Source organism: Geodermatophilus sp. SYSU D00758 (assembly GCF_054049955.1).
Genome location: NZ_JBJGYK010000008.1, coordinates 1 through 56,250, shown reverse-complemented (window position 1 = coordinate 56,250; position 56,250 = coordinate 1). Strand labels below are relative to the sequence as shown.

General features: G+C 75.7%; 51 protein-coding genes, 1 tRNA gene and 1 other RNA gene (1 of these 53 only partly in view). 32 read left to right on the top strand and 21 right to left on the bottom strand.

Features of this window, described 5'->3' with window-relative positions:
• Positions 1-488, bottom strand: the 5' portion of a protein-coding gene (locus ACI8AC_RS07885; protein WP_456896869.1) for a DMT family transporter. 460 nt of this gene lie to the left of the window's left edge; 488 of the gene's 948 nt are visible here — the first part of the coding sequence; it begins with the start codon at positions 486-488; its stop codon lies off the left edge, out of view.
• 201 nt (positions 489-689) lie between these two features.
• On the opposite strand from ACI8AC_RS07885, the gene ffs reads away from it, so the two are divergent.
• Together ffs and ACI8AC_RS07875 are read left to right on the top strand one after the other, a co-directional pair.
• An RNA gene (gene ffs, locus ACI8AC_RS07880) (signal recognition particle sRNA small type) lies at positions 690-785 on the top strand.
• Positions 786-896: 111 nt separating this feature from the next.
• Complete coding sequence (locus ACI8AC_RS07875) at positions 897-3,209, top strand: DNA polymerase III subunit gamma and tau (protein ID WP_456896867.1); 2,313 nt, start codon at positions 897-899, stop codon at positions 3,207-3,209.
• A gap of 72 nt (positions 3,210-3,281) precedes the next feature.
• Here the strand turns inward: ACI8AC_RS07875 and ACI8AC_RS07870 are convergent, their stop codons facing one another.
• The gene (locus ACI8AC_RS07870) at positions 3,282-3,767 is read right to left on the bottom strand and encodes an SRPBCC family protein (RefSeq protein ID WP_456896865.1); all 486 of its coding nucleotides are present in this window, start codon (positions 3,765-3,767) and stop codon (positions 3,282-3,284) included.
• Entirely contained in the window at positions 3,764-4,132 is a 369-nt protein-coding gene (locus ACI8AC_RS07865) for an ArsR/SmtB family transcription factor (RefSeq protein WP_456896863.1), read from the bottom strand. Before ACI8AC_RS07865 ends, ACI8AC_RS07870 begins: the two co-directional genes overlap by 4 nt.
• A 141-nt stretch (positions 4,133-4,273) precedes the next feature.
• Between ACI8AC_RS07865 and ACI8AC_RS07860 the strand changes: the two genes are divergently transcribed.
• The 7 genes from ACI8AC_RS07860 to ACI8AC_RS07830 all read left to right on the top strand — a co-directional run bounded on the left by ACI8AC_RS07860 (position 4,274) and on the right by ACI8AC_RS07830 (position 11,400).
• On the top strand, positions 4,274-4,609 hold the full coding sequence (locus tag ACI8AC_RS07860) for a YbaB/EbfC family nucleoid-associated protein (protein ID WP_456896861.1): 336 nt from the start codon (positions 4,274-4,276) through the stop codon (positions 4,607-4,609).
• A gap of 33 nt (positions 4,610-4,642) precedes the next feature.
• The gene (recR, locus tag ACI8AC_RS07855) at positions 4,643-5,242 is read left to right on the top strand and encodes a recombination mediator RecR (protein ID WP_456896859.1); all 600 of its coding nucleotides are present in this window, start codon (positions 4,643-4,645) and stop codon (positions 5,240-5,242) included.
• A gap of 247 nt (positions 5,243-5,489) precedes the next feature.
• A complete protein-coding gene (locus ACI8AC_RS07850; protein ID WP_456896857.1) occupies positions 5,490-7,166 on the top strand; it encodes an ABC transporter substrate-binding protein in 1,677 nt (558 codons plus the stop codon).
• 88 nt (positions 7,167-7,254) lie between these two features.
• Positions 7,255-8,259: an ABC transporter permease gene (locus tag ACI8AC_RS07845; RefSeq protein WP_456896855.1), complete on the top strand. Its 1,005-nt coding sequence runs from the start codon at positions 7,255-7,257 to the stop codon at positions 8,257-8,259.
• Positions 8,256-9,197, top strand: a complete 942-nt coding sequence (locus tag ACI8AC_RS07840) for an ABC transporter permease (protein ID WP_456896853.1) — start codon at positions 8,256-8,258, stop codon at positions 9,195-9,197. The genes ACI8AC_RS07845 and ACI8AC_RS07840 overlap by 4 nt, the downstream gene beginning before the upstream one ends.
• Before the next feature lie 5 nt (positions 9,198-9,202).
• Positions 9,203-10,273, top strand: coding sequence for an ABC transporter ATP-binding protein (locus ACI8AC_RS07835; RefSeq protein ID WP_456896851.1), 1,071 nt, complete (start codon positions 9,203-9,205; stop codon positions 10,271-10,273).
• Positions 10,270-11,400, top strand: a complete 1,131-nt coding sequence (locus ACI8AC_RS07830; RefSeq protein WP_456896849.1) for an ABC transporter ATP-binding protein — start codon at positions 10,270-10,272, stop codon at positions 11,398-11,400. The genes ACI8AC_RS07835 and ACI8AC_RS07830 overlap by 4 nt, the downstream gene beginning before the upstream one ends.
• A gap of 112 nt (positions 11,401-11,512) precedes the next feature.
• Here ACI8AC_RS07830 and ACI8AC_RS07825 read toward each other — a convergent pair whose 3' ends face one another.
• Complete coding sequence (locus tag ACI8AC_RS07825) at positions 11,513-11,866, bottom strand: Rieske (2Fe-2S) protein (RefSeq protein WP_456896847.1); 354 nt, start codon at positions 11,864-11,866, stop codon at positions 11,513-11,515.
• 105 nt (positions 11,867-11,971) lie between these two features.
• On the opposite strand from ACI8AC_RS07825, the gene ACI8AC_RS07820 reads away from it, so the two are divergent.
• Positions 11,972-14,062 (top strand): TPM domain-containing protein, encoded by a 2,091-nt coding sequence (locus ACI8AC_RS07820; RefSeq protein WP_456896845.1) that lies wholly within the window; start codon positions 11,972-11,974, stop codon positions 14,060-14,062.
• A gap of 32 nt (positions 14,063-14,094) precedes the next feature.
• Positions 14,095-16,071, top strand: coding sequence for a sensor histidine kinase (locus ACI8AC_RS07815; RefSeq protein ID WP_456896843.1), 1,977 nt, complete (start codon positions 14,095-14,097; stop codon positions 16,069-16,071).
• On the opposite strand, the gene ACI8AC_RS07810 is transcribed toward ACI8AC_RS07815, so the two are convergent.
• Positions 16,056-16,370: a hypothetical protein gene (locus ACI8AC_RS07810; protein ID WP_456896841.1), complete on the bottom strand. Its 315-nt coding sequence runs from the start codon at positions 16,368-16,370 to the stop codon at positions 16,056-16,058. The genes ACI8AC_RS07815 and ACI8AC_RS07810 overlap by 16 nt on opposite strands.
• A 156-nt stretch (positions 16,371-16,526) precedes the next feature.
• Between ACI8AC_RS07810 and ACI8AC_RS07805 the strand changes: the two genes are divergently transcribed.
• Positions 16,527-17,222 (top strand): response regulator transcription factor, encoded by a 696-nt coding sequence (locus ACI8AC_RS07805; protein ID WP_456896839.1) that lies wholly within the window; start codon positions 16,527-16,529, stop codon positions 17,220-17,222.
• Between the two features lie 263 nt (positions 17,223-17,485).
• Complete coding sequence (locus tag ACI8AC_RS07800) at positions 17,486-18,265, top strand: VOC family protein (RefSeq protein WP_456896837.1); 780 nt, start codon at positions 17,486-17,488, stop codon at positions 18,263-18,265.
• Positions 18,266-18,324: 59 nt separating this feature from the next.
• Here ACI8AC_RS07800 and ACI8AC_RS07795 read toward each other — a convergent pair whose 3' ends face one another.
• The 4 genes from ACI8AC_RS07795 to ACI8AC_RS07780 form a co-directional block, all read right to left on the bottom strand.
• Positions 18,325-18,747, bottom strand: a complete 423-nt coding sequence (locus ACI8AC_RS07795; protein WP_456896835.1) for a PPOX class F420-dependent oxidoreductase — start codon at positions 18,745-18,747, stop codon at positions 18,325-18,327.
• Positions 18,748-18,763: 16 nt separating this feature from the next.
• A complete protein-coding gene (locus tag ACI8AC_RS07790; protein WP_456896833.1) occupies positions 18,764-19,777 on the bottom strand; it encodes a pirin family protein in 1,014 nt (337 codons plus the stop codon).
• Between the two features lie 46 nt (positions 19,778-19,823).
• A complete protein-coding gene (locus ACI8AC_RS07785) occupies positions 19,824-20,735 on the bottom strand; it encodes a DUF5996 family protein (RefSeq protein WP_456896831.1) in 912 nt (303 codons plus the stop codon).
• 70 nt (positions 20,736-20,805) lie between these two features.
• Positions 20,806-21,819, bottom strand: a complete 1,014-nt coding sequence (locus ACI8AC_RS07780; RefSeq protein WP_456896829.1) for a pirin family protein — start codon at positions 21,817-21,819, stop codon at positions 20,806-20,808.
• 299 nt (positions 21,820-22,118) lie between these two features.
• Here ACI8AC_RS07780 and ACI8AC_RS07775 point away from each other — a divergent pair, with 299 nt between their 5' ends.
• Genes ACI8AC_RS07775 through ACI8AC_RS07765 form a run of 3 tightly spaced genes read left to right on the top strand, consistent with a single transcriptional unit; the run spans position 22,119 to position 25,593 of the window.
• The gene (locus tag ACI8AC_RS07775) at positions 22,119-23,732 is read left to right on the top strand and encodes a circularly permuted type 2 ATP-grasp protein (RefSeq protein ID WP_456896827.1); all 1,614 of its coding nucleotides are present in this window, start codon (positions 22,119-22,121) and stop codon (positions 23,730-23,732) included.
• Entirely contained in the window at positions 23,726-24,676 is a 951-nt protein-coding gene (locus ACI8AC_RS07770; protein WP_456896825.1) for an alpha-E domain-containing protein, read from the top strand. The genes ACI8AC_RS07775 and ACI8AC_RS07770 overlap by 7 nt, the downstream gene beginning before the upstream one ends.
• Positions 24,673-25,593, top strand: a complete 921-nt coding sequence (locus ACI8AC_RS07765) for a transglutaminase family protein (protein ID WP_456896823.1) — start codon at positions 24,673-24,675, stop codon at positions 25,591-25,593. Before ACI8AC_RS07770 ends, ACI8AC_RS07765 begins: the two co-directional genes overlap by 4 nt.
• 32 nt (positions 25,594-25,625) lie before the next feature.
• On the opposite strand, the gene ACI8AC_RS07760 is transcribed toward ACI8AC_RS07765, so the two are convergent.
• Positions 25,626-26,408: a hypothetical protein gene (locus ACI8AC_RS07760; RefSeq protein ID WP_456896821.1), complete on the bottom strand. Its 783-nt coding sequence runs from the start codon at positions 26,406-26,408 to the stop codon at positions 25,626-25,628.
• Positions 26,409-26,650: 242 nt separating this feature from the next.
• On the opposite strand from ACI8AC_RS07760, the gene ACI8AC_RS07755 reads away from it, so the two are divergent.
• Together ACI8AC_RS07755 and ACI8AC_RS07750 are read left to right on the top strand one after the other, a co-directional pair.
• The gene (locus tag ACI8AC_RS07755) at positions 26,651-28,465 is read left to right on the top strand and encodes an ABC-F family ATP-binding cassette domain-containing protein (protein ID WP_456896820.1); all 1,815 of its coding nucleotides are present in this window, start codon (positions 26,651-26,653) and stop codon (positions 28,463-28,465) included.
• A 109-nt stretch (positions 28,466-28,574) separates the two neighbouring features.
• Positions 28,575-29,027 carry an SRPBCC family protein gene (locus tag ACI8AC_RS07750; protein ID WP_456896818.1) on the top strand — a complete coding sequence of 151 codons (453 nt, stop codon included), beginning with the start codon at positions 28,575-28,577 and terminating at the stop codon, positions 29,025-29,027.
• A 49-nt stretch (positions 29,028-29,076) separates the two neighbouring features.
• Here ACI8AC_RS07750 and ACI8AC_RS07745 read toward each other — a convergent pair whose 3' ends face one another.
• Positions 29,077-29,793: a hypothetical protein gene (locus ACI8AC_RS07745; protein WP_456896816.1), complete on the bottom strand. Its 717-nt coding sequence runs from the start codon at positions 29,791-29,793 to the stop codon at positions 29,077-29,079.
• A 146-nt stretch (positions 29,794-29,939) separates the two neighbouring features.
• Between ACI8AC_RS07745 and ACI8AC_RS07740 the strand changes: the two genes are divergently transcribed.
• The 8 genes from ACI8AC_RS07740 to mnhG all read left to right on the top strand — a co-directional run bounded on the left by ACI8AC_RS07740 (position 29,940) and on the right by mnhG (position 38,407).
• Positions 29,940-31,133: a sensor histidine kinase gene (locus ACI8AC_RS07740; RefSeq protein WP_456896814.1), complete on the top strand. Its 1,194-nt coding sequence runs from the start codon at positions 29,940-29,942 to the stop codon at positions 31,131-31,133.
• Complete coding sequence (locus tag ACI8AC_RS07735; protein WP_456896812.1) at positions 31,130-31,789, top strand: response regulator; 660 nt, start codon at positions 31,130-31,132, stop codon at positions 31,787-31,789. Before ACI8AC_RS07740 ends, ACI8AC_RS07735 begins: the two co-directional genes overlap by 4 nt.
• Before the next feature lie 144 nt (positions 31,790-31,933).
• Entirely contained in the window at positions 31,934-34,816 is a 2,883-nt protein-coding gene (locus tag ACI8AC_RS07730; RefSeq protein WP_456896810.1) for a Na+/H+ antiporter subunit A, read from the top strand.
• Positions 34,813-35,349, top strand: coding sequence for a Na(+)/H(+) antiporter subunit C (locus ACI8AC_RS07725; RefSeq protein ID WP_456896808.1), 537 nt, complete (start codon positions 34,813-34,815; stop codon positions 35,347-35,349). Before ACI8AC_RS07730 ends, ACI8AC_RS07725 begins: the two co-directional genes overlap by 4 nt.
• Positions 35,346-37,091 carry a Na+/H+ antiporter subunit D gene (locus ACI8AC_RS07720; protein WP_456896806.1) on the top strand — a complete coding sequence of 582 codons (1,746 nt, stop codon included), beginning with the start codon at positions 35,346-35,348 and terminating at the stop codon, positions 37,089-37,091. Before ACI8AC_RS07725 ends, ACI8AC_RS07720 begins: the two co-directional genes overlap by 4 nt.
• Entirely contained in the window at positions 37,088-37,669 is a 582-nt protein-coding gene (locus ACI8AC_RS07715; RefSeq protein WP_456896804.1) for a Na+/H+ antiporter subunit E, read from the top strand. The genes ACI8AC_RS07720 and ACI8AC_RS07715 overlap by 4 nt, the downstream gene beginning before the upstream one ends.
• On the top strand, positions 37,666-38,016 hold the full coding sequence (locus ACI8AC_RS07710; RefSeq protein WP_456896802.1) for a monovalent cation/H+ antiporter complex subunit F: 351 nt from the start codon (positions 37,666-37,668) through the stop codon (positions 38,014-38,016). The genes ACI8AC_RS07715 and ACI8AC_RS07710 overlap by 4 nt, the downstream gene beginning before the upstream one ends.
• Positions 38,000-38,407 carry a monovalent cation/H(+) antiporter subunit G gene (gene mnhG / locus ACI8AC_RS07705; protein ID WP_456896800.1) on the top strand — a complete coding sequence of 136 codons (408 nt, stop codon included), beginning with the start codon at positions 38,000-38,002 and terminating at the stop codon, positions 38,405-38,407. The genes ACI8AC_RS07710 and mnhG overlap by 17 nt, the downstream gene beginning before the upstream one ends.
• A gap of 33 nt (positions 38,408-38,440) precedes the next feature.
• Here mnhG and leuA read toward each other — a convergent pair whose 3' ends face one another.
• Together leuA and ACI8AC_RS07695 are read right to left on the bottom strand one after the other, a co-directional pair.
• Complete coding sequence (gene leuA, locus ACI8AC_RS07700) at positions 38,441-40,192, bottom strand: 2-isopropylmalate synthase (RefSeq protein WP_456896798.1); 1,752 nt, start codon at positions 40,190-40,192, stop codon at positions 38,441-38,443.
• Between the two features lie 176 nt (positions 40,193-40,368).
• Complete coding sequence (locus ACI8AC_RS07695; RefSeq protein WP_456896796.1) at positions 40,369-41,001, bottom strand: helix-turn-helix domain-containing protein; 633 nt, start codon at positions 40,999-41,001, stop codon at positions 40,369-40,371.
• Positions 41,002-41,486: 485 nt separating this feature from the next.
• Between ACI8AC_RS07695 and ACI8AC_RS07690 the strand changes: the two genes are divergently transcribed.
• Positions 41,487-42,755 (top strand): aspartate kinase, encoded by a 1,269-nt coding sequence (locus ACI8AC_RS07690; RefSeq protein ID WP_456896794.1) that lies wholly within the window; start codon positions 41,487-41,489, stop codon positions 42,753-42,755.
• A complete protein-coding gene (locus ACI8AC_RS07685) occupies positions 42,752-43,807 on the top strand; it encodes an aspartate-semialdehyde dehydrogenase (RefSeq protein WP_456896792.1) in 1,056 nt (351 codons plus the stop codon). The genes ACI8AC_RS07690 and ACI8AC_RS07685 overlap by 4 nt, the downstream gene beginning before the upstream one ends.
• 61 nt (positions 43,808-43,868) lie before the next feature.
• Here ACI8AC_RS07685 and ACI8AC_RS07680 read toward each other — a convergent pair whose 3' ends face one another.
• From ACI8AC_RS07680 to ACI8AC_RS07660, 5 genes are all read right to left on the bottom strand, one after another.
• Positions 43,869-45,725: a prolyl oligopeptidase family serine peptidase gene (locus ACI8AC_RS07680; protein WP_456896790.1), complete on the bottom strand. Its 1,857-nt coding sequence runs from the start codon at positions 45,723-45,725 to the stop codon at positions 43,869-43,871.
• 4 nt (positions 45,726-45,729) lie between these two features.
• Positions 45,730-46,827, bottom strand: coding sequence for a hemolysin family protein (locus ACI8AC_RS07675; protein WP_456896788.1), 1,098 nt, complete (start codon positions 46,825-46,827; stop codon positions 45,730-45,732).
• The gene (locus tag ACI8AC_RS07670; RefSeq protein ID WP_456896786.1) at positions 46,824-48,167 is read right to left on the bottom strand and encodes a hemolysin family protein; all 1,344 of its coding nucleotides are present in this window, start codon (positions 48,165-48,167) and stop codon (positions 46,824-46,826) included. The genes ACI8AC_RS07675 and ACI8AC_RS07670 overlap by 4 nt, the downstream gene beginning before the upstream one ends.
• 80 nt (positions 48,168-48,247) lie before the next feature.
• Positions 48,248-48,324, bottom strand: a tRNA-Pro gene (locus ACI8AC_RS07665).
• Positions 48,325-48,394: 70 nt separating this feature from the next.
• On the bottom strand, positions 48,395-49,306 hold the full coding sequence (locus ACI8AC_RS07660) for a metallophosphoesterase (RefSeq protein ID WP_456896784.1): 912 nt from the start codon (positions 49,304-49,306) through the stop codon (positions 48,395-48,397).
• A 55-nt stretch (positions 49,307-49,361) separates the two neighbouring features.
• Between ACI8AC_RS07660 and ACI8AC_RS07655 the strand changes: the two genes are divergently transcribed.
• Positions 49,362-49,814 carry a GatB/YqeY domain-containing protein gene (locus ACI8AC_RS07655; RefSeq protein WP_456896782.1) on the top strand — a complete coding sequence of 151 codons (453 nt, stop codon included), beginning with the start codon at positions 49,362-49,364 and terminating at the stop codon, positions 49,812-49,814.
• A 53-nt stretch (positions 49,815-49,867) separates the two neighbouring features.
• Here ACI8AC_RS07655 and ACI8AC_RS07650 read toward each other — a convergent pair whose 3' ends face one another.
• From ACI8AC_RS07650 to ACI8AC_RS07640, 3 genes are read right to left on the bottom strand one after another with little or no spacing between them, the layout of a single operon-like run.
• Positions 49,868-52,234 carry a penicillin-binding protein gene (locus ACI8AC_RS07650; protein WP_456896780.1) on the bottom strand — a complete coding sequence of 789 codons (2,367 nt, stop codon included), beginning with the start codon at positions 52,232-52,234 and terminating at the stop codon, positions 49,868-49,870.
• A 41-nt stretch (positions 52,235-52,275) separates the two neighbouring features.
• Positions 52,276-53,544, bottom strand: coding sequence for an ArsA family ATPase (locus ACI8AC_RS07645; protein WP_456896778.1), 1,269 nt, complete (start codon positions 53,542-53,544; stop codon positions 52,276-52,278).
• Complete coding sequence (locus tag ACI8AC_RS07640) at positions 53,541-54,536, bottom strand: ArsA-related P-loop ATPase (RefSeq protein ID WP_456896775.1); 996 nt, start codon at positions 54,534-54,536, stop codon at positions 53,541-53,543. Before ACI8AC_RS07640 ends, ACI8AC_RS07645 begins: the two co-directional genes overlap by 4 nt.
• 95 nt (positions 54,537-54,631) lie before the next feature.
• Here ACI8AC_RS07640 and ACI8AC_RS07635 point away from each other — a divergent pair, with 95 nt between their 5' ends.
• Genes ACI8AC_RS07635 through ACI8AC_RS07625 form a run of 3 tightly spaced genes read left to right on the top strand, consistent with a single transcriptional unit; the run spans position 54,632 to position 56,077 of the window.
• Positions 54,632-54,805 carry a hypothetical protein gene (locus ACI8AC_RS07635; protein WP_199522166.1) on the top strand — a complete coding sequence of 58 codons (174 nt, stop codon included), beginning with the start codon at positions 54,632-54,634 and terminating at the stop codon, positions 54,803-54,805.
• Between the two features lies 1 nt (position 54,806).
• Positions 54,807-55,280 carry a RidA family protein gene (locus ACI8AC_RS07630; protein WP_456896773.1) on the top strand — a complete coding sequence of 158 codons (474 nt, stop codon included), beginning with the start codon at positions 54,807-54,809 and terminating at the stop codon, positions 55,278-55,280.
• The gene (locus ACI8AC_RS07625) at positions 55,277-56,077 is read left to right on the top strand and encodes an NUDIX hydrolase (protein WP_456896771.1); all 801 of its coding nucleotides are present in this window, start codon (positions 55,277-55,279) and stop codon (positions 56,075-56,077) included. Before ACI8AC_RS07630 ends, ACI8AC_RS07625 begins: the two co-directional genes overlap by 4 nt.
• The last annotated feature ends 173 nt before the right edge of the window (positions 56,078-56,250 follow it).

The following is a 56,250-nucleotide window of genomic DNA, read 5'->3' as shown; positions in this document are numbered from 1 at the left end:
GTCCCCGCCGAGGCCCCCGCGGTCAGGCCGACGAGCAGCACCAGCCCGGTGAGGGCGACGGCGAGGGCCACCAGCGTGGCCGGCTCGGGCCGGCCGTGGCCGAGCAGCGCGGCGCCGAGGGCGATGAGCAGCGGCGCCAGGCCGAGGGCGACCAGGGTCGCGACGCTCACCCCGGCCGTGGCGACGGCGGCGAAGTAGGCCAGCTGGTAGGCGGCCAGGCCGGTGGCGACCAGCAGGAGGCGGACGGGGACACCGCGCCCCGCCCGGCCCGCCGGTGCGGCGCGCCGCCGGGTGATCAGGTGGGCGGCCAGCAGGACCACGGCCCCGATGGCCATGCGGTGCCAGGCGATGTCGAGCGGGCCGAGGTCGGTGCGGTCGGCGACGACGCGGCCGCTGACCCCGGCGGTTCCCCAGAGCAGGGCGGCGAGGACGACGAGGGGGAAACCACCGGTGAGGCGCGCGCCGGCGGGGGAGAGGGGGATGGGCATGACGCTCCTGGTGCGGGTCCGGATCGGGGGCTCGGACCGGAGCGCGCCGGGGCCCCCGGCACCGGGTGCCGGGGGTCAGCCCGCGGGGCTCCGGGTCAGGAGCGCGGCGGGGGGAGGACGAGGGCGCGCCGGGGCGTCATGACATGGAGCGTATCGGGCACCCGCTGCCGGACTCGACCGAGTTCGTGGCCTACAGTGGGGGCAGACCCCTCGTGCGGCGTCACCCCGTGAACCTCCCCAGGGCCGGAAGGCAGCAAGGATAAGCGGGCTCTGGCGGGTGCGCGGGGGGTCCCTTCATGTCCTCCGCCGGTCCGCCGGCGCGCACCCGCTGCAGCTCCCCGCCGGCCGGTCGCGGCCCGCGGCGCCGGGGTCCGCGACGGTGTCCCCGGTGGCACGTAACCTCGCCGCGTGGCTCTGGCGCTCTACCGGAAGTACCGCCCGGCGACCTTCGCCGAGGTGGTCGGGCAGGAGCACGTCACCGCGCCGCTGGTCAACGCGGTCGAGAGCGGCCGGATCAACCACGCCTACCTGTTCAGCGGCCCGCGCGGCTGCGGCAAGACGTCGTCGGCGCGCATCCTCGCCCGGTCGCTGAACTGCGAGCAGGGGCCGACGGCGACGCCGTGCGGCGTCTGCACCAGCTGCGTCTCCCTCGCCCCCGACGGGCCGGGCTCGATCGACGTGATCGAGATCGACGCGGCCAGCCACGGCGGCGTCGACGACGCCCGGGACCTGCGCGAGCGCGCCTTCTTCGCGCCGGTCAACAGCCGCTACAAGGTCTACATCGTCGACGAGGCGCACATGGTGACCACGCAGGGCTTCAACGCCCTGCTCAAGGTCGTCGAGGAGCCACCGGAGTTCCTCGTCTTCGTCTTCGCGACCACCGAGCCGGACAAGGTGCTGCCCACCATCCGCTCGCGCACGCACCACTACCCGTTCCGGCTGGTGCCGCCCTCGACGCTGCGGGGCCTGCTGGAGCGGACCTGCGCCGCCGAGGGGGTGCAGGTCGAGCCGACCGTCTTCCCGCTGGTGGTGCGCGCCGGCGGCGGGTCGGTCCGCGACTCGCTGTCCATCCTCGACCAGCTGCTCGCCGGCGCCGGGGCCGAGGGCGTCACGTACAGGAACGCGGTGGGGCTGCTCGGCGTCACCGACGACGCCCTGCTCGACGAGACGATCGACGCCCTCGCCGCGCAGGACGCGCCCGGCGTCTTCCGCGCCGTCGACCGGGTCGTGGAGGCCGGGCACGACCCGCGCCGCTTCGCCACCGACCTGCTCGACCGGCTGCGGGACCTCATCGTCCTCGACGCCGTCCCCGACGCCGGGGGCAACGGCCTGCTCGACTGCCCGCCCGACCGGCTGGACCTGATGAGCTCCCAGGCCCGGGCACTGGGCTCGGCCACCCTCTCGCGGATGGCCGACACCGTGCACGCCGGCCTGACCGAGATGCGGGGCACGACGGCGCCGCGGCTGCTGCTGGAGCTCGTCTGCGCCCGCATGCTCCTGCCGGCCACCGACGACGCCGCCGCGGCGACCCTGCAGCGCCTCGAACGGCTCGAGCGGCGGATGTCCATCGCCGGTGAGCACGCCGGGCGGCCGGTCGCCGAGGCGCCGGTCCGCGGGGCGCCGGTGAGCGAGGCGCCGGCGCGCGAGGTGCGCCGCGAGCCGGTGGACGACGCCGCACCGCCGGCCGACCGGCCGTCGGCCCCGCGCCGCGAGTTCGTCCGCCGGTCGCAGCAGGCCGCCGCGACGGCGCCCGCGGCGACCGCACCCGACGCGCCGCGGTCCCAGCCCGCGCGGCCCGCTCCCGAGCCACCCGCGCCCGAGGCCCCGGCTGCCCAGGCCCCGGTCGCCGAGGTGCCCGCACCGGCCGCCACGACCCCGCCGGCCGCTCCCGCGGCCCCTCCGACCGCCCCCGCGGCCGAGGACGACTGGCCGGAGACGACGCGCCCCGGGTCGGGGGGCGCGCCGGCCCGGCCGGCGCCGTCCGCCCCGGCACCGGCAGTGCAGCCGCCGGCGGACGAGCCCCAGCGGGCGCGGGTGACGACCACCGAGCCGGACATCCCGCTGCCCCCGGAGCCGACCGACGACGAGGACTGGCCGCACCCGGCCCGGCCCGCCGCGGCCGCCGCGGCCGCCGCGCGGGTCGAGGCGCCGCGCCCGTCGGCCCCACCGCGGGCCGCGGCCGAGTCCTCCCCGGCCCCCCGGGGTGGGGAGCCCACGCCGGTGGTCTCCGCCAACCCGGAGCCGGCGGACTCCGGCGGGGACCTGACGACCACCGACGTCCGGCGGGTGTGGCCGGAGCTGCTCAAGGTCGTGCGCGGCCACAAGCGCACCACCGAGGCGCTGCTCAAGAGCGCGCAGGTGCACGACCTCGCCGCCGGCACGCTGACCCTGGCCGCGACCTCGCCGGCGCTGGCGAAGATGCTCGGCGACGACCTCAACAAGGACGTCGTCCGGCAGTCGCTGCAGGAGCTGCTCGGGGTCCGCTGGAAGGTCCAGGTCGTCGTCGACGGGGCGACCCGCTCCGGCGGCGGCGCCCAGCCGTCGCCGGAGGCCGCCCGGGAGGCGGCCCGCGCGGCGGAGGCGGCCGAGGCGCAGGAGCTCATGGCCCAGCGCGCGGCCGAGGGGGAGGACCCCGACCGCCACCGCGAGCCGGCCGTCGACCCGGAGCAGGCCGCGCTCTCCCTGCTCCGCACGCACCTCGGCGCCCGGCCGATCGACTGAAGGACCTCGTCCTCCCCACCGCTCGCACGCTCGCGGCGGGACCCGGGACGAGGCCGGGGTCCCGCCGCCCGGTCAGCCCTGCGCGAGCACCTCGTCGAGCCGCTCGTAGCCCTCGCGGATCCCGACCTCCATGCCGCTGGCCACCATCGCGTCGCGGTCGGCGAAGGAGTCGACGAGCGAGGTCGTGGTCAGGCGGGTGCGCCCGCCGCCGAGGTCCTCCAGCACCAGCTTCTCCAGGGCGACGCCGTCGGGCATGCCCTCGAAGGTGAAGGTCTGCACGATCAGCTCGTCGTGGCGGACCTCGTGGAAGCTGCCGCGGAAGGCGTACTCCTCGCCGTCGCTGCTGTGCAGGTACCGGTAGGAGCCACCGGTGCGGCAGTCGTAGTGGTCGATGCGCATCTCCAGGCCGCGCGGGCCGAGCCAGCGGACGAGCAGGTCGGGGTCGGTGTGCGCCCGGAAGACCTTGGCCGGCGGGGCGTCGAACTCGCGGGTGATGCGGACCAGCGGGACCTCGCGGTCGACCTCGATCTGCGTCTCGTGGTGGCGGGTGGCGGTCATGGTGCTCCTCCTCCGGTGGGGGGTTCCTGGGTGGGTGGGACGTCGTCCGGCAGGGACGCCAGGACGTCGTCCAGCCGGCGGTAGCGCTCCTCGGCCTGCCGGCGGTAGCGCTCGATCCAGGCGGTCATGAGGTCGAGGACCTCCGCCTCGAGGTGGACCGGGCGGCGCTGGGCGTCGCGACTGCGGCTGACCAGGCCGGCGTCCTCGAGCACCCGCAGGTGCTTGGAGACGGCCTGGACGCTCACGTCGTAGGGCTCGGCGAGCTCGCCGACGGTCGCGTCGGCCACCGCGAGCCGGGCGACCATGTCGCGCCGGGTGGGATCGGCCAGGGCCGCGAAGACCCGGGACAGCGGATCGGCGGCCATCGGGTGAGGCCTCCTCTCGTCAACCACTTGGTTGAAGAAGAGGGTGCACCCGGCGCCCAGCCTTGTCAACCGCCCGGTTGAAAAAGGGGTGGACGGCCCGGCCTCCCGGCGGGTGTCGGACCGGCGGCCTACCCTCGGGGCATGTTCCCCGGCGGCCAGCCCGACATGTCGAAGCTGCTCGAGCAGGCGCAGCAGATGCAGCAGCAGCTGGCTGCCGCACAGGAGCAACTGGCGCAGGAGGAGGTCACCGGCTCGGCCGGCGGCAACCTGGTCACGGTCACGATGACCGGCCAGGGCGAGGTCACCGCGGTCACCATCTCGCCCGAGGTGGTCGACCCGTCCGACGTCGAGACCCTGCAGGACCTCGTGGTCGCCGCCTTCCGCGACGCCTCGCGCCAGGCCAACGAGCTCACCGCCAGCCGCATGGGCCCCCTCGCGGGCGGCCTCGGCGGTGGCATGGGGCTGCCCGGCCTCTAGGCCGCGGCAGCCCCCGTCTACGAGAGGGACACCGTGTACGAGGGGGCCGTCCAGGACCTCATCGACGAGCTCGGCCGGCTGCCCGGTGTCGGGCCGAAGAGCGCCCAGCGCATCGCCTTCCACCTGCTGGCGGCCGAGTCCGCCGACGTCGGGCGGCTGGTGGCGGCGTTGCAGCGGGTGCAGGCGGAGGTCCGCTTCTGCAGCACCTGCTACAACGTCGCCGAGGGCGAGCAGTGCCGCATCTGCCGCGACCCGCGGCGGGCCGACGACGTCATCTGCGTCGTCGAGGAACCCAAGGACGTCGTCGCCATCGAGCGCACCCGCGAGTTCCGCGGCCGCTACCACGTGCTCGGCGGGGCGATCAGCCCCATCGAGGGCGTCGGCCCCGACGACCTGCGGGTCAAGGAGCTCATGACCCGGCTGATGAGCGGCGCGGTCACCGAGCTGATCATCGCGACCGACCCGAACCTCGAGGGCGAGGCGACCGCGGCCTACCTGGCCCGGCTCGTCGCCCCGCTCGGCCTGGCGGTCTCCCGGCTGGCCAGCGGGCTGCCCGTCGGCGGCGACCTCGAGTACGCCGACGAGGTCACCCTGGGCCGGGCCTTCGAGGGCCGCCGCCGCATCGACGCCTGAGCGGACCACCCCGCCGAGCGGAGTGCCAGGGGCGCGTCTCCCGCGCCGTCGCACTCCGTCCAGCCGCGCGCAGGTCACAGGATGGTGTCGATCGCGGACGGCGGTTCCCGGGGATCGCACGAGGACGCCTAGGGTTCCCTGGTCCGTGGAGGTCTCGCGCCTCGCGGCCCACTCATCGGGAACTCATCCGGCCCAGGAGGCCGAGAAGGCAGGTCTTTCCGCGATGCAGCGACGACCTCAGCGAGCGATGGCCGCGACCGCGGCCGCTCTCACCGCGGCCACCCTGGCTGCCTGCGCGTCCGAACGCGACTCCGGCGGCGGCGAGGGCGGCGAGGGCCAGTCCGGCGGCACCCTGGTGTTCGGTGCCGCCGGCGACCCGGCCATGTTCGACCCGGCCTTCGCCAGCGACGGCGAGACCTTCCGCATCGCCCGCCAGATCCACGAGGGTCTGCTCGGCAACGAGCTCGGCGGCACGGAGCCGGTGCCCGAGCTGGCCGAGGACTGGGAGGTCAGCGAGGACGGCCTGGAGTACACCTTCTCGCTGCGCGAGGGGGTGAAGTTCCACGACGGGACGGACTTCAACGCCGAGGCGGTCTGCTTCAACTTCGACCGCTGGTACAACTTCGACGGCCTGGCCCAGAGCCCGAGCGCCTCGTACTACTACCAGGCGGTCTTCGGCGGGTTCGCCAGCACGCCGGACGTCCCGAACATCTACGAGAGCTGCGAGGCGACCGACGAGAACACCGCCGTCATCCGGCTGACCCAGGTCACCTCGAAGTTCCCGGCCGCCCTGGCGCTGCCGGCGTTCTCCATCCAGAGCCCGACGGCGCTGCAGGAGTACGACGCCGACAACCTCTCGGGAAGCGAGGACGCGCTCAGCTACTCCGAGTACGCCCTGAACCACCCGACCGGCACCGGCCCCTTCCGCTTCGAGAGCTGGGACCGCGGCAACGGCGAGGTCACCATCGTCCGCAACGAGGACTACTGGGGCGAGCCGGCGCTGCTCGACGAGATCATCTTCCGGACGATCCCCGACGGGAACACCCGCCGGCAGGAGCTGCAGGCCGGGTCGATCGACGGCTACGACTTCGTCTCGCCGGCCGACTACCAGACCCTGGAGGACGACGGCTTCCAGGTCCTGGTCCGCGACCCCTTCAACATCCTCTACCTGGGCTTCAACGGCGGGAACGTGCCGGGCACCCAGGCCAACCCCGCGCTGCAGGACCCGCGGGTCCGGCAGGCCATCGCGCACGCCATCGACCGCGAGACGATCGTGAACTCGCTGCTGCCCGAGGGCGCCGAGGCGGCCACCCAGTTCATGCCGCCGACCGTCGACGGCTGGGCCGAGGACGTCACGACCTACGAGTACGACCCCGACCGCGCCCGCCAGCTGCTGCAGGAGGCCGGCGCCGAGGGGACGACGCTGCGGTTCTACTACCCGACCGAGGTCAGCCGGCCGTACCTGCCGGACCCCGCCGCGATGTTCCAGGTGATCAGCCAGAACCTGACCGACGCCGGGTTCACCATCGAGCCGGTCGCCCTGCCGTGGAACCCGGACTACCTCAACGCCGTCCAGGCGGGCCAGGCGGACATCCACCTGCTCGGGTGGACCGGTGACTACAACGACGCCTACAACTTCATCGGCACGTTCTTCGCCGAGGCGGCGAACAACCAGGCGTCGGCGGAGTTCGGGGCGTTCAGCGCGCCGGAGATCTTCCAGGCGCTGGCCCGGGCCGACTCCGAGCCCGACGCCGAGGACCGGACCGACCTGTACCAGGAGGCGAACCGCTTGATCATGGATTACCTGCCCGGTGTCCCGATCTCGCACTCGCCGCCGGCGCTCGTCGTGGCCGAGAACGTCCAGGGCCTCGAGCCGAGCCCGCTGACCGCCGAGGTCTTCTCGACGGTGTCGCTGGCCGACTGACCCGCGCAGTCGGCCGCGCCGGGGCAGGAGCACACTTGCCCCGGCGCGGCCGGTCCGTGCCCGGCCCCGGAGAGGTGACCCGAGCGTCGTGCTCCGCTTCGTCGTCCGGCGGCTCCTGCAGCTGATCCCGATCCTGCTGGGGCTGTCGGTCCTGCTCTTCGCCTGGCTGCGGGCGCTCCCGGGCGGGCCGGCCCAGGCCGCCCTCGGCGAGCGGGCCACGCCGGAGGCGATCGCCCGCTACAACGAGCTGTTCGGCCTCGACCAGCCGCTCTACGTGCAGTACCTGCGGTTCCTCGGCCGCGCCGTGCAGCTGGACTTCGGCAACTCCACCCGCACCGGCCGCCCCGTCACCGAGGAGTTCCTCGAGCGGATGCCCGGGACCATCGAGCTGACCCTGTTCGCGATGGTCTTCGCGATCGGCGTCGGCATCCCGCTCGGCTACCTCGCCGCCCGCCGGCACGGCAGCTGGATCGACTCGACGTCGGTCATCGGCTCGCTGCTCGGTGTGGCCATCCCGGTCTTCTTCCTGGCCTACCTGCTGCGCCTGGTGTTCGCCGTCGAGCTGGGCTGGCTGCCCGGCTCGGGGCGCCAGGAGGTGCGCATCGACGCCACCCGGGTCACCAACTTCTACGTGCTCGACGGGGTGCTGACCGGCGAGTGGGACGCCGCGTGGGACGCCTTCACCCACCTCGTCCTGCCCGGCATCGCGCTGGGCACCATCCCGCTGGCGATCATCGTCCGGATCACCCGCGCGTCGGTGCTCGACGTGGTGAACGAGGACTACGTGCGGACGGCGAACGCCAAGGGGCTGTCGACCGACACCGTGCGCCGCCGGCACATCCTGCGCAACGCCCTGCTGCCGGTGTCGACCACGATCGGTCTGCAGACCGGCCTCCTGCTGTCCGGGGCGGTGCTCACCGAGACGGTGTTCGCCTTCGGCGGGGTCGGCTCGGCCATCTACGAGGCGATCTTCGGCCGGGACTTCGCCCTGCTGCAGGGCTTCGTCCTGCTGCTGGCGATCATGTACGTGCTGGTGAACCTGCTGGTCGACATCTCCTACGGCCTGCTCGACCCGAGGGTGAGGGTGAGTTGACCGCGATCGGCGACGTGCGGCGGCGGCGCATCGACGAGCTCGCCGCCCGGGCCGGGCAGGTGCCCGAGGGCGAGGGCGGTCTCTCGCTCACCAGGAGCGCCTTCCGCCGGCTGCGACGCAACCCGGTGGCGATCACCGGCGCGGTGATCGTCGTGGTGTTCCTGGTGGTCGCCGCCTTCGCGCCCTGGCTGGCGCCGCGCGACCCGCTGGCGCAGACCCTGCTGTCGGAGATCCGGCCCGGGTACATCCCCGGCAGCCGGGAGGGCTTCCCGCTCGGCGTGGACAACCTCGGCCGCGACGTGCTCTCGCGGCTGATCGTGGGCTCGCGCCAGTCGCTCCTCATCGGGGTGGTCTCCACCCTGCTCGGCGCCGTCGTCGGCATGGCCATCGGCGTGCTGGCCGGCGCCTTCGGCGGCTGGGTGGACACCGTCGTCATGCGGTTCGTCGACATCCTGCTGTCCATCCCGAGCCTGCTGATGGCCATCAGCATCTCGGTGCTGCTGGGCCAGAACCAGTACTCGCTGATGATCGCGATCGCGGTGACCCAGGTGCCCGTCTTCGCCCGGCTGCTGCGCGGGTCGATGCTCGCGCAGCGCAACAGCGACTACGCGCTGGCCGCCCGGGCGCTCGGCGTCAAGCGCGGGCGGATCGTCTTCGGGCACGTGCTGCCCAACTCGCTGTCCCCGGTGATCGTCCAGGCGACGCTGTCCCTGGCGACGGCGATCATCGAGGCTGCGGCGCTGTCCTTCCTCGGCCTCGGCGACCCCGACCTCGGCCGGCCGGAGTGGGGCGCGATGCTGGCCAACGCGCAGCAGTTCCTCGGCGTCCGGCCGGAGCTGGCCATCTACCCGGCGCTGTGCATCATCGTGGTCGCGCTCGGCTTCACGCTCCTGGGCGAGTCGCTGCGGGAGGCCCTCGACCCCAAGTTCCGGAGGTAGTCGCGGTGTCCATCGAGGCGCTCCCGGCCGAGGACGCCGCCCGCGCCGACGGCCCGGTCCTCCAGGTCGACGACCTCAGCGTCACCTTCACCCGCCGCGGGGAGGCGCCGACCCGCGCGGTCGACGGCGTGAGCTTCGCGGTGGACGCGGGGGAGACCGTCGGCCTGGTGGGCGAGTCCGGCTGCGGCAAGTCGGTCACGTCCCTGGCCGTCATGGGGCTGCTGCCCCGCCGCGGGGTCCGCGTCGGCGGCTCGGTGCGCTTCGGCGGCATCGAGCTGGTCGGCGCCCCCGACCGGACGCTGCGCGACCTGCGCGGTGCGGACATGGCGATGGTGTTCCAGGACCCGCTGTCCTCGCTCAACCCGGTGGTGCCCATCGGCACCCAGGTCACCGAGGTGCTGCTCGAGCACCGGGACCTGTCCCGCGGGGAGGCGGCCGACGAGGCGACCCGCCTGCTCGACCGCGTCGGCATCCCCGACCCCGGCCGCCGGCTCAAGGAGTACCCCCACCAGCTCTCCGGCGGCATGCGGCAGCGGGCGCTGATCGCGATGGCGCTGGCCTGCTCACCGCGGTTGCTCATCGCCGACGAGCCGACGACGGCCCTCGACGTGACCATCCAGGCGCAGATCCTGGAGCTGCTGCGCGAGCTCGTCGTCGACACCGGGACGGCGCTGGTGATGATCACCCACGACCTCGGCGTCGTGGCGGGTCTCTGCGACCGGGTCCACGTCATGTACGCCGGGAGGATCATCGAGTCCGCCGACCGGCACGACCTGTTCGCCCGCCCGCGGCACCCCTACACCGGCGGGCTGCTCGCCTCGGTCCCCCGGCTGGACGGCGCGCGCGGTGCACCGCTCACCCCCATCCGCGGCTCGGCCCGGGACACGATCCCGTGGGCCGAGGGCTGCGCGTTCGCCCCCCGCTGCGACCACGCCCAGGACGACTGCTTGACCGAGGTGGCCGGCAGCACCGTGCCGCTCGAGCCGGACGGCCCGGGCCGCGAGCTGCGCTGCCGCCACCCCCTCCGGCGCCCGCCGTCCGCGGCCGGCGCCACCGCGTCCGGAGCCGCCCGATGACCGCCGCCGAGCCCCTGCTCCGGGTCGAGGGCCTGCAGGTCCACTTCCCCATCAAGCGGGGCGTGTTCGTCGACCGCACCGTCGGCCACGTCCGTGCGGTCGACGGCGTCGACCTGGCGATCGACCGCGGCACCACCTACGGCCTGGTGGGGGAGTCCGGCTGCGGGAAGTCCACCCTCGGTCGCGCTGTCCTCCGGCTGGTGGAGCCCACCGCCGGGCAGGTGGTGTTCGACGGCACGGACGTCGCGTCGCTGTCGGGTGAGCCGCTGCGGGCCATGCGGCGGCGGATGCAGATGGTCTTCCAGGACCCGCTCGGCAGCCTGGACCCGCGGCAGAACGTCGAGTCGCTGCTCTCCGAGCCGCTGCGCGCCCACGGCCTGGGCGGCGGCAAGGAGGGGATCGCGACGAAGATCCGCGGCCTGCTCGACGCCGTCGGCCTGCCGTCGGCCGCGCTGCGCCGCTACCCGCACGAGTTCTCCGGCGGCCAGCGCCAGCGCATCGGCATCGCGCGGGCCATCTCCCTGGAGCCCGACCTGCTCATCGCCGACGAGCCGGTGTCCGCGCTCGACGTCAGCGTGCAGGCGCAGGTGGTCAACCTGCTGGAGGAGCTCCAGCAGCAGCTGGACCTGACCTACCTGGTCATCGCGCACGACCTCGCGGTGGTCCGGCACATCAGCGACGTCGTCGGCGTCATGTACCTCGGGTCGCTGGTGGAGCAGGCGCCGTCCGACGCCCTCTACGACGAGCCGCTGCACCCCTACACCCGGTCGCTCATGAGCGCGGTGCCGGTGCCCGACCCGGTGGTCGAGGAGCGGCGCGAGCGGATCCTGCTCGCGGGGGACCTGCCGTCGCCGGCGAACCCCCCGAGCGGCTGCCGGTTCCACACCCGCTGCCCCTGGCGGCAGGAGACCCGCTGCGACACGGAGGCGCCGCCGCTGCGGGAGCTGGCGCCGGGGCGCTGGGTGAGCTGCCACTGGGCCGAGGACATCCGGGACGGCGTGCTGCACCCGAAGTCCCCCGAGGAGGTCGCGGCGACCCAGGGCGTGTCGGTACGCGCGAGCGGTGCGGAGAACCCGGAGACCGACGCCCTCGTCCAGGGCGTGGACAGCCCCATCGAGCGCCGCTGAAAGAAGGACCCCCTCCTCCCCACCCCTCGCTCCGCTCGGGGCGGTGCCCTGGAGGAGGCCGCCCTCCTCCCCACCGCTCGGGGCGGTGCCCTGGAGAGGCCGCCCTCCTCGGTCACCCCTCCACGACGACGGTGTCCCCGCGGCGCGCGGCGCGGCGCACCCGCAACCGCAGGACCCGGGCGTAGGCCCGCACGAACTGCGTGTAGCCGGGTGTCGGCCCGTGCCAGCCCAGGAACCCGCGCGGGCCCTGCACCATCCGCCCGGAGCGCACGTCGTAGCGCGCCTGGTGCCACGGGCAGACCAGGCAGCCGTCGGCGTCCACGCTGCCGCCGGCGAGGTCGGCCAGCTGGTGGCGGCAGCGGCGGGAGACGGCGAAGTACTCCCCGTCGCGGTTGCCGACCGCCCACTCGCCGGCGCGGCGCACCGCGCCCGGCGGCAGCTCGGCGGCAGGGATCTGCTCGGGCACGGGTCCTCCTGGGGTCCGGGGTGGGGTCCCGGAGCCCTACCCACGACCCGGCGGCCGGACCCGTCGCGCTGGGTAGGGTCGCGCCAGCCCGACACAGGAGGTCCCGTGCGCCGGCCGTCCGCCGTCCCCACCCCGCCGGTCACCCTGCCGGCCGCCCTGCTGGCCGCCCTGCTGGCCGGGGTGCTGCTGAGCGGCTGGCTCGCGCTGGCCGCCGGGCCGGCGCTCGCCGAGCCGCCCTTCGACGTCCCCGGCGAGGTGACCGACCGGGCCGGCGTCCTGTCCGGGGCCGAGACCGCCGAGGTCGAGGACGCCCTGGCCGGGCTGCGCTCGGAGGACGGCCTGCAGCTGTTCGTCGTCTACGTCGACTCCTTCGACGGCCAGGACGGCGTCGCCTGGGCGAACGCCACGGCCGAGGCCTCCGGCCTGGGCGTGGACGACGTGCTGCTCGCGGTCGCCGTCGACGACCGGCGCTACGGGGTCTCGGTGGACCAGGACGCGCCGGTGTCGGACGCCGAACTGCAGCAGCTGCTGCGCGAGGACGTCGAGCCGGCGCTGGCCGAGGACGACTGGGCCGGCGCGGCGACGGCCCTGGCCGGGGGGCTCTCCGGCGGCGGGGACGGCGGTGGCGGCGGCCTGGGCACCCTCGCGGTCGTCGGCGGCATCGCCGTGGTGGCCGGGGGCGCCTACGCGGTCAGCCGGGCCCGCCGCCGGCGCGCGGCCGCACCTCGCACCCCGGCCGGGCCGCCCGACCCGCACGCCGGCGTCCCGACCGAGCAGCTGGAGGCGCGGGCCAGCACCGCCCTGCTGGAGCTCGACGAGGCGGTGAAGACCTCGCAGCTCGACCTGGACTTCGCCCGGCTGCAGTACGGGCAGGACGCCGTGGCCGGCTTCGGGGAGGCGCTGGCGGCCTCGCAGGAGGAGCTGGGCCGGGCCTTCGCCCTGCGCCAGCAGCTCGACGACGAGGTGGCGGAGGACGAGCCGACCCGCCGCCGGATGCTGGCCGAGGTGCTGGCGCTCACCGCCGCGGCCGACGCCCGGCTCGACGAGCAGGCCGAGGCGTTCGACCGGCTGCGCGACCTCGAGCGGACCGCACCGGAGGCCCTGGCCGCCCTGCGTGCGCGGATCACCGCCCTGCACGGCCGGCTGCCCGTCGACGAGGAACGCACGGCCGCGCTGCAGCGGCGCTACGCCCCGACCGCGCTGGAGCCGGTCGCCGACAACCTGACCGAGGCCCGCGCCCGGCTGGCCGCCGCCGAGCAGGAGGCCGCCGAGGCCGACGCGGCCATCGCGGCCGGGCAGCCCGGCCAGGCGGTGGGGGACCTGCGCGCGGCCGAGGACGCCGTCGTCCAGACCGCCACCCTGCTCGACGCCGTGGCCCGGCTGGCGACCGACCTGGAAGCCGCGGCCGGCCGGGTCGCCGCCGTCCGCACGGAGGTCGAGGAGGACCTCGCCGAGGCCCGGGCCCTGCTCGCCGCCCGCGCCGACCCGGGGCTGTCCGCGCGGGTCGCCCGGGCCGAGGCGGCGCTGGCCGCGTCGGGGACCGCGCTGCACCCTGACGGCGGCGCGCTGCCCGACCCGTCGGCCGCCCTGCGCCGGGTCGAGGAGGCCGTCGCCGCGCTGGACGAGGCCCTGGGCGCGGCCCGGGACGCCGAGGCGCGCGCCCGCCGCGCGGCCGCGGCGCTCGACCAGGCGCTGCTGTCGGCGCGCTCGGGGATCGCCGCGGCCGGGGACTTCATCGCCACCCGGCGGGGAGCGGTCGGCGCGGAGGCCCGCACCCGGCTGGCCGAGGCGCAGCGGCACCTCGACGTCGCGACCGCCCGGGCGGGCACCGACCCGGAGGGCGCCCTGCGGGAGGCGCAGCTGGCCGGCTCGCTGGCGCACCAGGCGCTGCAGCGGGCGCAGTCCGACGTCCGCGGCTGGGGCGGCGGGTACGGCGGGGGCGGGTACGGCCCGGTGCCCGGCGGGTTCGCCGGCGGCCGCGGCGGCGTGGACCTCGGCAGCCTCGTCCTCGGCGGGATCCTCTTCGGCGGGGGCGGCGGCGGGTACGGGGGGTCCCGCGGCGGCGGGTTCGGCGGGGGTGGCGGGCGGCGGTCGGGTGGCCTCGGCGGCGGGTTCGGCGGGGCTGGCGGGCGGCGGTCGGGCAGCTTCGGCGGCTCCGGCAGCCGTGGACGGCGGGGCGCCGGCGGGCGCTTCTGACCGCGTCCGGACCGGTGCGGCAGGGGGAGGGCGTGGGACGGCCGGTGGTGCTGACGGCGGCGTACGCGGTCGCGTTCGCCGCCGCCGTCCTGCTCGGCCGGGCCACCCGGCTCGAGGGCACCGACCTCGCGCTCGTGTGGCCGGCCGCCGGCGTGGCCTTCCTGTGGCTCTCCGGCACGTGGCGGCGCCGGTGGCTGCGGGTGGACCTCGCCGTCCTGTTCGGGGTCGCCGCCGCGCTGACCGCGCTGACCGGCGCCCCGGCCGGCCTCGCCGCGGCGCTCGGCGCGGCCGCCGTGGTGCAGGCCGTGGTCGGTGTCGCGGTCTGGGCCCGGCTGGCCGGTCCCGCGCGCGAGCTGCGCACCCGCCGCCAGCTGATCGGTCTGCTCGGGGGCGCGTTCGCCGGCGCCGCCGCGAGCGCCCTCGTGGGCCCCCCTGCGGTGCTGCTGGACGCCACCGGGGACGCCCCGGCCGTGGTCGCCATCTGGGTGCTGCGCAACGCGGGGGGCGTGGTGGTGGTGGCGACCGTGGGCCTCCGGGTGCTCGGCCACCGCCCGGGCGATCCCGCCGGCCGGGTGCCCCGGCTCCCGGAGTCCGTCGCCCTCGGTGCGGTCACCGCCGCCGTGGTCGTGCTGGTCTTCGGTCCCGGCCAGGACCGGCCGGTGACCTACGCGCTCCTCCCGGTCGCGGTGTGGGCGGCGCTGCGCCTCCCCACGGCCGTGGCCACGGGGTGGGTCCTGGCCGTCACGACGGCGGTGCTGCTGCTCACCCTGGCCGGGGACGGGCCGTTCGCCGTCGTGCCGCCCCAGGACGGCGCCGTCCTGGCGCAGGGCTTCCTGCTCGTGCTGGCCGTGCTCGTCCTCCTCCTCGCCCTGGGCCGCGACGACCGGGACCGGCTGGTCGACGAGCTGCGGGTCGCCGGGCGGCGGGCCGAGGACCAGCGGATGGTGCTCGACGCGGTCCTCGACCGGCTGCCGGAGGGGGTCGTGCTGGTCGACCGGACCGGGCGCACCGTCGTCCGGAACCCGGCGGCGGCGGAGTTCTTCCCGGGCGAGTCCGAGTCGGTCGACCCGGTGCGCTGGCTGCAGGAGGTCGCGCCGCGCACCCCGGACGGCCGGCCGGTCGCGCTGCGCGAGATGCCCATGGTCCGGGCCGTCGGGGGCGAGGAGGTCGGCCCGGTCGACCTGCACACCGGCCTCGGCGGCCGCGAGCGGGTGTTCGCGGTGACCGCCCGCCCGCTGACCACCCTGGAGGGCGAGCTCGGGGCGCTGGCGGTCTACACCGACGTCACCGAGGAGCGGATGCGGCAGGCCGAGCTCACCTCGTTCGCCGGGGTGGTCGCCCACGACCTGCTCAACCCCCTGGCCGCGCTCGACGGCTGGCTGCGGGTGCTGGGGGACGCCGGCGGCGCGGCCGGCCCCGGTGCGGCCGAGGCGCTGGCCCACTCGCGGGCCGTGGCCGGGCGCATGCGCGACCTGGTCACCGGGCTGCTGGCCTACAGCACGGCCCGCGACGCGGCACTCGACCCCGTCGACGTCCCCCTCGAGCACGTGGTCGACGACGTCCTGGCCGACCACCTGGTGGACCGCGGCGACGGGCCCGAGCCGGAGTTCGACGTCGGCGACCTGCCGGTGGCGCACGTCGACCCGGTCCTCGCCCGGCAGCTGCTGGCCAACCTCGTGGGCAACGCGGTCAAGTTCGCCCGGCCGGGGGAGCCGGCGCGGGTGCACGTGCACGGCGGGACCGGGCCCGCGCCCGGCCGGGTGTGGCTCGAGGTCCGGGACGAGGGCGTCGGCATCCCCGAGGGCCGGCACGAGGAGGTCTTCGGCGAGTTCGTCCGCGCCCGGCCCGCCGGCGGGGGACCACCGGGGACGGGCCTGGGGCTGGCCATCTGCCGCCGCATCGCCCGCCGGCACGGCGGGGACGTGACCGCGGCCCCCGCGCCCGGCGGGGGGACGACGGTGCGCGTGGTCCTGCCCGCGGGGCGGACGGGTGCTCAGCCCGCGGGCTGACCCGCCCCTCGCGGGCGGGGCGGCGCGACCGCGCCGGCCCCCGGGTCGCTCCGACCGGCCTCCGGGTCGCCGAGCAGGACGACGGAGGCCCGCATGCCGTGCGACCGCGCCTCGGCCAGCTCGGCCGACAGCCGGTGCCCGCTCGCCGGCGCCGGGGGGCGGCACACGAACAGCAGGTCGGCGTCGTCGTCGATCGCGGCGGCCAGGCCCCCCGCCAGGGACCCGGAGACGGTGACCGCGTAGCCGCGCAGGCGCAGACCGTCGGCGAACGACCGGCTCCAGGGGGACGCGTCCTCCACCAGCACCGCGCGCCCGGCCGGACCGGCTCCGCGAGGCCGTCGACCGGGGTCCGTCGTCCGCACCGGGATGCGCATGGGACGACCCTGTCGCGCTGCACCTGAATTCCTCCTGAACGCGGCGCGAACGGCCGCGCCCGCGTGGGGCAGCATGGGGGGATGCCGGGGGGGACGGTGCTCGTCGTCGAGGACGAGGCGGAGGTCCGGACGCTGCTGCGCCGGGGCCTGGAGGCCGAGGGCTTCACGGTGGTCACCGCCGCCGACGGCCGCGGCGCGCTGGCCGTCCTCGACCAGCGGGCCGCGGAGGTGGACGCCGTCGTCCTCGACGTCGGCCTCGGTGACAGCGACGGCCTGGAGGTCTGCCAGGCGATCCGGTCCCGCGGGATCGGCACCCCGGTGCTCTTCCTCACCTCGCACAGCCGGCTCCCCGACGTGCTGGCCGGGTTCGCCGCCGGCGCCGACGACCACATCGCCAAGCCCTTCGCCCTCGACGAGGTCGTGGTGCGGCTGCGCGCGGTGCTGCGCCGGGCCGGGGGGAGCGCCCCGTCCGCGGGGGCCGACGGGCTGCACCTGGACCCGCACCGGCGGGTGCTGGCGGGGCCCGGCGGCGACCGGACCGTCACCCCCATCGAGTTCCGGCTGCTCGCCGCGCTGCTGGGCGCCGCGGGTGCCGTGGTCCCGCGCCGGGACCTGGTGACCGCCGGGTGGCCGGCCGGCGGGGTGGTGCACGACAACACCCTCGACCAGTACCTCTCCCGGCTGCGGCGGAAGGTGGCCACGACCAGCGAGGGGGCGGTCGAGCTGCGCACGGTGCACGGGGTCGGCTACCGGGCGGTCGTCAGCGGCGAGGGCTGACCGCCGGGTCCCCGGCCGTACGGAGGTGCTCAGGTCGCGTTCAGGTCGCCCGGCGCAGAGTGGTGCACGACCGGTACCGGCCGCCTGCCCCGTGCGCGGCCGGTGCCGGTCCGCCACCCCCGGTGCCCTCGCGCAGTGCCGGCACGACAGCCGGTGACCGGCGCGCCGGGCGCCCGATCCCGCCCTCTCCGACCGGGCCGGACGGCGCCGGGAACCGTCGGCCCCCGGTGGGACGGTCCCCTCCCCGACACCGAGGAGGAGACATGCCCACCCGTGACACCGCGTGGCCGGCCGGGACCCCGTGCTGGGTCGACTACGGCACGTCCGACGTCGACGGCGCCCGCGACTTCTACGCCGCCCTGCTGGGCTGGGAGTACACCGGCGGGGAGGCCGAGTACGGCGGCTACCTCAACGCCACCCGCGACGGTCGGCCGGCGGCGGGCCTGGGCCCGCTGATGGACCCGACCGCGTCCCCGAGCTGGACGACGTACTTCGCCACCGACGACGCCGCGGCCACCGCCGCCCGCATCCGCGAGGCCGGCGGCACGGTCGTCGTGGAGCCGATGGAGGTCGGGCCGATGGGGACGATGGTCGTGGCGGCCGACCCCCAGGGCAACGCCTTCGGCCTGTGGCAGTCCGGCGAGCACACCGGCGTCCGGGTCTACAACGAGCCCGGCGGGCTGGCCTGGAACGAGCTGATGGTCGACGACCCCGCCGCCGCTCGCCGGTTCTACGGCGAGGTGTTCGGCTTCGCCTTCGACGAGCTGCCCCCCGAGCAGGGCGGCGAGGAGGGCATGGACTACACCACCTTCGCCACCGGGGGCAACCCGCTCGGCGGCCTCGGTGGGGCGCAACCGGGCGTGCCCAAGGGCTGGCTGACCTGCTTCGCGGTCGCCGACACCGACCAGGCCGTCGCCACGGTCGAGGCCCGCGGCGGCAAGGTCACCACCCCGGCGACGGACACCCCGTTCGGGCGCTTCGCGGTCGTCGAGGACCCGTGGGGCGCGCCCTTCACGGTCATGGGCCCGAACGCGGGCGGCTGAGACCTGGTCCGGGCCGGCGCGGACGCAGGCGCGCCGGCCCGGCCGGGAGCAGGAGCCGGCTAACCCAGCTGCCCGTAGGCGTGCTCCGGCCGGAGCCGGACGACGAGCCGCCGGTCGGCGACCATCGCCGCCCGGTACTCCTCCCAGTCCTCGTGCTCGCCGGAGATGCCGCGGTAGTAGGCGACGAGCTCCTCCGCGGTGGCGTCGTGCGGGTCGGCGGCGACCGGCGTGAGCTCGGCGGTGCCCTCCACCGCCACCCACGACCAGAAGTCGGCCGAGGAGACGTGCAGCGTCACCCGCGGGTCGCGCTCGAGGTTGCGGGTCTTGGCGCGGTCGGCGGTCACCGACACCCGCACCAGCCCCTGCTCCCGGTCGAGGGCGTACCCGACGTTGGACAGCTGCGGCCGCCCGTCCCGCTTCACCGTGGCCAGCACGGCCCAGCGGTGCTCGGCCAGGAAGCCCATCGCGCGATCGAGGTCCATCAGCGTCCCCTGTCCATCAGCGTTCCCTCCCGCGGGCCTTGAGCGGTACCGGGGGCAGCGGGGGCGCCGCCAGCCGCTCGTCCGAGCCCGGGACCTCGCCGAACCGCGCGTCCCGGGCGTTCCACTGCTCGGCGTACCCGGCGACCTCGTCACCGGTGCGGCCGACGAAGTTCCACCACATCACGATCCGCTCGTCGAACGGCTCCCCGCCGAGCAGCAGCAGCCGGGCCGGGGCCCCGGCGCGCAGCCGCACCGCGCGCCGGCCGGTACCCAGGTAGAGCATCGCGCCGCGCCCGACCGCCGCCCCCGCGACCTCCGCCGCGCCCGTCGCGGCGAGCACCGCGTACTCGAAGTCGGGCTCCAGCGGGAGCTCGACGTCGGCGCCCGCGGCGAGGACGAGGTCCGCGCCGACCAGCGGGGTGTGCGCCGTCCCCGGTGAGGTGGCGCCACCGAGCGAGCCCATGATCACCGTGGCGCCCAATCCGTCGGAGTCGAACCCCGGCAGGCCGGTGTGGTGCTCGAAGGCCGGGGCGGTCTCCCGGGTGGCCTCGGGGAGGGCGACCCACAGCTGGGCCCCGTGCAGCATCCGCGGGTGCGGGACCGGGGAGTGCTCGGAGTGGGCGATGCCGTGCCCGGCGGTCATCAGCGCCAGCTCGCCGGGCCGCACCACGACGTCGCTGCCGAGCGAGTCCCGGTGGTGGACCTCGCCCTCCAGCAGCCACGAGACCGTCTGCAGCCCGGTGTGCGGGTGCGGAGGCACCTGCATGCCGGGGGCCGTCGCGACGTCGTCCGGGCCGTAGTGGTCGACGAACGCCCAGGCGCCGACCAGCCGGCGGCCCAGCGTCGGCAGCAGCCGGCGGACCCGGGTGCTCTTCCCGAGCATCAGCTCCTTGCCCGGCAGCAGGTCCAGCGCCGGGCCGGGCGCGGTCCCGGCCCGGCCGCCCAGCTCGCGCGCGGCCGTGGCCCCGTCCAGGGGCCCGCCCTGAGCGTGCGAAGGGCGGGGGGGACGGGGTCCTTCACGGTTGCTCATCGGGTGCCCTCCTCGGACGGGGTGCGACGGGCTCCGGCCGGGCGGCTCAGCCGGGCTCGGGCGCGGTCGGGCAGCGCAGCGCGGCGAGGTCCCAGCCGGCCCGGCGCGCGCCGGCTGCGTAGGCGCTCTCCAGGAAGTCGAGCACGGCGGCCCGCGGGTCGGGTGCGGTGCGCACGGCCGCGTAGGGCAGCAGCGCGAGGTGCCCGCCCCGGTTCTCCACCCAGCGGGCCGCCTCCGGCCGCAGCGGCTCGTCGGTCAGCCCCGGCGGCTCGGGAGCGGCGTAGGAGTAGAAGGCCGGCTCCGGCACCCGGTCGTCGCCGAACCAGAACCCGGCGCTGATCACCTCGTGCGAGTAGGCCTCCCGGGTGACCGGGTCGACCTCGTCGGGCTGCTCGACCCGGCGGTCGGAGAACCGGGTGACCGCCAGGTCGAACGTGTGCCAGAAGTGGTGCACCGGGCTGGTCTTGGCGTAGCTGCGCCCGGCGAACTCCTCGAGCACCTGGGCGACCTGGCCGAGGACGACCCAGTAGCGGGTGACCATCCCCCGGTCGTAGGAGGCGTGGTGCTCGTCCTCGGCGAAGGGGGTCGCGTCGGCCAGGTCGAAGGGCACCGGCCGGTCCACGGTCGCCGGCAGCCCGAGGTCGGCCAGGGTGGCCAGCAGCCGGCGGTGGAAGGCGGCCACGCTCAGGCCGGGCAGCGGGAAGGAGGTGCGCCGCCCGTCGGCGACGGTGACCTCCAGCCGGTGGTCGACCAGGTCCAGGTCGATGCAGAAGACCGGGTCCAGGCCCATCGGCCGGGTGGTCAGCCCGCGCCCGGTCAGGTGGAACGGCACGTGCCACCAGTGGTTGCGGCGCGGGGCGTGGGCCAGCCGCAGCTTGCCGACGACCTGCAGGAAGCGGTGCAGCGTCTCCTTGGTGTCGGCCCAGTCCTCGAGCGGGATCGGTGGGAAGACGGCCACGGTGCGCTCCTCGGTCGGTGCATCACAGGATGCCGGTCCCGGCGGCGGGCCGCCGCCGGGACCGGAGAGGTCACTGCCCGCTCTCGCCGCGGACGGCGGCGTGCGGGACGGCGAGGCGGGTGGCGGCGGCAGAGCGCTGGGCCGGGATGCTCCCGAGCCGGCCGGCGCGGAAGTCCTCGAAGGCCTCGACGACCTCCTGCCGCGTGTTCATCACGAACGGGCCGTACATGGCGATCGGCTCGCGGATCGGCCGCCCGCCGAGGACGACGACGTCCAGGGCCGGGGTCCGCGACTCCTGGTGCACGGCGCCGCGGACGGTCACGGTGTCGCCGGGGCCCAGGACGGCCAGCTGCCCGGTGCGCACGGGGGCGCCGTCGATGCCGACCGAGCCGGCGCCGGAGAGCACGTAGACCAGGGCGTTGAAGTCCGGCCGCCACGGCAGGTCGAGCGTCGCGCCGGGGGAGACGGTGGCGTGCACCATCGCCATCGGGGTGCAGGTGGAGCCGGGACCGGTGTGCCCGCCGACCTCGCCGGCGATCACCCGCAGCAGGGCGCCGGCGTCCTGGCTGGCCAGCAGCACCGACTCCCGCGCGCGGAGGTCCTGGTAGCGCGGCTCGACCCACTTCTGCGCCCGCGGCAGGTTCACCCACAGCTGCAGCCCGTGGAACAGCCCGCCTCTGACCACCAGGTGCTCCGGCGGCCGCTCGATGTGCAGGACGCCGCCGCCGGCGGTCATCCACTGGGTGTCGCCGTTGCTGATCGTCCCGCCGCCGCCGTGCGAGTCGGCGTGCTCGAAGGTGCCGTCGATGATGTAGGTGACGGTCTCGAAACCGCGGTGCGGGTGCCACGAGGTGCCCTTGGGCTCGCCGGGGGCGTACTCGACCTCGCCCATCTGGTCCATGTGGATGAACGGGTCGAGCTCGCGCAGGTCGACGCCGGCGAAGGCACGGCGGACCGGGAAGCCCTCCCCCTCGAACCCGGAGGGTGCGGTGGACACCGAGCGGGTCCGGCGGCGCACCGTCCCGGGCGCGGGCATCGGGACGCGGGGCAGGGCGGTGGTGTCCTCGACGGTCACGGCGGGCATGCCGGCCTCCTTGATTGAGGGCTCAACTAGATGTGACTGTAGCGCCGGACGGCCCGGTTGTCTTCCCGCCGTCCGGACCCGCCGCCCTCCCCGGTGTCGGCCCCCGGGTGTCGGCCCCCGGTGATCATGGGCGTCCGGACGGTCGACGCGCCCGGGTCGGCGTGTCGACGTGCAGGATCCCCATGATCACGGCAGCGGGGGCGGCAGCGGGGCAGGGGCGGGGCGGCTCCCCGGGGCCCCCGGCGCGGCGCCGGCGTGCGGAAACGCGCCGGACACGCGGTCGAACTAGGTTCGGGCCCATGGCGGACCTCTTCGACGGCTACCCCCTCGGGGAGCAGTGGGACGAGATGTTCGGGGAGGTCGGCCGGCCGCGGCCCGCCTACACGGGGCTGCACACCTCGCTGCAGCCGATGGCCGGGGAGGAGCTCTCCGCGCGCGCCGACCTGCTCTCGCAGACCTACCGGGACGCCGGGGTCACCTTCGCCCACGCCGGCGAGGAGCAGCCCTTCCCGCTCGACATCGTCCCGCGGGTGATCGGCGCGCAGGAGTGGTCGCTGATCGAGCGCGGCGTGGCCCAGCGGGTGCTCGCCCTCGAGGCGTTCCTGGCCGACGTGTACGGGGCGGGGGAGGTGTTCGCCGACGGGCTCGTGCCGCGCAGCGTGGTCACCACCAGCGCGCACTTCCACCGGCAGGCGCACGGCCTGGTCCCGCCCAACGGGGTGCGGGTGCACGTCGCCGGCATCGACCTGGTGCGCGACGAGGCCGGGGACTTCCGGGTGCTCGAGGACAACCTGCGCTCGCCGTCGGGGGTCAGCTACGTCATCACCAACCGGGCGGCGATGAGCCAGGTCCTCCCGGAGCTGTTCGCCGACCACCGCATCCAGCCGGTCGCCGACTACCCGACCCGCCTGCTGGCCGCGCTCAAGGCCTCCGCGCCGGCCAACGTCCCCGACCCGACGGTCGTCGTCCTGACCCCCGGCGTCTACAACTCCGCCTACTTCGAGCACGCGCTGCTGGCCCGGCAGATGGGCGTGGAGCTGGTCGAGGGCCGCGACCTGGTGTGCGCCGGCAACCAGGTGAGCATGCGGACGACGGACGGCCAGCGCCGCGTCGACGTCGTCTACCGCCGCATCGACGACGACTTCCTCGACCCGGTGCACTTCCGGCCCGACTCGGTGATCGGCTGCGCCGGCCTGCTCAACGCCGCCCGCGCCGGCCGGGTGACGATCGCCAACGCGGTGGGCAACGGCGTCGCCGACGACAAGCTGCTCTACACCTGGGTGCCCGACCTGGTCCGCTACTACCTGGCCGAGGAGCCGCTGCTGGGGAACGCCGAGACCCACCGGCTCGACGAGCCCGACGTCGTCGGGTGGGTGCTCGACTCCCTCGACCGGCTGGTGCTCAAGCCGGTGGACGGCTCCGGCGGCAAGGGCATCGTCATCGGCCCGCGGGCCGACGAGCGCACGCTGGAGGAGCTGGCCGCCAAGGTCCGGGCGCGGCCGCGGGACTGGATCGCGCAGAAGCCGATCGGGCTGTCCACCTGCCCCACGCTGGTCGGCGGGCGGATCGCCCCCCGGCACGTCGACCTGCGCCCCTTCGCGGTCAACGACGGCGACCGGGTGTGGGTGCTGCCGGGTGGGCTGACCCGGGTGGCGCTGCCGGAGGGGGAGCTGGTGGTCAACTCCAGCCAGGGTGGCGGGTCCAAGGACACCTGGGTGCTCAGCCCGCCCCGGCCCGCGGCCGAGCCCGAGGAGGCCCCCGACCTCACCCGCATCGAGTTCAGCCCCGCCGACCTGGCCGAGGACCCGACCGCCCCCGACCCGGGCCCGGCCGGCGAGCTCCTCGTGGACCAGTCCCAGCAACAGCAGCAAGGGCTGGCAGCCCCCGGCGCACGTGGGGAGGGTCGGTGCTGAGCCGCATCGCCGAGTCGCTGTTCTGGATCGGCCGCTACGTGGAGCGGGCCGACGACACCGCCCGCATCCTCGACGTGCACACCCAGCGGCTGGTCGAGGACCCCTGGATCGACGAGCGCAGCGCCTGCGCCAACCTGCTGGCCCTCATGGGCTCGCCGGTGCCGGAGACGGAGGCCGACACGGAGCGGGTGCTGGCCACCCTGGCCTTCGAGCGGGCCAGCGCCAGCTCGATCGTCGGCGCGCTCTCGGCAGCCCGGGAGAACGCCCGCGGCGCCCGCGAGGTGCTCTCGGCGGAGATCTGGGAGTCGCTCAACGTCACCCACAACGCCCTGCCGCAGCAGCGCACCATGGCCCGCCGGTACGGCCCGCACTCGCTGTTCCGGTTCGTCCGCGAGCGCTCGGCGATGGTGTTCGGCCTGGCCGACTCCACCATGAGCCGGGACGAGAGCTGGCTGTTCCTCGTCCTGGGCCGGTCGCTGGAGCGGGTCGACATGACCGCGCGGATCATCTCCACCCGCGTGCTCGGCGGGGACGCGGCGCCGTCCTGGACCCTCGTGCTGCGCTCCACCGGCGCCTACGAGCCCTACCTGCGCACCTACCGCGGCGTGGTGGACTCCAGCCGCGCCGCGGAGTTCCTGCTGCTGGACCGGCTGTTCCCCCGCTCGGTGTTCGCCGCCCTCGCGCAGGCCGAGGGGTGCCTGGCCGAGCTCGAGCGCTCCCCGGTGCGCGACGCGACCCGGGTCGGGGTGGCCGGCGAGGCGCACCGCATCGTCGGCCGGGCCCGCACGATGCTGGAGTTCATGGCCACCCCCGACCTGCTCGCGCAGCTGCCGGCCCGCCTCGAGGAGCTGCAGCGCACCTGCTCGCTGGCCAGCGGCGCGGTCACCAACCGGTTCTTCACCGAGCAGGCGCCCCAGGTCTGGGTGCCGGAGGGGGTCGCGTGAGGCAGTCGCAGACGCAGGGGCAGGCCCAGCCGTGGCCGGGCCACGGGGAGCGCCGCGGCCCGCGCCCGCCCGGGGACCGCTGGCGGCTGCAGGTCGTGCACCGCACCCGGTTCCGCTACGGCGGGCCGGTGCGCTCGTCGTACAACGAGGCGCGGCTGACCCCGGAGAGCAGCGCCCGGCAGACCACGCTCCGCTCCCGGGTGGAGATCGAGCCGGCGGCGACCGCGTTCGCCTACCGCGACTACTGGGGCTCGACGGTGACCGCCTTCGACCTGCACACCCCCCACACCGAGCTGGTCGTCACCGGCACCTCGATCGTGGAGGCCGGGTCCGACCCCGAGGAGCACGAGCACGTCGGGTGGGACGAGCTGCGGGCGCCGGCGGTCCGCGACCGGTTCGGCGAGCTGCTCGCCCCGACCCCGCTGACCCGGATGGACGACGAGGTGGTGGACGAGCTCCGGGCCGCGACCGGGGACGCACCACCGCACGAGGCCGGCACGGCGGTCTGCCGGTACGTCCGGGAGCACATCGGCTACCTCTCCGGTGCCACCAGCGTGAAGACCAACGCCATGCAGGCCTGGGCCGCCGGCAAGGGCGTCTGCCAGGACATCTCGCACGTCACGGTCGGCCTGCTGCGCGCCCTCGGCGTGCCCGCCCGCTACGTCTCGGGGTACCTGCACCCCAGGCGGGAGGCCGGGGTCGGGCACACGGTCACCGGCGAGAGCCACGCCTGGGTGGAGTGGTGGGACGGCGGCTGGTGCGGCTTCGACCCGACCAACGCGGCGGAGATCGGGCCCCGGCACGTCACCCTCGGCCGGGGCCGCGACTACTCCGACGTCCCCCCGTTCAAGGGCATCTTCTCCGGGCCGGGCAGCGAGGGGCACACCGTGACCGTGGAGGTCACGCGGCTGGCCTGAGGGAGGACGCGCCTGCCCCTCGCCCGGCCGGGTCAGAAGCCCTTGAGCAGGCGCGCCACCCCGGTGAGGGCGTCGCCGTCCTCCTCCTCGGGCAGCACCTCGCAGCGCGGGGCCAGCCGCGGCGACCAGTGCGCCGGGGCGGCGTCCAGCCAGTCGGCGCCCGCGTCGGTGAGCCGGCCGTCGCTGCGCAGCGGCGCCCAGCCGCGGAGCAGCCGCAGCGCCTCGCCCAGGGTGACCAGCGACCGGGCCACGCCGCGCCGGCGCAGGGCCGGGTCGACCGACACGGTGTCGACGACGCCCGAGCGGGTCCACCACCGGATCTCGCCGACGCGGTCGGTCATCGGCAGCCCCGCCGCGGCGACCTGGTGCGGCGCGACCAGGGTCCCGGGCGCGAACGCGTCGCCCCGGAAGGCCAGCAGCGAGGTCGAGGGGACGTCGCTGGTGGCGTGCGAGACCTCGGCGAACCACAGCGGCGGGCAGGGCCCCGCCACGGCGTCACCGAACGCGACCCCCACCGGCGTGCCGTCGCAGACCCGGTAGCGCAGGTCGACCAGCCAGCCGGCCGGCCGGCGGCCCCGCGACTCCAGGGTGGTGAGGTCCACGGGGGTGCCGTCGGGGAAGCGGGTGGAGTTGACCGCGACCAGCGAGTGCTCCCGCGAGGCCGTCCCGTGCTCGGCCAGCCGGGCCCACCAGACGTTGACCGGTCGGGGGGCGGCCTCCCGCGTCGCGCGGCGGACGGCGACCAGCGTCGCCCGCGCGGAGTGGCCCGCCCGGAGCGGGTGGGTGGTCCTCTGGGCGGTCAGAGCCGCGGTCATGTGCGTACCTCCTGCTGTGGCCCCCGTGCGGGAACGCTCTCGACGGGCCCGACTCTCGGGCGCGCTGCTTGTACGGCCCTTGCGGGCCACTTGCGGGGATCACCCGGCGCTCCGCGAGCCTCCGGTCGGGGCCGTCCCGGCGGCCAGGGGCCGGTGTCCCGGCCCGCGTCCCGGGCCCCCCGGGACGCCCCTGCGGCGACGGCGGACACTGATCGGGTGAACCCGCCGACGCCGACCGCCCGATGAGCGCCCCCGTGAACCTGGTCAACCTCGAGCGGGTGGAGAAGGCCCACGGCACGACCGTCCTGCTCGACGACGTCTCCCTGGGCGTCGCCGCGGGCGAGCGGATCGGCGTGGTCGGGCGCAACGGCAGCGGCAAGTCCACGCTGCTCGGCGTCCTCACCGGGCGGGAGGAGCCCGACGCCGGCCGCGTCACCCGGCGCGGCGACCTCGCGATGGGGGTGCTCGACCAGTCCGGCACCCTCCCGCCCGGGCCGACGGTGCGCGACGTCGTCCTGCCGCCGAGCGTGTTCGCCGCCGAGCACGAGTGGGCCGCCGACCCGGCCGTGCGCAGCGTCCTCACCGGCCTGGAGCTCGACCGGCTCGGCCTCGACGCCCCGGTCGCGCCGATGTCCGGCGGCGAGCGGCGCCGGGTGGCGCTGGCCGCCCAGCTCGTGCGGCCGCTGGACCTGCTGGTCCTCGACGAGCCCACCAACCACCTCGACGTCGAGGGCGTCGCCTGGCTGGCCTCCTACGTGAAGGACCGGGTCGGCGCCCTGGTCGTGGTGACCCACGACCGCTGGTTCCTCGACGAGGTCTGCACCACCACGTGGGAGGTCGCCGACGGCCGGGTGCACTCCTACGAGGGCGGCTACGCGGCCTACACGCTGGCCCGTGCCGAGCGGGCCCGGGTCGCCGCGGCCACCGAGGAGCGCCGGCTGAACCTGGTGCGCAAGGAGCTGGCCTGGCTGCGCCGCGGGCCGCCGGCCCGCACCAGCAAGCCGCGGTTCCGCATCGAGGCCGCGCAGGCGCTGATCGCCGACGAGCCGCCCCCCCGGGACGCGCTGGCCCTCAAGGGCTTCGCCGCCCGGCGGTTGGGGAAGACCGTCTACGACGTGGAGGAGGTGTCCTACGCCGTCCCCGCGGACGACGGCCCGCGCACCCTCTTCCGGGACCTCACCTGGCACGTCGGTCCCGGCGACCGGATCGGCGTGGTCGGCGTCAACGGCGCCGGCAAGACCTCGCTGCTGCGGCTGCTCGTCGGCGAGACCGAGCCCGACCGCGGCCGGGTGGTGCGGGGCCAGACCGTCGCCCCGGCCTACCTGTCGCAGCACGTGACCGAGCTCGACGGCCGGCTGCGGGTGCTGGAGGCGGTGCAGGAGGTCGGCCGGATCGTGCGCCTGGCCGGCCAGGAGATCTCGGCGTCGTCCCTCGCCGAGCGCTTCGGCTTCCCGGCCGCGCGCCAGTGGACCCCGGTCGGCGACCTCTCCGGCGGCGAGCGGCGGCGGCTGCAGCTGCTGCGGCTGCTCATGGCCGAGCCCAACGTGCTGCTGCTCGACGAGCCGACCAACGACCTGGACATCGACACCCTCACCGCGCTGGAGGACCTGCTGGACGGGTTCCCCGGCACGGTGCTGGTGGTCAGCCACGACCGGTACTTCGTCGACCGGGTGTGCGACTCGGTGGTCGCGCTCATGGGCGACGGCTCGCTGGCCGCGCTGCCCGGCGGGGTGGAGGAGTACCTGGCCCGCCGCGCGGCGGGGGAGGCGCAGCTGCCCTCCGCCGCGCCTGCGGCGCCGGCTCCGGCCGGGGGGTCGGCGCCGGCCGCGGCCCGCTCCGCGGGGGAGGTGCGCGCCGCCCGCAAGGAGGCCACCCGGCTGGAGCGGCGGCTGGAGCGGCTCACCGCGGAGGAGGAGCGCCTGCACGCGGAGCTGGCCGCGGCCGCCACCGACCACGCCCGCGTCCTGGAGCTCGACGGCCGGCTGCGGGCGCTGCTGGCCGAGAAGGACCAGGTGGAGACCGACTGGCTGGCCGCGGCCGAGGTCGCCGAGGGCTGAGCAGCCGGGCCGGGCCGGGGGTGCGGGCTCGTGGGAGGAAGCCGTCACCCCCCGGTGGCAGGGTGCCCCGTGCGCCGGCGCGGTGCCGGTGACGACGGAGGTGGGCGACGTGCGGGACGTGGAGGTCCGCCGGCACGCGGCGGCGCCGGTGGAGCGGGTGTGGGCGGTGGCGACCGACCTCGAGGGCTCCCCTCGGGTGATCGGCGGGATCGAGTCGGTGGAGGTGCTCACCCCGGGGCCGTTCGGGGTCGGGACGCGCTGGCGGGAGACGCGCCGGGTGATGGGCAGGTCGGCCACCGAGGAGATGACCGTGACCGCGGTCGAGCCGCAGCGGGCGTACACGGTGGAGGCGTCCGGCCCCGGAGTCCGCTACGTGTCGACGTTCCGGGTCGAGGCGTCCCCCGGTGGCGGGGCGGACGTGGTGATGACCTTCGGCGGCCGGCCGACGACCACCCTGGCGCGGGTCCTGGGCGCCGTCACCGGCCCGATCGGCCGGCGCGCGGTGTCCTCCGCCCTGACCCGGGACCTGGCCGACATCACGACGGCGGCCGAGCGGGGCTGAGCGGGACCGGACCCGGGGTCGAGGCCCCGGGTCCGGTCCGCGTCGCCGGTCAGGCGGTGGCCTCGGCCCGGTGGCGGACGATCATCCGCAGCCCCACCAGAACCACCGGGACGGCCCCCACCACGGCGAACGCGCCGTGCGCCAGCGGTGAGAAGGGCACCGCCGCGGAGGCGGCGAAGGCCGCGACGGCGGGGACGAACAGCCACCAGCCGGTGACGCCGGCCCGTGCCAGGCCCGCGTAGACCACGAAGGGGCCGAGCAGGCCCAGCAGCGTCACCGTGCCCACGATCGCCATCCCGGCGGACGAGTTCACCGAGGTGAACAGCGACGCAGCGGTGTCAGCGGGCAGGTCGCGCCCGATCGCGCCGGTCCAGAAGTCGGACAGCACCATGCCGGCGACGCTCACCGACCCGAGCACGGCCATGAGCGCGCCGACGAGGGCGGCGGTGCTCCCGCGGCGACCGCGGACCAGCGCGGGGGCGGCGAGCCAGCCCAGGCCCAGGGCGATGTTGCCGTAGTGCAGCAGCAGCGCCGACAGGGCGGTCCGGCCCTCGTCCCGGGCCAGCGCGGCGATGTAGTCGGGGTCGGCCATCGAGTCCTGCGGCGGCGAGGTGAGCAGCCCGGCGGTCCAGAGGAGAGAGCCGGCGACGAGCGCCCCGCCGGCGATCGGCAGCAGCAGCGCGCTCCCGGAGCGGCCGGCGTCCGGGGCGACGGTCGGGGTGTGCGGGGTGTGCGGGGTGTGCGGGGTGTGCAGGTCGGTCGTCATGGCCGCAGACGCTAGGAACGGCGCCCTCACCGGCGCGTCCGTCGGTGCGCACCGACCGTCCTCCGTCGCGAGGGGGACGGCGACACGGCCCCGTTCGGCCGTGAGGGGGATCCTCGCCGCACCACGCGGCCTCTAGCGTGCAGGCCATGCCCTGGTCCCCGCCCGCGCGAGCCCGGCGCCTGTTCTGGCCGGCCGTGGGCGCCCTGCTCGCTGCGCTGTCGGTGTTCGAGTGGTTCGTCGAGGGCTTGGACCGCAGCCAGTCGGCGCTCGCCGCGCCGGGGCTGCTGGTGGGGGTGCTGCTCGGGGTCTGCCCCCGCTGGCCGGCGGCCGCCCCGGTGCTGGGGGCGCTCACCGTCCTGCTGAACCTGCTGGGCGGCGCGCCCGGGCCCGGCGGCTCCCAGCTGGTCGGCATGGGCCTGCTCGTCGGCCACGCGGTGGCGGTCCTGCCCACCCGCCGGGCGGCCGCGGCAGCGAGCGGCGCCATCGTGCTGGCGACCGCGCTGGGGTCGGTGTTCGCGCCCAACCCGTGGGAGTCGGTGTTCTACCTCCTCGTCCTCGGCGCGTCGGCCGTCGTCGGCGGCCTCGTGGCCCAGTCCCGCCGGCGCGCCGCCGAGCTGCAGGTGCTCGCGGCCCGGCTGGCCGGGCAGCAGGAGACGATCGCCGCCGCGGCCACCACCGCCGAGCGGGCCCGCATCGCCCGCGAGGTGCACGACTCGGTCGCGCACGCGGTGAGCGTGATGGTGCTCCAGATGGGCGGCCTGCGGCGCCTGCTGCCCGACCACCCGGAGGCCCAGGAGGTGCTGCTCGGGCTCGAGCGGCTGGGCCGCGACTCGGTGGACGAGATGCGCCGCGTCGTCGGCATCCTGCGGGAGGGACCGGGCGGTGCGCCGGCCCCGCTGCCGTCGCTGTCCCGCCTGGACGCGGTCCTCGACGACCTGCGCAGCGGCGGCATGCCGGTCGAGCTGCGGGTCACCGGTGACCCGGTCGAGCTGCCGCAGCTGGTGGACGTCTCCGCGGTCCGCATCGTGCAGGAGGCGCTGAGCAACGTCCTGCGGCACGCCGGCGCCGCCGCCACGGTCGTCGAGGTCGGCCACGCGCCGACCGCGCTGACCGTGACGGTCACCGACGACGGCCGGCCCCGCGTCCCCGCGGGGCCGGTGCCGGCCCCGGACACCGGCGGGCACGGCCTGCTGCACATGCGCGAGCGGGTGGCGGTCTCCGGTGGCCGGCTGGAGACCGGCCCGGTGCGCGGCGGTGGCTACCGGGTGCGGGCCACCTTCCCGCTCCCGGCGCCCGCCCCCGGGGTCACGGCACCGCGGACCGCGGAGGTGCCGGCGTGACGATCCGGGTGGTCCTGGTCGACGACCAGGCGATGGTGCGCACCGGCCTGCGCATGGTGCTGGCCGCCGAGCCCGACATCGAGGTCGTCGGGGAGGCCGCCGACGGCGCGGCGGGGGTGCGCGTGGTCACGGAGACGCGGCCGGACGTCGTCCTGCTCGACATCCGGATGCCGGGCGTGGACGGGCTGGAGGCCGCGCGGCGGATCGTGGCGGCCGGGCTGCGCACCCGGGTCGTCGTCCTGACCACCTTCGACGAGGACGACCACGTCGCCGCCGCCCTGCGCGCCGGGGTCAGCGGGTTCCTCCTGAAGGTGGCGCCGCCCGAGGACCTGGTCGCCGCCGTGCGGACCGTGGCCGCCGGGCAGGGGCTGCTCGACCCGGCCGTGACGCTGCGGGTCATCGAGTCCTTCGCGGCCGCCCCCGCCCCCGACCCGCAGCGGGCCGAGGCGCTGGCCGGGCTGACCGAGCGGGAGACCGACGTCCTCGCGCTCGTGGCCGCCGGGCTGTCCAACGCCGAGATCGCCGCCCGGCTCCACCTCGGCGAGGCGACGGTGAAGACCCACGTGAGCCGCCTGCTGCTCAAGCTGGGGCTGCGGGACCGCGTGCAGGCGGTGGCCTTCGCCTACGAGAGCGGGCTGGTGACGCCCGGGCGCTGACGGCACCAGCCCGGCCGGAACCCGCCGTTTCCCCGGCGACGCACGGCGGTACAGCAGTCCCGGGAGCCCCGGCCCGCGTGGGATGGCGGCTGCCCTCGTCGACCAGGCCCGTCGGCGACCCGTCACCGCCGACCCGGGAGCCCCGTGACCGTCCTGCTGCTGGCGCACCTGGTGGCCGCCCTCGTGGCTCCACTGCTGGTGCGGTGGTGGGGGCGGCAGGCGTTCCTCGCGCTGGCGCTCGTGCCCGCCGCCGCCTTCGCCTGGTCGATGGCGCGGCTGGGCACCGTGCTCGACGGCGGCGAGGTCCGCGACACCGTGCCCTGGGTGCCCACGCTCGACCTGGCCGTCGAGCTGCGGCTGGACGCGCTCGCGCTCACCTTCGCCTCCCTGGTCACCGGGGTCGGCGCGCTGGTGCTCCTGTACTGCGCCCGCTACTTCGAACCCGACCAGGAGGGCAACGGGCGGTTCGCCGCCGAGCTGACCGCCTTCGCCGGCTCCATGCTGGGGCTGGTCCTCGCCGACGACGTCTTCCTGCTCTACGTCTTCTGGGAGCTGACCACCGTCTTCTCGTTCCTCCTCATCGGGGGAGCGGGCGGCCAGGTGGCCGGGCGCCGGGCCGCCTCCCAGGCGCTCGTCCTGACCACCGCCGGCGGCCTGGCCATGCTGGCGGGTCTGATCATGGTCGCGCAGGCCAGCGGCAGCACGCTGCTGTCGGAGATCGTCGCCGACCCCGGCAGCGGGCCGCTCCTCACCTGGGGCACGGTGCTCGTGCTGCTGGGCGCGCTGACCAAGTCGGCGATGGTGCCCTTCCACTTCTGGCTGCCGGCCGCGATGCAGGCCCCGACCCCGGTCAGCGCGTACCTGCACGCGGCCGCGATGGTGAAGGCCGGCATCTACCTCGTCGCCCGGCTGGCCCCCGGCTTCGCCGACGTCCCCGGCTGGCGGCCGATCGTGCTCGGCGTCGGGGTGGCGACCATGCTGCTCGGCGGCTACCGGTCGCTGCGGCAGTACGACCTGAAGCTGCTGCTGGCCTTCGGCACGGTCAGCCAGCTCGGCTTCCTCATGACCCTCGTCGGCGCCGGCAGCCAGGAGCTGGCCACGGCCGGGCTGGCCATGGTGCTCGCGCACGGGTTGTTCAAGTCCACCCTGTTCCTGAGCGTGGGCGTCCTCGACCACGCCACCGGCACCCGTGACCTGCGCGAGCTCTCCGGCATGGGCCGGCGGCTGCCCTGGCTGGCGACCGCGGCCGTCCTCGCCTCGGCGTCGATGGCCGGGCTCCCGCCGTTCCTGGGCTTCGTCGGCAAGGAGGCGGCGTTCACCGCGCTGTGGGAGGGCGGGGTCCCCGACCGGGCCGCCGCCTGGACGGTCCTGGCCGGCATCGTCCTCGGCTCGGTGTTCACCGTCGCCTACACCGCGCGGTTCCTGTGGGGGGCCTTCGCCCGCAAGCCGGGGCTGCCCGAGCGGGCACCGGCCGAGCTCGAGCACCCGCCGGGCCCGCTGTTCCTCACCGCCCCGCTGGTGCTGGGTGCCGCGGGGCTGGTGGCCGGCCCGCTGAGCTCGTCGGTCGACCCGCTGGTGGCCGCGTACGCGGAGACCCTCCCCGTGCTGGCCGAGGAGGCCGAGCACCTCGCGCTCTGGCACGGGCTGCAGCCGGCGCTGGCGCTCTCGGCGCTCACCCTGCTCGGCGGCCTGGGCCTCTACGCCGCCCGCGACCGGGTGTCGGCCGCGCAGCGGCGGGTGGCGGTGCCGGCGTCGGCCAACAAGGGCTACTGGAACCTCCTGCAGGGCGTCGACCGGCTGGCCGTCCTGGTCACCGGGACGACGCAGCGCGGCTCGCTGCCCACCTACCTCGGCGTCATCCTGGCCGTCGTCCTCGTGCTCCCGGGTGTCGTGCTGCTCACCCGCGCGCCGTGGCCGCAGGACTGGCGGGCCTGGGACAACCCGCTGCAGGCCCTGATCGCCATCGGCGTGCTGGCCGCGGCCGGGATGGCGGTGCGCATCCGGCAGCGGCTGTCCGCGGCGATCGTCGTGGGCATCACCGGGTACGGGCTCGGCGCGCTGTTCGTCGTCCACGGCGCCCCCGACCTCGCGCTCACCCAGATCCTCGTCGAGACGATCACGCTCGTCGCCTTCGTGCTGGTGCTGCGCAAGCTGCCGAAGGACGTCGGCGGGCGGGACCGGCCGCGGGTGCGGTGGGCCCGCGGCGCGGTCGCCCTGGCCGTCGGCTCCTTCATGGGGCTGGCCGGGGCAGCCGCGCTCGGCGCGCGCACCGCCGAGCCGGTGTCGGAGCCGTTCCCCGAGCTGGCCGAGGAGATCGGCCACGGCCAGAACGTGGTCAACGTGACGCTGGTCGACATCCGCGCCTGGGACACCTTCGGCGAGATCTCGGTGCTGGTCGCCGCCGCGACCGGCGTCGCCAGCCTGGTGTACCTGCGCGGCCGGCCCGGCGCACCCGAGCGGGCCGAGGCCGACGCCGGCGCCGGCGTGGGGCCACCCCGCCGTGCCCCCCGCCGGGAGTGGCTGGCCGCCACGGCCACCCTCGACCCGCGGCGCCGGTCGGTGATCCTCGAGGTGGTCACCCGGTTGCTGTTCCACGCGGTGCTGGTGCTGTCGGTCTACCTGCTGTTCGCCGGGCACAACCAGCCCGGCGGCGGCTTCGCCGGGGGGCTGGTGGCCGGCCTGGCCCTCGTGCTGCGGTACCTCGCCGGCGGGCGCTACGAGCTGGGCGAGGCCGCGCCCGTCGACCCCGGCCGGCTGCTCGGGCTCGGTTTGCTCATCGCCGGCGGCACCGGGGCGACCTCCCTGCTGCTGGGGGAGGCCGTCTTCGAGAGCGCCTACGTCTCCGGCACGCTCCCCGTCCTCGGCGAGGTCTCCCTGGCCACGGCGCTGTTCTTCGACATCGGTGTCTACCTGGTCGTCGTCGGCCTGGTCCTCGACGTGCTGCGCAGCCTCGGTGCGGAGCTGGACCGGCAGGAGGACGAGGAGCCGGCGGCGGCCCGCGCCCCGGAGGAGGTGATCGCGCGATGACGCCGACCGTCGTGTTCCCCGTGCTCATCGCCGGCCTGTACGCAGCGGGTGTCTACCTGCTGCTGGACCGCAGCCTCACGCGGGTGCTGCTGGGGTTCCTCGTGCTGGGCAACGCCACCAACCTGCTCCTCCTCTCGACCAGCCGGGCCGGCGAGCCGCCGATCGTCGGCGCCGGCGAGCCGGGCGAGATGGCCGACCCGCTGCCGCAGGCCCTGGTCCTCACCGCGATCGTCATCACCTTCGGGGTCTCGGCCTTCCTGCTCGCCGTCATCCACCGCTCGTGGCGGTTGGTGCGCCGCGAGGTCGTCGAGACCGACGAGGAGGACCGCCGGGTGGCCGCCCGGTCGCCGCAGCAGGGCGACGCGCTGGACCCGGACGACCTCGACCCCGGTGACCTGTCCCGGGAGGAGCGGGCCGTGGGCCGCGCGGTCGGCGGCCACGGGGACGACGTCGAGCACCGGTTCGGCGAGCGGTTCCCGGACGCGGCCTCCGACGACGTCGACCTGCCCCCGACCCGCGGGGCCGTCCGGTGATCCGCGTCCTCGCGCCCCTGCCGGTGCTGCTGCCCCTGGCCGGGGCGGCGCTCTCGCTGGTCCTGGGCCGCTTCGCCCGGACCCAGCGTGCGCTGAGCACCCTGGTGCTGGGGGCGGTGCTGGGGGTGTCGGTCGCCCTGCTCCTGCTCGCCGACGCGAACGGCGCCGCGGCGGTCGCGGTCGGCGACTGGCCGGTGCCCCAGGCGATCATGCTGGTGGTCGACCGGCTGTCGGCCCTCATGCTCGTCGTGGCGTTCACCGTCGGGTTCGGCGTGCTGCTGTTCGCGGTCGGTCAGGGCTGGGCCGACGGCGCCGAGCGGTCCCCGGTGTCGATCTTCCACCCGACGTTCCTGGTGCTCATGTCCGGCGTCGCGTTCGCCTTCCTCGCCGGGGACCTGTTCAACCTCTACGTCGGCTTCGAGGTGCTGCTGACGGCGAGCTACGTCCTGCTGACGCTCGGGGGGTCGGCGCCCCGGATCCGCGGCGGCATCACCTACATCATCGTCAGCCTGCTCAGCTCGCTGCTGTTCCTCGCCGCCATCGGCCTGGTCTACGCCGCCACCGGCACGGTCAACCTGGCCCAGCTGTCCTTCCGGCTCGCCGAGCTGCCCGCGGGCACCGTCGTGCTGCTCGAGGCCCTGCTGCTGGTGGCCTTCGGCATCAAGGCGGCGGTCTTCCCGCTGTCGGCGTGGCTGCCCGACAGCTACCCGACCGCGCCGGCGCCGGTCACCGCGGTCTTCGCAGGCCTGCTCACCAAGGTGGGCGTGTACGCGATCATCCGGACCCAGACCCTGCTCTTCCCGGGCGAGGCGCTCACGACCGTGCTCCTGTGGGCCGCGCTGGCCACGATGCTGGTCGGCATCCTCGGGGCGATCGCGCAGACCGACATCCGCCGGATGCTGTCGTTCACCCTGGTGAGCCACATCGGCTACATGGTCTTCGGCGTCGCCCTGGGGACGGTGGCCGGTCTGGCCGGCGCGGTGTTCTACGTCGTCCACCACATCGTCATCCAGGCGACGCTCTTCCTCGTCGCCGGCCTCGTCGAGCGCAAGGGCGGCTCCACCGCCGTGCCGCGGCTCGGCGGGCTGGCGGCGGCCTCGCCGCTGCTCGCGGTCCTCTACCTCGTCCCCGCGCTGAACCTGGCCGGCATCCCGCCGCTGTCGGGCTTCCTCGGCAAGCTCGGCCTCCTGCAGGCCGGCGTGGCGGCCGGCGGGGTGCTGCCCGGCCTGCTGGTCGCCGGCGGCGTGGTCACCAGCCTGCTCACCCTGCTGGCGGTGGCGCGGGTGTGGACCCGGTCCTTCTGGCGGCCGGTGAGCCAGGACATCGGCGCCGACACCGCCCGGGCCGCCGCCGCCGCCGACGACAGCCGCGCGGACTCCGGGCCGGACCCCGACGTCCCCGGGCCGGACGACGAGCCGGCCGCGGGCGGTGCGTCCTCGTCGGGGCTCGGCACGACGCGGGCCGGCTCCCGGGCCGCGGCGTGGGAGCGGCGGACGGCGGTGGCCACGGCCGGCGACGAGCTCGCCGCCGACGGCGACCGCGGGCGCGCCGAGGAGCGGTTGCCGGCGGCGCTGGTGGGGGCGACGGCGCTCATGGTGACGGTGAGCGTGGCCCTCACCGTCATCGCCGGGCCCCTGTACGCGCTGGCCGACCGGGCCGCCGCCGACCTGCTGGAGCGGACGCCCTACCAGGAGGCCGTGTACGGCGGGGGGCCGGCCGAGTCCGCGGAGGGGGTTCCGTGAGCCCCGGCCCGATCGCCCCGCCCTACGTCCGCCAGCTGCCGCTGCTGGGCTGGCTGACCCTGGTGTGGCTGCTGCTGTGGGGCACCTTCTCGTGGGCGAACCTGCTCAGCGGGCTGCTCGTCGCCGTGCTGGTCACCTGGCTGCTGCCGCTGCCGGCGGTGACCGAGCACGCGCGCCTGCACCCGTGGCCGGTGCTGGTCTTCGCCGGGGCCTTCCTCAAGGACCTGGCGGTCTCCAGCGTCGTCGTCGCGTGGGAGGCGGTACGCCCCGGCGGGCCGGTGCGCTCGGCGATCATCGAGGTGCAGCTGCGCACGGACTCGGACCTGCTCATGACGATCGTCAGCGAGACGCTGACCCTGGTCCCGGGCTCGCTGGTCCTGGACGCGGACCGGGAGCGCAACGTGCTGCTCATGCACGTGCTGCCCGTGCGGGACCTCGCCGGGGTGGAGCGCCAGCGCGCGGGCGTGCTGGAGGTGGAGGAGCGGGTGGTGCGCGCCTTCGGCAGCCGGGCGGAGATCGCGGCCCTGGAGCGCGCCGCCCGCCGGGAACGGGCGGCGGCCGCGGGAGGGCAGCGGTGAGCGTCGTCTGGGTGGTCGCCTTCGGCCTGCTGGGCGCCGGCGCGCTCCTGTGCCTGGTGCGGGTGGCGCTCGGGCCGTCGCTGCTGGACCGCGTCGTCGCCACCGAGACCCTGCTGGCCGTCATCACCGCCGGCCTGGCCGCGTACGCGGGCCTGGCCCGCGATCCCACGGTGGCCGAGGTGCTGCTGGCCGTGACCCTGCTGGGGTTCACCGGCGCGGTGGGCGTGAGCCGCTACGTCGGCGGCATGCTCGTCCGGTCCTCCGACGACGGCCGGGACGTCGGCCTGCCGATCGCCGCCGAGGAGCGGACGGCCGCGGAGAGGGAGACCGGTGGAGACCGTCGCTGACGTCGTCGCCGTCGTCCTCGTGCTGCTGGGCTGCGGCCTGGCCCTCGTGGCCGGCCTGGGCCTGCTGCGCTTCCCGGACGTCGTCTCCCGGCTGCACGCCGGGACCAAACCCCAGGTGGCCGGGGTCCTGCTGATCGTCCTGGGAGCGGCGATCCGGCTGTGGGGGGAGCCGGCGATGTGGACGGTCCTGCTGGCCGGCTTCCTGCAGTTCCTGACCGCGCCGCTGTCGGCGCACATGGTCAGCCGGGTCGCCTACCGTCGGCGGCACCTGCGCCGCGACCTGCTCGTCGTGCACGAGGCCGAGCCGCCGCCGCCCCCGCCGGGGCAGCCCCGGGGGGACGAGCCCGAGGACGCCGCGCCGCCGTCGGCGGCCGGCCCCGGGTCGCGGTGAGCGCGGGGGGCCGGACCGGCCCCCCGCGCGACCTCAGGCCCGGCGGTGCGCCCGGTTCACCGCCGACACCACGGCGCGCAGGGATGCGGTGAGGATGTTCGGGTCGATGCCCACGCCCCACAGCACCCGGTCGCCGACGGCGCACTCGACGTAGGCGGCGGCCCGGGCGTCGCCCCCGGCGGACATCGCGTGCTCGGCGTAGTCGAGGACGCGCACGTCGACGTCCACCGACCGCAGCGCGTCGACGAAGGCGGCGATCGGCCCGTTGCCCCGGCCCTCCACGGTCAGCGGGACGCCGCCGTCGACCAGCTCGACCACCATCTCGTCGAGCTGGTCGCCGTGCGCGGTGTGCCGGTGGCCGGCCAGGGCGAAGCGGCCCCACGGGGCGTCGGGGTCGGGCAGGTACTCGCTGGTGAAGGCCGCCCACATCTGCTGGGCGGTCACCTCACCGCCCTCGTCGTCGGTGTGCCGCTGGATGACCGCGCTGAACTCGATCTGCAGCCGCCGCGGCAGGTCCAGGTGGTTCTCGGTCTTCATGATGTAGGCGACGCCGCCCTTGCCGGACTGGCTGTTCACCCGGATCACGGCCTCGTAGCTGCGGCCGACGTCCTTGGGGTCGATCGGCAGGTACGGCACCGCCCACGGCATCTGCTCGACCGGCTTCCCGGCGGCGGTGGCGTCGACCTCCAGGGCCTTGAAGCCCTTGTTGATGGCGTCCTGGTGGGAGCCGGAGAAGGCGGTGTAGACCAGGTCACCGCCGTAGGGGTGCCGCTCGTGCACGCCGAGCTGGTTGCAGTACTCGACGGTGCGGCGGATCTCGTCGATGTCGGAGAAGTCGATCTGCGGGTCGACGCCCTGGCTGAACAGGTTCAGGCCGAGGGTCACCAGGTCGACGTTGCCGGTCCGCTCGCCGTTGCCGAACAGGCAGCCCTCGATGCGGTCCGCGCCGGCCCGGTAGCCCAGCTCGGCGGCGGCGACGGCGGTGCCCCGGTCGTTGTGCGGGTGCAGGCTGAGCACGACGGCGTCGCGGCGGCCCAGGTTGCGGTGCATCCACTCGATCTGGTCGGCGTAGACGGTGGGCTCGGCCATCTCGACGGTGGCCGGCAGGTTGACGATCGTCGGCCGGTCGGGGGTGGGCTCCCACACGTCGGTGACGGCGTTGCAGACCTCGACGGCGAAGTCGAGCTCGGTGCCGGTGAACGACTCGGGGGAGTACTCGTAGAAGACCTCGGTGCCGGTCATCTGCTCGGCCAGCTTGTGCACCAGCTGCGCGCCGTGGACGGCGATGTCGACGATCCCGGCGCGGTCGGACCCGAAGACCACCCGCCGCTGCAGCGTCGAGGTCGAGTTGTAGAGGTGGACGATCGCCTGGCGCGCCCCCCGCAGGGACTCGAAGGTGCGCTCGATCAGCTCGTCGCGGGCCTGGGTGAGGACCTGGATCGTGACGTCGTCCGGTACCAGGTCCTCCTCGACCAGCTGCCGGACGAAGTCGAAGTCGGTCTGGCTGGCGGCCGGGAAACCGACCTCGATCTCCTTGTAGCCCATCCGCACCAGCAGCTCGAACATGCGGCGCTTGCGGTCGGGGGTCATCGGGTCGATCAGCGCCTGGTTGCCGTCCCGCAGGTCCACCGCGCACCAGCGGGGTGCGGTAGTGGTGACCTTCTCGGGCCAGGTGCGGTCGGGCAGCACCACCGGGGTGAAGGGGGTGTACCGGTGCACCGGCATGCCGGACGGGCGCTGCGGGTTCCGGGCGTGCGGGTGGTTCTCGCTCAGGTTCCTGCTCACGGGTGTCGCTCCTCTGGCGCGGGCTGGACTCAGCTCCGGTGGGGGGCGGTCAGCGGGGCGCCGGGGACGCACTCGGCACGGCGGGATCTCCGCGGCGAGGGGGCCGACCTAGGAGAGGGCCTCGCCGCGGCGGGTAAGCAGGAGGCTGCCGCGCACGGACCCACCGTAGCAGCGGCTCAGCCGAGGTCGCAGCCGCACACGCAGTCCGGGGCGTGCACCGGCGGCCCCGAACCGTCGTCGAGCACGTCGCACGCCGCCGGGCAGGTGCAGGTCCACGTGTCCTCCCACCCCGCGCCGGCTGCCTCCCCCGCCCGCCGGCGGCGGTCCTCGGCGGCATCCCGTGCGGCACGTCGCCGCCGGGCCCGCCGCTCGGCCGGGGAGTCGCCCGGCTGCGGCAGGTGGTGGTCCTCCGGTGTGCCGGTCCGCGCCCGCAGGTCGTCCCGGTGCCCGCGGTGCCGGTCGACGGTGAACCACGGCAGCGGACGGTCGAAGCGGTGCTCGTACCGGCCCGGGCGCTCGTCGGAGTGGTGGGTGTCGAGGTGGGCGGGGAACCGCCGCCGCCCGAGGTCGCGGACCGCGTCCGGCGACATCCCCGCCACCTCGCACCCGTTCCCGTCGAGCAGGGCCAGCCGCAGCCCGGCCAGGGCGGCGGCCCGAGCCAGGAGCCCGGCCTGGAGGTCCCGACGCCCGCTCTCGGCCTGGGCCACGGTGGACTGCGCGATCCCGCACGCCTCCGCGAGCTCGCGCTGGGAGAGATCCGCCCGGCGACGGATCCGGCGCACGATCCCGGACAGGTCGAAGGCCTCCACGGCCTCACCCTCGGGTGACCCCGGGCGCCGGCGGGCCCCCGCGCCCGACCCGTGGAGGACCGCGCCGGCTGTGGACGGCACCCCTACCGGCGGGGGCCGGCAGGTCGTCGCGCCGAGGGGACGCGGTCGCCCGGCCGGGTGGACGCGACCGGTGGGTCGGGCCCGGCTTCCTGCGTCCCTGGGCTTCCTGCGTCCCTAAGCTTCCTGCGTCCCTGGGCTTCCTGTGTCCTTGAGCTTCCTACGTCTCTGAGTGCAGCTGCACTCAGAGACGTAGGAAGCCGGGGGGTCGGGTAGGCGCCCGGCGCCCTCACGCCCGGTGACCGGATGTGTGCATCACCGCGCCCCCTCCGAGGGTGGCCGTCCGGGGCCGGGAGGAGGGCCGGGGAGAGCGACCGGGTGGAGAGCCGGGGAGAGGGGGACCCGGTACCCGGGCTCCCGGGACGCGGCCGCCGGGGTGCGGGGCCGCCTCGGTAGCCTGTGGACCCGTGGCCCTCGTCGTCCAGAAGTACGGTGGCTCGTCCGTCGCGTCCGCCGAGCACATGAAGCGCGTCGCCGAGCGGGTCGTCGCGGCCAAGCAGGACGGCAACGACGTCGTCGTGGTCGTCTCGGCGATGGGTGACACGACCGACGAGCTGCTCGACCAGGCCCAGGCGATCACCGCGGACCCACCCGGTCGCGAACTCGACATGCTGCTCACCGCCGGCGAGCGCATCTCGATGGCGCTGCTGGCCATCGCGATCTCAACGCACGGCTACGAGGCCCGCTCGTTCACCGGGTCCCAGGCCGGGGTCATCACCACGGGCAGCCACGGCAAGGCGCGGATCATCGACGTCACGCCCGGCCGGCTGCGGCAGGCGCTCGACGAGGGCTCGATCGTCATCGTCGCCGGCTTCCAGGGCGTCAGCCAGGACACCAAGGACATCACCACGCTGGGCCGCGGCGGCTCCGACACCACCGCCGTCGCCGTGGCCGCGGCCCTGCGCGCCGACGTCTGCGAAATCTACACCGACGTCGACGGCGTCTTCACGGCCGACCCGCGGATCGTCCCGAACGCCCGGCGGCTCGAGACCGTCACCTACGAGGAGATGCTCGAGCTGGCGGCGTCCGGTGCGAAGGTGCTCATGCTCCGCTGCGTCGAGTACGCCCGCCGCTACGGCATCCCGGTGCACGTCCGCAGCTCCTACTCCCAGCTCCCCGGCACGACCGTGGCCGGCTCGATGGAGGACCTCCCGGTGGAACAGGCGATCATCTCCGGCGTCGCGCACGACCGGTCCGAGGGCAAGATCACCGTGTTCGGCGTGCCCGACCGGCCGGGCGAGGCCGCGCAGATCTTCCGCGTGCTCGCCGACGCCGAGATCAACATCGACATGATCGTGCAGAACGTGTCGCCGGAGACCAGCAAGCTGGCCGACATCTCCTTCACCCTGCCGAAGAGCGACGGCCCCGCCGCGCTCGCCGCGCTGGAGAAGGTCCGGCACACCGTCGGCTACACCGACGTCAGCTTCGACCAGCACATCGGCAAGGTGTCGCTGGTCGGCGCCGGGATGCGCTCGCACCCCGGGGTCTCGGCCCGCTTCTTCGGCGCGCTCGCCGACGCCGGTGTCAACCTCGAGCTGATCAGCACCTCCGAGATCCGGATCTCCGTGGTGTGCCGGGACACCGACGTCGACGTCGCCGTCCGGGCGGTGCACGACGCGTTCGACCTGGGGACCGACGAGGAGCAGGCGGTCGTCTACGGAGGGACGGGACGATGAGCGGGTTCGTCAGCGACGGGCTGCGGGTCGGCCTCGTCGGCGCCACCGGCCAGGTCGGCGGCGTCATGCGGCAGATCCTGGCCGAGCGCCGGTTCCCCGTCAGCGAGCTGCGGTTCTTCGCCTCCGCCCGCTCCGCCGGCAGCACCCTGCCGTGGGGTGACGGCGAGATCACCGTGGAGGACGCCGCGACGGCCGACCCCCGTGGTCTGGACGTCGCGCTGTTCTCCGCCGGGGCGACGTCCTCCCGTGCCCTCGCGCCGGTGTTCGCCGAGGCCGGGGTGACGGTGATCGACAACAGCTCGGCGTGGCGGCGCGACCCCGACGTCCCGCTGATCGTCGCCGAGGTCAACCCGCACGCCCTGGCCGGGATGCGCAAGGGGATCATCGCCAACCCGAACTGCACCACGATGGCCGCGATGCCGGTGCTCAAGCCGCTGCACGACGAGGCCCGGCTCGTGCGCCTGGTGGCCAGCACCTACCAGGCGGTCTCGGGCAGCGGGCTCGCCGGCGTCGAGGAGCTCGACACGCAGGTCCGGGCGGTCGTGGACAAGGCCGCGGAGCTGACCCACGACGGCTCGGCGGTGGCCTTCCCCGAGCCGGTCAAGTACGTGCGGCCGATCGCCTTCAACGTGCTGCCGATGGCCGGCTCCGTGGTGGACGACGGGTCGCACGAGACCGACGAGGAGCAGAAGCTCCGCAACGAGAGCCGCAAGATCCTGGAGGTCCCCGAGCTGCGGGTCTCGGGCACCTGCGTGCGGGTGCCGGTCTTCACCGGGCACTCGCTGTCGCTCAACGTGGAGTTCGCCCGGCCGCTGCCGGTCGAGCGCGCCGTCGAGCTCCTGCGGGGCGCGCCGGGCGTGGAGCTCTCCGACGTCCCGAACCCCCAGCAGGCCGCCGGCCGGGACCCGAGCTACGTCGGCCGCATCCGGCAGGACCCCGGGGTGGACGACGACCGCGGGCTGGCGCTGTTCGTCAGCAACGACAACCTGCGCAAGGGCGCCGCGCTCAACACCGTCCAGATCGCCGAGCTGGTCAGGGACTCGAAGGGCTGACCACCGCTGTGGTGGCCGGTGCGGGGAGCCGGAGGCCTCCCGACCGTGTCACGGTGGTCGGCTACGGCTTCACGTGCCGCAGCGCGAAGCCCAGGGCCGTCTCGACCTGGCGGATCGTCTCCTCGATGACCAGCGAGCCGTGGCCGGCGTCGAAGCGGTACACCTCGTGCGGCTTGCCCAGGCGGGTCAGCTCGCCCAGGTAGTTGTCGATCTGCCGGATCGGGCAGCGCGGGTCGTTGGCCCCCGCCACGACGAGCACCGGCGCGCGCACCGCCTCGACGTAGGTGATCGGCGAGGAGCGCACGTAGCGGTCCCGGACCTCCTCGGGTGAGCCGCCGAACAGGGCCCGGTCGTAGGCCCGCAGGCCCTCCATCTCGTCCTCGTAGGCGGCCAGGTAGTCGGCGACGGGCACCTCGGCGATCCCGGCCGCCCAGCGCTCCGGCTGCGTGCCCAGGCCCAGGAGGGTGAGGAACCCGCCCCAGGAGCCGCCGGACAGCAGGGTGCGGCCCGGGTCGACGACCCCCTCGGCGACCAGCGCGTCGTGCACGGCGGCGACGTCCTCGAGCTCGGTCAGCCCCGGCCGACCGGTGAGGGCGTCCCGCCATGCGCTGCCGTACCCGGTGGACCCGCGGTAGTTGACGTGCACGACCGCGTAGCCGGCGTCGACGTAGGCGGCCCGCCGGGCGCGGTAGGAGTCGTCGTCGGCCGCCTCCGGGCCGCCGTGCACGAGGAAGGCGGTCGCGTGCGGGGCGGGCCCGGCCGGGCGGGCCAGGAGCGCGTGGATCCGCCCCCCCGGGCCGTCCACCCAGCGGTCCTCGACCGGGTACCCGGCCGGCGGCTCCTCCCCGGGCGCTGCCAGCACCACCGGCCCGTCGGCGCGGCGGACCACCGGCGGCCGCTCGGACGACGACCAGGCCAGCTCCACCGTGCCGTCGGGGCGGGCCGTCGCCCCGCGGACGACGCCCCGCGGGGTGTCCAGCCGCTCCAGGGCCCCGGAGGCCAGGTCGTAGCGGTAGAGCTCGCTGCGGCCGGCGGAGTCGTGGCCGACCAGCAGCGCCGACCCGTCGGGGTACCAGCCGGCCGTCACGTCGCCGGGCAGGTCCAGCACGACCTCGGTCTCGGTGTCGGTGGCGACGTCCCAGACCAGCAGCTCCTCGCGGCCGCGGCGCTCGTGGCCGACCAGCAGCCGGCGGTCACCCGGCAGCGGGGCGAACTCCAGCGCGTGCAGCCCGCGGCCCTCGCCGTCCCACTTCTCCGCGACGACGGCCGGCGCCTCGAACGTGGTGTCGGCGGTGCGCAGCACCCGCAGCGCCGGGTACCGGGGGTCGCCGTGCTCCGAGTGCGACACGACCAGCAGCTCGTCGTCCGTCGTCAGGGCGTCGACCGACGCCGGGTCGGCGTGCCGGTAGACGACCCGGGCCGGCCCGCCGGCCGGTGCCAGCCACAGCTCGGAGCCGTCGTCGGTGGACCGGCCGACCGCCACCAGTGACCGGCCGATCTCCAGGCCGGCCGGGTAGGCGGGCCCCACCTCGGGCAGCGCCACCCGGTCCTCGCCGCCGGCGAAGGGCTGCACCATCCACACGCCGAACTCGTCGCCGTCGGTGTCGGCGAACCACCAGATCGTCTCGCCGTCGGGGGAGACCGTGGCGATCAGCGTGCCGTTGGGCCGGTCGGTGACCTGACGGTGCGCGCCGGTGGTGCGGTCCCAGGCGTACTGCTCGACCACGCCGGTGACGTCCGAGGAGTACAGGCTGCGGTGCGGGGCGTGCAGGGCCCAGTCCGGGAGGCTGACCCGCGGCGCGCGGAACCGGGCCTGCCAGCGGGCGACGACCTCCGGCGGCAGCGGCGCGGCGTAGGGGGTGGGCTCCCCGGGGACGATGACGCCGGACGGTGCGGGGTCTGCGGGGTCGGCACTCACCGGGTCATCTTCCCCCGGCCCCCGCGCCCTGCCCGACGCCGGCCCCCGGCCGGCCGCCGGCGCCGGGGGGCTCCACCGCGGCGTCGCGGACGTCGCCGATGAGCTGCTCCAGCACGTCCTCCAGGAAGACCACGCCCGCCACCTGGCCGTTGACGACGACCTGGCCGAGGTGCACCCCCGCCGTCCGCATGGCCGAGAGCACCTCCGGCAGCGTGGTGCCCGGGGCGAGGTCGACCAGCGGGGTGACGTGCTCGGCGCCGATCGGCCGGTCCCGGTCCGCGCCGGTCACGCCGAGGACGTCCTTGACGTGCACGAAGCCGCGCAGCCGCCCGTCCCCGCCCTGCAGCGGGTACCGGCTGAAGCCGCGCTCGGCGACGACGGCCTCCAGCTCGCGGGGCGTGGTCGAGGGCGGCAGGGGCACGATGTCCGCCAGCGGCACCAGCACCGTCGAGACGTCGTGCCGCTCGAAGGTGAGCGCACCGGCAGCGAGGTCGCTCACCTCGCTGCCCAGGAGCCCCTCCCGCCGGGACTGGGTGATCATCGACCGGATCTCCGCCTCGTCGAAGCCGGCCGCGATCTCGTCGGTCGGCTGCACCCCGAAGAGCCGCACGAAGCCGTTGGCGACCGTGTTGAAGGCCCGGATCACCGGCCGCAGCAGCCGCACGAACGCGGCCAGCGGGGGGCCGAGCACCAGGGCGGCGCGGTCGGGGCCGGCGATGGTGATGTTCTTGGGCACCATCTCGCCGAGGACCATGTGCAGCACCGTCACCAGCGACAGCGCGACGACGAGGGCGATGGGGTGCAGCAGCGCCTCGGGGACCCCGGCCGCCTCGAGCGGGACCTCGAGCAGGTGCGCGACGGCCGGCTCGCCCACGGCGCCCAGGCCCAGCGAGCACAGCGTGATGCCCAGCTGCGCGCCGGCCATCATCAGCGACACCTCGCGCATCGCCTCCAGCGTCCTGCGGGCGCGCGGTGACCCGGCCTCGGCCCGCGGCTCCAGCTGGTCGACGCGGGCCGAGACCAGCGCGAACTCGGCGGCCACGAAGAAGGCGTTGCCCAGCAGGAGGGCCACCAGCAGCAGCAGGCTCAGCACGTCGCTCACGCCGCCACCGCCTCCGGCTCGGCGGGCCCGGGGGACGCCCCGGCGGGCGCGTCCACCACCTCGGCCCGCACCCGCGCCACCCGCCGCCCGTCCAGGCTCTCCACGGTCAGCCGCGCCCCCTCCAGCCGCACGGCGTCGCCCACCGCGGGCAGCCGCTGCAGCCGCTCGGCGAGGAAGCCGGCGAGGGTCTCGTAGCGGCCCTCGGGGACGGGCACGCCGGTGCGCTCACGGACCTCGTCGGGCCGCAGCAGGCCCGACAGCAGCCAGGCGTCCTCCCCGGCGCGGCGCAGGTTGCGCAGCGGGCGGTCGGTCTCGTCGGAGATCTCGCCGACCAGCTCCTCCACGATGTCCTCCAGGGTCACCACACCGTGCGTGGCGCCCCACTCGTCGACGACCAGGGCCATCTGCAGGCCCTGGTCGCGCAGCAGGTCCAGCAGCCGCTCCAGCTGCAGCGACGACGGGACGGCGAGCACCGGGCGGGCCAGCTGCCCGGCCGTCCGCGCACCGCGCTCCTCCTCGGGCACGGCGACGGCGTCCTTCACGTGCACGACCCCGGTGACCTCGTCCAGGTCGGAGCCGTAGACGGGGAAGCGCGAGTTGCCCGACTCCACGGCAGCGGCGATGACGTCGGCGGCCGTGGCGCCCGACCGCAGGGTCCACAGCCGGGTCCGCGGCGTCATGACGTCGGTCGCGAACTTCACCCGCAGGCCCAGGGTGCGCTGGAGCAGCCGGGCGGCGACGGGGGAGAGGTCGCCCTCCTCCGCCGAGCGGCGGGCCACCGCGGCCAGCTCGTCGGCGTCGCGGGCGGAGTCCAGCTCCTCGCGGGGCTCGATGCCCAGGCGCCGCACGATGGCGTTGGCCAGCCGCTGGAGGGTGTTCAGGACCGGGCCGGCTCCCCGGGTGAACAGCCGCATCCCGGGGGCGACCAGGGAGCCGACGCGCAGGGGGTCGGCGATGGCCAGGTTCTTCGGGCCCAGCTCGCCGAGCAGCATCTGCAGCACGGTGGCCAGCGCGAGGCCGAGCCCGTAGGAGAGGCCGGTGACCAGGCCGCCGGGCAGGCCCGCCGCCTCCAGCGGGCCGCGCAGCAGCGCGCCCAGCGCCGGCTCGGCGAGGTAGCCGACGACCAGGGTGGTGACCGTGATCCCCAGCTGGGCCGCCGACAGCTGGGTGGACAGGCCGCCCAGCGCGCGGACCAGCGCTCGGGCCGGCCGGTCGCCCCGCTGCGCCGCCTCCTCGGCCCGGCCGCGGTCGACGGTGGTGAAGGCGAACTCCGCGGCCACGAAGAAGCCGGTGAGGGCCGTGAGCAGCACGGCGGCGAGGAGGAGCAACCACTCGGTCATCGCGTCCCCCGGTGCCCCGGCGGACCGGAACCCAACCCCCGGAACGCCGCAGGGGCCGCCGTGCGGCGGCCCCTGCGATCTGGTCGGGGTGACAGGATTTGAACCTGCGACCTCGTCGTCCCGAACGACGCGCGCTACCAAGCTGCGCCACACCCCGGGTGTGCGTCGACAACTGTAGCCGACGCGCCTGGGTGCCCCGCGGCCCCCTGCCGGTGCCTCCCCGCCCCTCAGCCCGGGCGGGCGGTCAGGGTGAGCAGCGTCGCCTCCGGGGGGCAGGCGAACCGGACCGGGGCGTAGGGACTGGTGCCCAGGCCGGCGGAGACGTGCAGCCAGGTGCCGTGCGGGTTGTCCGGGCTCCCCTCCGCCCACCGGTGCAGCCAGCGCACCCGGTCCCGGTCGATCCCGCAGTTGGTGACCAGCGCGCCGTAGAAGGGCACCCGGAGCTGCCCGCCGTGCGTGTGCCCGCACAGCAGGAGGTCGTGCCCGTCGGCGGCGAACCGGTCGAGCACCCGGGGCTCGGGGGAGTGCGCCAGCCCGACGCGCAGGTCCGCGCTGGGGTCGGCGGCGCCGGCGACCCGGTCGTAGCGGTCGAGCCGCAGGTGGGAGTCGTCCACGCCGGCGAAGACGATGCGCCGGCCGTCGACGGTGAGCTCGCCGGTCGCGTTGGTGAGGTCCAGCCAGCCACGCCGGGTCAGGCCGTCGCGCAGGTCCCGCCAGGGCAGCTCCTCGCCGTGCACCCGGGTGTGGTCGCGCCGGAAGTACTTGAGCGGGTTCTTGGGGCGGGGGGCGTAGTAGTCGTTGCTGGCGGTCACGAAGACGCCGGGGAGGTCCAGCAGCGGGTCCAGGGCCCGCAGCGTGGCCGGGACGGCGTCCATCCCGGCCAGGTTGTCGCCGGTGTCGACCACCAGGTGCGGGCGCAGGTCGGCCAGCCCGGCCACCCACTCCTGCTTCGAGCGCTGCCCGGCGGTCATGTGCAGGTCGGAGAGGTGCAGCACGCGCAGCGGGGGCTCGCCCGGGGCGAGCACGGGCACCTCGAACCGGCGCAGCGTCCAGCGGGTGCGCTCGTAGAGGGAGGCGTAGGCCAGGCCGGCGGTCGCCGACGCGACGGCGGCGACGGGCAGGGCGGTGATCGGGCGCACGGTGGTCCAGCCTACGGGGGCGCACGCCGCGGCGCGTCCGTGCGAGGCTGGGGCGGTGCCCGACCTGAAGGACCGCCTGCGCGCCGACCTGACCACCGCGATGAAGTCCCGCGACGAGCTGCGCACCGCCACGCTGCGCATGGTGCTGGCCGCGGTGAGCGCGGAGGAGGTGGCCGGCAAGGAGGCCCGCGAGCTGTCGGACGACGAGGTGCAGGCGGTGCTCCGCCGGGAGGCCAAGAAGCGCCGGGAGGCGGCCGAGGCCTACGCCGGGGCCGGGCGCACCGAGCAGGCGGAGCGGGAGCGCGCCGAGGGGGACGTGGTGGCCGCCTACCTGCCCGCGCAGCTGGACGACGCCGACCTCGCGGCCCTGGTCGCCGACGTCGTCACGCGCACCGGCGCCTCGGGAATGAAGGACATGGGCCGGGTCATGGGCGCGGTGCAGGCCGAGGTGGCCGGCCGGGCCGATGGTGGCCGGGTGGCCGCGGAGGTGCGCCGCCAGCTGGGCTGAGCGCCGACCCCGGAGCGCTCCGGCCCCGGAGCCCGGTCAACCCCGGAGCCCGCTCAGCCCCCGAGGCCGTCGCGGCCCCCGGACCCGCGCGGGCCACCCGCCGTCCCGCTGCCCTCCGGTGCGGTCCCCGGTCCGCTGCCGGTCCCGGCCCCCTCGCCGCCGCCGCGCGGGGCGGACCCCTCCGGCGCGGTCTCCTCCGGCGCCGGTGCGACGTAGTCGGCTCCGTTGCTCACCCGGATCGACACGGTCTGGTCGGTGACGGCGCGGGCACCGGCGGCGGGATCGGTGCCCAGCAGGGTGCCGGCGGGCTGGTCGCTGTCGACGCGGGCGACCTGGGAGTCGAACCCGGCACGGCGCAGCGCCTGCTCGCAGTCCTCCACGGAGCCGCAGGAGGGCACGACGCGGGTGTTGCCGTTCTGGACGGTGGGATCGGCGGGCGGGAAGGGCACCGCCGCCTGGCCGCCGAGGACCGGGGCCATCGCGTCGTGCCAGATGGTGGCGCCCTTGCCGCCGCCGAAGCCGCCGACGTTCTGGTTCTCCTTGGGGTTGAGCACCATGACGCTGGCGGCGTACTGCGGGGTGTAGCCGACGAACGCGACCGAGAAGTTGCTCTGCGACGTCCCGGTCTTCCCGGCGATCTGGTGGCCGGGGACGTAGGCGCGGGCGCCGGTCTGACCGGGGTGGCCGGGTTCGACGTCCTTGCGCAGCATCTGGTTCATCGTGCTGGCCACCCCGGAGGGGATGGCCTCCTCGGTGCAGGAGTCCCCGGTGACGACCGGCCGGCCGTCGCGCCGGAGCGGCTCACCGGCGCGGTCGAGGACCCCGGTGACCGGGGTGGGGTCGCACTGCGTGCCGTTCGCGGCCAGCGTCGAGTAGGCGCTGGCGAGGTCCAGCGGGCTGGTCGCCTCGGCGCCGAGGGTGAACGACCCGCGGTTCTCGGCGATGATCTGGTCGGCCGGGGTGGCGGTGAAGTTCATGCCCATCCGCTCGGCCATCCGCACCGGGGCCTCGACGCTGCCGAGGGCGTCCTCGAGGGCGAGGAAGTAGGTGTTCGAGGACATGTAGAGGGCCTTCTCCATGTCCAGGGTGGCGGGGTAGTTCCCCGCGTTGCCCACGGAGTAGGGCCGCCCGCCGTTCCGGTAGACCCGCGAGACGTAGGGGTCGCCGGTGGTGATCGAGTAGTACTGCGAGTACCCCTCCTCCAGCGCGGCGGCCGCGGTGAAGACCTTGTAGGTCGACCCGGACCCCTGGCTGTAGGCGGTGTTGAGGACGACGGACTCGCACTCGGGGCCGTCGCAGCCGTAGCGGCGGTTGACGCTCATCGCCAGCACGTGCCCGGTGCCGGGCTCCACGGCGGTGTACATGCCGGCCAGGGGGTCGCCCATCGCCAGGGTGTTGAGCACGGCCTGGTCGCCGGCCGCCTGCATGTCGGGGCGCAGCGTGGTCTGGATGGTCAGCCCGCCGTTGTCCAGCGTGGTCTGGTCGATGCCGAGGGTCTGCACCAGGTACTGGTGGACGTAGGCGCAGAAGAACCCGCCGATCGCGGCGTCGATGCACCCGTTGGGCGGGGACACCCCCGGCTGCACGGCGACCGGGGTGCCGGCGATCGCGTCGTGCTCCTCCTGGCTGATGTGCCCCTGGGCGAGCATCCGGCCGAGCACCTGGTCGCGGCGGACCTGCGCGTTCTCCGGGTTGGTGATGGGGTCGTCGTTGGCCGGGCTCTGCACCAGCCCGGCCAGCATGGCCGCCTGGGGCAGGGTGAGGTCGGCGGCGTCGACGCTGAAGTAGGTCTGGGCGGCGGCCTGGATGCCGTAGGCGCCGTGGCCGAAGTAGACGAGGTTGAGGTACCGGGTGAGGATCTCGTCCTTCGGGTAGGTCTCCTCGAGGGCGAGCGCGAGCCGGGCCTCGCGGAGCTTGCGCGCGACGCCGGCCTGCCCGTCCTGCTCGGTGGCCGCCTGCCGCTCCTCGGCGCTGTCGGCGGTCTCGACCAGGGTCTGCTTGACCAGCTGCTGGGTCAGCGTCGAACCGCCCTCCTGCACCGACCCCGCGGCGACGTTGGTCACCAGGGCCCGCAGCGTGCCCTGCACGTCCAGCCCGTTGTGCTGGTGGAAGCGGGCGTCCTCGATGTCGACGAGCGCCTGCTCCATCACGTCCGCGATCCGGTCGGCGGTGACCGGCGTCCGGTTCTTCTCGTAGAAGTAGGTGATGAGGCTGCCGTCGGCGGCCAGCACCCGGCTCATGCCCGCCGGTGTCTCGTCGGTGAGCTCCACCGGGAGCGCGTCGAGCAGCGAGGCGGAGTTGCGCGCCGCCAGGCCGGTGCCACCGACGAAGGGCAGCAGCATGCCGGCGAGGAGGGCGCCGGCGAGGACGATCGTCGCGGCCAGCTTGCCGACGACCCGGGTGCGCAGGGCGGGAGACATCGCGAGCCAATGTACGTCTCGCTGCGCTCCCGGGGTCGCGGTCAGCGACGGCGCGCGGGCAGGACGCGGGTCCGCGGCACACCCGTCGGCGTGTCGCCGTCCGGGCCGGTCAGCTCGCCGGCCATCGCGCGCAGCCCGTCGACGTCGTGCACGTCGCCGGCGGCCGCCGGCACGGTGCGCACGGGGACCTGCGGGTGGGCGCTGGTGAACCGGTCGGCCAGCCGCTGCTCACGGGTCGCCAGGGCCATCCGCTCGGCGTGCACGCGCAGCGCCCCGGCGGCGACCTCGGCGCCCTCGGCGCCGGCCTCGAGGACCTCCTCGGCGGCGCCCGCGGCCCGGGTGGCCGACAGCGCGGTGCTCGCCGGCGGGTGGGTGCGGTTGAGCACCAGCCCGGCCAGCGGCATGTGCTCGGCCGAGAGCCGGTCGACGAAGTAGGAGGCCTCGCGCAGCGCGTCGGGCTCCGGGGTGGCGACCACCACGAACCAGGTCCCGGGCCGGCGCAGCAGCTCGTAGGTGGCCGTGGCGCGCTCCCGGAAGCCGCCGAACATCGTGTCCAGCGCGCTGACGAAGGCGGAGATGTCGCGCAGCAGCTGCCCGCCGAGGACCTTCGAGATGATCCGGCTGAAGAACAGGAACCCGGCGCTGGCGAACCGGAAGCCGGCGCGGCTGGGCGCCGTGAGCAGCCGGATCATCGTGCCGTCGAGGAAACGGCTCAGCCGGTTCGGGGCGTCGAGGAAGTCCAGCGCGGACCGGGACGGCGGGGTGTCGACGACGATGAGGTCCCACTGCTCGCTGGAGCGCAGCTGGCCGAGCTTCTCCATCGCCATGTACTCCTGCGTCCCGGCGAAGGAGGACGACAGCGCCTGGTAGAAGGGGTTCTCCAGGATCTGCTCGGCCCGCTCGGGGGTCGAGTGCGCCACGACGACGTCGTCGAACGTGCGCTTCATGTCCAGCATCATCGCGTGCAGCTCGCCCGGCGCCTCCGGGACGTCGACCCGCCGCGGCTCGTTGTCCAGCTCCTCGAGGCCCAGGGACTGGGCCAGCCGGCGGGCCGGGTCGATGGTGAGGACGACGACGGTGCGCCCCGCCTCGGCCGCCGCCAGGGCCAGCGCCGCCGACGTCGTCGTCTTCCCCACGCCGCCGGCGCCGCAGCACACGATGATCCGGGTCTGCCGGTCCTCGAGCAGCTCGGCCAGCTCCAGGGGCTGGGCGCGGGGCGGCTCCGGGGCCGGCTGCGCGGCCCGGCGGCGGGCGTGCCCGGCGACCGAGGCCTCCACGTCGACCTCCACCGTCCGGTCAGCGGCGCTCACGCGGCCACCTCGGTGCGCAGGTGGGCCTCCAGCCGGCCGGCCAGCTCGAACAGCGCGCCCAGGTCCACCGGGCCGGTGAGCAGGGGCAGCTCCACGGTCGGCCGGCCCAGCGCCTCGACCTCGGCGCGCAGCTCGTCCTGCGCGGTCCAGCGGCGGGCGTGCTCGGTGGCCTCCGCGACCAGCGCCGTGGCCAGCGCGGGACCGTCGTGCAGGTGGGCGGCGGCCAGCGCCGGCTCCAGCTGGGCCGGGGTGAGCCGGCCCTCGGCCGCGAGCGCCAGGCAGTCCTCCGGGAGGATCGGCTCGGCGGCCATGTTGACCACCACCGACCCCACCGGCAGGCCGGCCGCGGTGAGTTCGGCGATCGCGTCCGCGGTCTCCTGCACCGGCATGTCCTCGAGCAGGGTCACCAGGTGCACCGCCGTCCGCGGTGACTTCAGCACCGCCATGACGCCGTCGCTCTGCGACTTGATGGGGCCCGAGCGGGCCAGGCCGGCCATCTCGCCGGTCACGTTGAGGAACCGGGTGATCCGCCCGGTGGGCGGGGCGTCGACGACGACGGCGTCGTAGACCGGGCGCCCGTCGGCCGCCCGGCGGGTGACCGCCTCCTTGATCTTCCCGGTGATCAGCACGTCCCGCAGGCCCGGGGCGATGGTGGTCGCGAAGTCCACCGCGCCCATCCGGCGCAGCGCCCGCCCCGCGCGCTTGAGGTTGTAGAACATCTCCAGGTACTCGAGGAGGGCCTCCTCGACGTCGATCGCCAGCGCCTTGATCTCCCCGCCCCCGCGGGCGACGGCCACCCGGCGCTCCTCGTAGGGCAGCGGCGGGGTGTCGAAGAGCTGGGCGATGCCCTGGCGGCCCTCGGTCTCGACGAGCAGCACGTGCCCGCCGTCGGCGGCCAGGGCCAGCGCGAGGGCGGCGGCGACCGTCGTCTTGCCGGTCCCGCCCTTCCCGGTCACCACGTGGCAGCGCGCGGGGAGCGGTCCGTCGGTCACGGAGATCAGACTAGAAGGACCCCGTCCTCCCCACCGTTCGCAGGCTCAGGGCGGGGCCCGGGACGGGGCCGAGGCCCTGCGCTAGCGTCGCGCCCATGAGCGAACCGGCGCGCGTGCGGTGGGAGTACGCCACTATCCCGCTGCTGATCCACAACACCAAGGCGATCCTCGACTCGTGGGGCGTCGACGGGTGGGAGCTCGTCACCGTCCTCCCCGGGCCGGGCGGCTCCGAGCAGCCGGTGGCCTACCTCAAGCGCCCGGCGGGCTGACGTGTCGGAGCACCAGACGCAGAGCTGGCACGCGCGGCTGGCCGAGCTCGGCATCCGGCTGCCCCCGGTCGCCGCTCCGGTCGCCTCGTACGTCCCCGCCGTCCGCTCCGGCCACCTGGTGTTCACCTCCGGCCAGCTGCCCTTCGTCGACGGCGGGCTGCGCCGCACCGGGAAGGTCGGCGGCTCGGTCGACGCCGAGGACGCCGCGCACGACGCCAAGGTCTGCGCGCTGAACGCCCTCGCCGCGATCGACGAGCTCGTCGGGCTGGACTCGGTCGCGCGGGTCGTGCGGGTCGTCGGCTACGTGGCCAGCGCGGAGGGCTTCACCGGCCAGCCGCGGGTGGTGAACGGGGCCAGCGAGCTGCTGGGGCGGGTGTTCGGCGAGGCCGGCCAGCACGCCCGCAGCGCCGTCGGCGTCGCCGAGCTCCCCCTGGGCGCCCCGGTCGAGGTCGAGCTCACCGTCGAGCTCAGGTGACCGCACCCAGCATCCCCAAGCAGGCCGCCACGGTGCTGCTGCTGCGGGACGGGTCCCCCGGGCTGGAGGTCTACCTCCTCCGCCGGACGCGGGGCATGCCCTTCGCCGGCGGCATGACCGCCTACCCCGGTGGCGGGGTGGACCCGCGGGACGGTGACGTGACCACCGCCTGGGTGGGGCCGCCGCCCGCGGAGTGGGCGGCGGCGTTCGGCTGCGACGAGCGGATCGCCCGCGAGCTGGTGTGCGCCGCGGTCCGGGAGACCTTCGAGGAGGCCGGGGTCCTGCTGGCCGGGCCGGCCGAGGGGGGTGGCGTCGTCCCGGACGTGACCGGTGACGACTGGGAGGAGCAGCGCCAGGCCCTGCTCACCCGGGAGCTCTCGCTGGCCGAGCTGCTCGCCGACCGCGGCCTGGCGCTGCGCGCCGACCTGCTGCGCCCGTTCGCGCACTGGGTGACGCCGGAGATCGAGCCGCGGCGGTACGACACCAAGTTCTTCGCCGCGGCGCTGCCGGTCGGCCAGGAGGCCCGGCACGTGACCGGCGAGGCCGACGAGGCCAGCTGGCTCACCCCGGCGGCCGCCCTGGCCGAGGCCTACGGCGGGACCCGCCCGATGCTGCCGCCGACCGTGCACACCCTCGGCCAGCTCGAGCCCTTCGCCGACGTGGCGGCGGTCCTGGCCGGCTCGCCCCCCGCGCCGCTGTCGCCGATCAGCCCGACCTTCGTCGACGAGCCCGACGGCCGGTGGGCGGTGCTCCCCGACGGCAGCCGCGTCCGCCTCGTGGCGCCACTCCCTTCGTGACCCTCCGGGTCACACCGCGGCCAGGTGCCGTCCCCGACCCGCGCTGAGCCCGACCGCCGCCTCGTCGCGGACCCCTCCGGGGCCCCCTCCTCGACGGCACCTGGCCCCGTGCCCTCCCCCCCCGGAGGGCGCCGCCCACCCGTACCGCCGCGACCCGCCCATGACCGCGCAAA

What these genes read in the sequence shown, in the direction of transcription:
- ACI8AC_RS07870 (WP_456896865.1), bottom strand. Translation starts at nt 3,767, where the DNA reads ATGACCGCCACCCGCCACCACGAGACGCAGATCGAGGTCGACCGCGAG.
- ACI8AC_RS07865 (WP_456896863.1), bottom strand. Translation starts at nt 4,132, where the DNA reads ATGGCCGCCGATCCGCTGTCCCGGGTCTTCGCGGCCCTGGCCGATCCC.
- ACI8AC_RS07860 (WP_456896861.1), top strand. Translation starts at nt 4,274, where the DNA reads ATGTTCCCCGGCGGCCAGCCCGACATGTCGAAGCTGCTCGAGCAGGCG.
- ACI8AC_RS07850 (WP_456896857.1), top strand. Translation starts at nt 5,490, where the DNA reads ATGGCCGCGACCGCGGCCGCTCTCACCGCGGCCACCCTGGCTGCCTGC.
- ACI8AC_RS07830 (WP_456896849.1), top strand. Translation starts at nt 10,270, where the DNA reads ATGACCGCCGCCGAGCCCCTGCTCCGGGTCGAGGGCCTGCAGGTCCAC.
- ACI8AC_RS07805 (WP_456896839.1), top strand. Translation starts at nt 16,527, where the DNA reads ATGCCGGGGGGGACGGTGCTCGTCGTCGAGGACGAGGCGGAGGTCCGG.
- ACI8AC_RS07800 (WP_456896837.1), top strand. Translation starts at nt 17,486, where the DNA reads ATGCCCACCCGTGACACCGCGTGGCCGGCCGGGACCCCGTGCTGGGTC.
- ACI8AC_RS07795 (WP_456896835.1), bottom strand. Translation starts at nt 18,747, where the DNA reads ATGGACCTCGATCGCGCGATGGGCTTCCTGGCCGAGCACCGCTGGGCC.
- ACI8AC_RS07790 (WP_456896833.1), bottom strand. Translation starts at nt 19,777, where the DNA reads ATGAGCAACCGTGAAGGACCCCGTCCCCCCCGCCCTTCGCACGCTCAG.
- ACI8AC_RS07780 (WP_456896829.1), bottom strand. Translation starts at nt 21,819, where the DNA reads ATGCCCGCCGTGACCGTCGAGGACACCACCGCCCTGCCCCGCGTCCCG.
- ACI8AC_RS07775 (WP_456896827.1), top strand. Translation starts at nt 22,119, where the DNA reads ATGGCGGACCTCTTCGACGGCTACCCCCTCGGGGAGCAGTGGGACGAG.
- ACI8AC_RS07760 (WP_456896821.1), bottom strand. Translation starts at nt 26,408, where the DNA reads ATGACCGCGGCTCTGACCGCCCAGAGGACCACCCACCCGCTCCGGGCG.
- ACI8AC_RS07755 (WP_456896820.1), top strand. Translation starts at nt 26,651, where the DNA reads ATGAGCGCCCCCGTGAACCTGGTCAACCTCGAGCGGGTGGAGAAGGCC.
- ACI8AC_RS07745 (WP_456896816.1), bottom strand. Translation starts at nt 29,793, where the DNA reads ATGACGACCGACCTGCACACCCCGCACACCCCGCACACCCCGCACACC.
- ACI8AC_RS07740 (WP_456896814.1), top strand. Translation starts at nt 29,940, where the DNA reads ATGCCCTGGTCCCCGCCCGCGCGAGCCCGGCGCCTGTTCTGGCCGGCC.
- ACI8AC_RS07725 (WP_456896808.1), top strand. Translation starts at nt 34,813, where the DNA reads ATGACGCCGACCGTCGTGTTCCCCGTGCTCATCGCCGGCCTGTACGCA.
- ACI8AC_RS07685 (WP_456896792.1), top strand. Translation starts at nt 42,752, where the DNA reads ATGAGCGGGTTCGTCAGCGACGGGCTGCGGGTCGGCCTCGTCGGCGCC.
- ACI8AC_RS07670 (WP_456896786.1), bottom strand. Translation starts at nt 48,167, where the DNA reads ATGACCGAGTGGTTGCTCCTCCTCGCCGCCGTGCTGCTCACGGCCCTC.
- ACI8AC_RS07650 (WP_456896780.1), bottom strand. Translation starts at nt 52,234, where the DNA reads ATGTCTCCCGCCCTGCGCACCCGGGTCGTCGGCAAGCTGGCCGCGACG.
- ACI8AC_RS07635 (WP_199522166.1), top strand. Translation starts at nt 54,632, where the DNA reads ATGAGCGAACCGGCGCGCGTGCGGTGGGAGTACGCCACTATCCCGCTG.